Source organism: Pseudomonas cannabina, assembly GCF_900100365.1.
Classification (GTDB): domain Bacteria; phylum Pseudomonadota; class Gammaproteobacteria; order Pseudomonadales; family Pseudomonadaceae; genus Aquipseudomonas; species Aquipseudomonas cannabina.
The window spans coordinates 5,567,843-5,625,513 of the sequence record NZ_FNKU01000001.1; the positions used below are offsets into that span (position 1 = coordinate 5,567,843).

Genomic DNA, 57,671 nt, shown 5'->3' on the forward strand with positions numbered 1-57,671 from the left:
GAAAGTTCGCGACACAACCCATGCAGGCTATTCGTTCTTCAACATGCGGCATGTGGCTGGACTCTTCGAAAATCTCATGAATGATGCCGGGAATGTTTTCGACGTAAGGCTTCAATACCAGCGGTGTTGCTTCGTCGTGGCGTCCGGAAATCAGCAAGGCGGGCACATTCACAAGATGCAGGCGATCCACGATGGACCAGTCTTTCAGGGTGCCGATGACATGAAATTCGGTAGGCCCGTTCATGCAATGGTACACAGTCGGGTCTTTATCGATCTGCTCGAAGGTGCGTTTCACCTCCTCTGGCCACGGCTTCACACGGCACACATGGCGCTCGTAAAACAGCGCAGAGGCTTCGAGATAATCCGCATGGTCCAGCGTGCCGGCTTGCTCATGGCGCGATAACGTCATTTGCACGGCTTCGGGGAGCGCTTTGCGCAGTCGATTGGCCTCGCTGACCCAGGTGTGCATGTCCGCAGGAGAGTTGGCGATGATCAGCGCTTTCAGACCTTTCGGCCGACGCACAGCGTGCTCGGACGCCAGCATGCCGCCCCAGGACTGGCCAAGCAGCGCGTAGTCGTCAGCGATGTTCAAGTGCGCCAGCAGGTTATCCAGTTCTTGCAGAAACAGATCGACTGTCCAGAACTCTTTACCTTTATGGGGGAGGTGGGTAGAGCGACCGTTGCCTAACTGGTCGTAGTGGATGACCGCTCGGCCGGTGCTGGCAATGTCTTTGAACGAGTCGACGTAATCATGAGTGCAGCCAGGGCCGCCGTGCAAAATGACCAGCGGCGTGCTGCCGGTATGCAGATCACCGGTAATGCGATACCACGTTCTATATTCGCGAAAGGACGCGTAGCCTTCCTCTATCGTCATATATGCCATATCGCCGGTCCCTGCTGGATAGTTCGGGGCACCATAGCGCGACGTGTCAACTCATATAACTATAGAAAGTAATAGGTTTTGGCCGAGATTCCGGTCAACTGTCGAGTAAACGGTAGTGAACGGCTCGAACCACGGCTTGTACGCGGTTTTTGGCACCGAGTTTCTGCATGGCTGAATTCAAGTGCAACGTCACCGTGGCAACCGACCGGTTGAGCTGATCGGCGATTTCTCTCGCGGTCAGCCCTTCTGCCGACCAGCTCAGGCATTCGCGCTCGCGACGGGTGAGCTTGATCGCTGTGCAAGAACGCATCTTCTCGTCGAACAGCGGGTAGGCGACTTCCTGAAAGGCATGCGCCAGCAGCCCGAATTCGGCCAGGCTCTGCCGGGCGTCCTCCAGTGCGATATCGCTGTTGTCCGAGCGTAAGCCTGTCAATGTCGCGAAGCCACCTTTGGGCATATGAATAGGTGCCGTCACGCCACACGTCATATGTGAGTCATGCAAATAGCGCACGACCGGTTTGTGCAGGTCAGTGATGAAGGTTTGCAACACGGTCTCGGCCTTGGGCTGATACGACCACACGAACGGCGAAACGCTCGCCACCGCCAGGTGCTGCACCGGATCGATCTGGTAATAACCCTGACTGCACCAGAGCGAGTGCCAGTCTGCCGGGGTATTGCGCAATGAGAGTAAAGACGGGGTGATCAGTGCTCCATCGTGGGACACCGGCACCGGGCTGTAATCGTAAATCACTGCATCGAAGCCCATGTGCGATGCCAGCAGCAAGGCGCAGTCCATTTGCTGATCCAGGGTGGCTGCAGATTGCAGCCGCGAATTGAAATCCGACAACCTGATATGCATGGCATGACCTCCCTTGTCATTAGCCGTGTTTAGGGGGCTTAGGCTCTGTACGAAAAGTGGCTGCGCTCGGTGATGCTGCGTTAAAAACAGGCTCGTGCGCGAGTCCGATCGGAATGCTCATTTACAACCAGTAGAGTCGAACGCGACCCCGGCCGTTCCTTGCCTGTTTTTGCCTTGCCTGACCTTCGCTCGCCGACTTTTCGTACAGAGCCTAATATAGCAATTAGCAAAGACAGTGCCACTCAAAGGTCAATCTGGCCGACAGCAGGGCAAAACCTATAAGAATTGCTAGATGTTTACGCCTGCGCCGCGCGCTAGGGTTGATGCCAGACACCGCGTCCAGAATGAGGGAAATTCGATGAAGGGTGAGAAAGAGGCGGATGAGGGGGGCATAATCAAACTCGACGGCTGCGAAATGTTCGACTACAACTTCGCTCTGCCCTATGAAAGGGCGGCGGCGCGCTTTCAGGTCCTGCTGAATTTTTTCTCACAGCATCGGGACATTTGATGAATCTGGGTCGCTATCGCTTCATTCTTCAACGCCCGCTGCAACTTTTGCCGGTGCTGTTCGGCATCAGCCTGGTGACGTTCATTCTGGTGCGCTCGATCCCCGGAGACCCGGCGCGCATTCTGCTGGGCGCGCGTTCCACGCCGGACGCGCTGGCCAACATCCGTGTTCAATATGGCCTGGATCAACCGATGTGGGCGCAATACCTGTATTGTATGAAAAACCTGCTGCAGGGCGATATGGGCAAGTCGCTGCTGTACAAGATCGATGTGCTGAGGCTGATTGGCACGCGGATTGAGCCCACCCTGTTTCTGGTGCTTGGCAGCGTGCTGCTGGCGTTGCTGATTGCCGTGCCGCTGGCCACGATCGCTGCGCGTCACAAGGGCAGCTGGGCGGACAACCTGATCCGCCTGTTCACCACCACCGGGCTCGGCATGCCGGCGTTCTGGCTGGGCATCATGCTGATCCTGCTGTTCAGCGTGCGGCTTGGCTGGTTTCCCGTGTCCGGTTATGGCAGCAACTGGCTGGACAAGGCCCATCACATGGTGCTGCCGTGCCTGACTGTCGCGCTGGCGCTGTCCGCAGTGCTGATTCGCAACCTGCGCGCCAGCATGCTCATGGAACTGCAAGCCGACCACGTCACGGCGGCAAGGGCCCGCGGCGTCAGCGAAGGCGCGCTGTTTCGGCGGCACGTGCTGCCCAACTCGCTGGTGCCTTCGATCAACCTGCTGGCGGTGAACATCGGCTGGCTGATCAGTGGCACTGTGGTTATCGAAAGCCTGTTCGCCATCCCCGGCATCGGCCAACTGCTGGTGCGCGGGATTTTCAGCCGCGATTACATGGTGGTGCAGGGCGTTGCCATGGTGCTGGCCTGTGCCACGGTGATAGTGAATTTCCTGGCTGACGTGGCCACCGTGGCCATCGACCCACGGGTGAATATCAAATGAGCGTCGCCCAGGCTCATCTTCATCCACCGCTGCGCTCGCGACTGCGGCTGCGCTTGCGCAATGGTCGGCTGGCGATGTTATTGGGTGCTTCGCTGCTCGGTCTGTGGCTGTTGCTGGCGGTCTTCGCGCCGTGGTTGGCGCCTTACGATCCGATCTACCAGAACACCGAACTGCGCCTCATGGCGCCGCACCTCGCGCATCCGTTCGGCACCGACAATTATGGCCGCGATATTCTTTCCCGCGTGATCTGGGCGGCGCGCGTCGACTTGCAGATCTGCGTGCTGGGCGTGGTGTTCCCATTCATGATCGGGACGTTCGTAGGCGCGCTGTCCGGTTACATTGGTGGTCGATTTGATAACCTGTGCATGCGGGTGATCGATATCGTTCTGGCGTTCCCGTTTCTGGTCTTGATGCTGGCGATCATCGCGATTCTGGGGCCGGGGCTTAGCAGTTTCTACATCGCCATGGCGCTGGTGGGCTGGGTGTCTTATGCGCGGCTGATCCGCTCGCAGATTCTGGTGCTCAAGGAAAGCGACTTCGCACTGGCCGCCAAGAGCCTGGGCTTCGGCCATCTGCGGATTCTGTTCCGGCATTTGCTGCCCAACGCGATGTTCGGTTCGATTGTGTTTTCCATGTCCGACGCGGTGCTGGTGCTGCTCAGTGGCGCGTCGGTCAGCTATCTGGGCCTTGGTGTGCAACCGCCGCTGGCCGAGTGGGGCACCATGGTTGCCGAAGGCCAGGCATTCCTGACCTCGGCCTGGTGGATTTGCACCTTTCCGGGACTCGCCATCGTCACGCTGGCGATGGGCTTCAGCCTGTTGGCTGATGGCGTGGCCGAAACCCTGGGGGAGCGGCGATGAGTGCGCCGATGCTGCACGTCAACGAACTGAGCGTGGTGGCGAACAATCGTGGCCGCGAAGTGACCATGGTTGACCGGCTGTCATTCGATCTGCATCAGGGCGAGATTCTCGGGCTGGTCGGCGAAAGCGGCTCGGGCAAGACCATGGCCTGCCGTGCGCTGATGCAACTGATGCCGTCGCCGGACCTGCACGTGCGTGGCGGCTCGGTGATGCTCAACGACGTTGATTTGCTGAAACTCGACGCCGCCGGGATGCGGGCGATGCGCGGACGCCGGATCGGCATGATTTTCCAGAACCCCAGCAGCCATCTGGACCCGCTGATGCGCATCGGCGAGCAGATCGCCGAAGGCTTTCGTCTGCATCAGGGCTCATCGAAACGCGAAGCGCGGGCGCAGGCTATTGATTTGCTGCGTCAGGTCGGTGTCCCCGATCCTGCTTCGCGTGTGGATAACTTCCCCCATGAGTTTTCCGGAGGCATGCGCCAGCGCGCGATGATCGCCGTAGCGCTGAGTTGCGGGCCGCACGTGCTGATCGCCGACGAGCCGACCACCGCGCTGGATGTGACCGTGCAGGCACAGATCCTGCGCCTGCTGCTGGACCTGCGTGATCGTCACGGGCTGTCATTGATCATGATCACCCACGACCTGGGCGTGGTGGCGCAAACCTGCGACTCCATTGCGGTGATGTACGCCGGCCGGCTGTGCGAGCACGGCAGCAAGCGCGATGTGCTGGTGCGCGCCCGTCATCCCTACACGCACGGCCTGATCGAGTGCCAGCCGGCGAGCAGTGCCGGAAGCGGTCTATTGCGGACCATTCCCGGTCAGCCGCCGTTGCTCGATGCGTTGCCCGACGGCTGCCGGTTTCATGCCCGTTGTGATCATGCCGGGCCAGGCTGCGCCGAGACGTTGCCGCTAATGAGGCCAATGGACGTTGGTCAGGCGGCTGCCTGTCACTATCCGCTGGCGGAGCGGCAAGGAGTGGTTTTATGAGCGGCCCCGGCCTGCTGCACGTCAACGATCTGGTGGTGCGCTTCCCGGCGCCCGGTTCGGGCTTTCTGGGCCTGAATAAACGCTGGGTGCACGCGGTTAATGGCGTATCGCTGAGCATCGCTGCCGGTGAAACGCTGGGCCTGGTGGGCGAGTCCGGCAGTGGCAAGAGCACGCTGGGGCGCGCGATTTTGCGGCTGAACGACATCACTTCCGGGCAGATCGTGTTCGATTATGTCGACGTCGCTCAGGGCAGTGGCATCAACCTGCAACGTCTGCGCAGCGAAACGGCGATGGTCTTTCAGGACCCGTCGTCGTCGCTTAACCCGCGCATGACCGTCGGCGCCACCCTGGCCGAAGTGCTGAAAGTACAGCGCAAGGTCGCCGCGTCGGCGATTCCGGCCCGGGTGATCGAACTGCTGGACATGGTCGGCCTGCGCCCCGAGTTTGCTGAACGCAAGCCGGGCGCACTGAGCGGCGGGCAGTGTCAGCGGGTCGGTATTGCCCGCGCCCTGGCCATCGAGCCGCGGCTGATCATTGCCGACGAATGCGTGGCGGCGCTGGACGTGTCGATTCAGGGGCAGATCATCAACCTGCTGCTGGAACTGCGCCAGCGCATGAATCTGGCGATTCTGTTCATCGCCCATGACCTGGCCATCGTGAGCCGCCTGTGTGACCGGGTGGCGGTGATGTACCTGGGCCGAATCGTCGAGGAGGGCCCGGTCGAAGAGGTGTTTCTCACGCCGCGCCATCCCTACACGGCAGCGCTGATTCAAGCGATTCCCGACATTGACCCGGACCGTCCGCTGCCCGGCGAACCGTTGCAGGGCGAGCCACCAAGCCCGCTGCATTTGCCTGACGGCCGCGCCTTTCATCCACGCTGCCGTTTCGCCCGTCCGACCTGCTCCAGCCTCGCGCCGCCGACCCGTTACGTCGGCGAGCAGCGCTATGACTGTGTTCTGGATGCCCCGGTTATCTGATCCGTTTTATCAACGTCCCAACACAGGCAAGGAGTTCATGCGTATGAAAGCTCGACCTATGAAAATGCTGACCGTCGCCATGCTGGCGGCTTGTTCCCTGGCAGCGGGTGTGGCGGAAGCTGCGGGTGTGCTGACCATTGGCCGTCGTGAAGACGGCACCACCTTCGACCCGATCAAGAGCGCGCAAAATATCGACAACTGGGTGTTTTCCAACGTCTACGATGTGCTGATCCGGGTTGACGACAAGGGCACCAAACTGCTGCCCGGGCTGGCAGAAAGCTGGAGCATTTCGCCCGACGGCCTGACCTACACGCTGAAGATGCGTGAAGCAAAGTTCTCGGACGGCTCTGCGCTGACCGCCAGTGATGCGGTGTTCACGCTGATGCGAATCCGTGACGACAAAGGCTCGTTGTGGAGCGATTCCTACAAGATCATCGACAAAGCCGTCGCAACCGATCCGCACACACTGGTCATCACGCTGAAAACGCCTTCGGCTTCGTTCCTCTCGCAACTGGCGCTGCCCAACGTGTCGATTCTGTCCGAGAAGGCCATGAAGAGCATGGGCGAAGAGGCTTATGCCGAGCAGCCCGTCAGCTCGGGCGCCTTCACGGTCAAAGAATGGCGGCGCGGTGATCGGGTTATTCTGGCCAAGAACCCCAACTTCTGGGAGGCGCCGAGCGTCAGCCTCGATGGCGTGGAGTGGATTTCCGTGCCGGACGACAACACACGCATGCTCATGGTCCAGAAGGGCGAGCTGGATGCCGCGATTCTGGTGCCGTTCTCGCGCATCGACAACCTTAAGAAAGATCCCGATCTGGTGGTTCATCTGGACCCGTCCACTCGCGAAGATCATCTGCTGATCAACCACGAGCATGGCGCGCTGGCCAAGCCGGAAGTGCGTCAGGCGCTGGACATGGCCATCGACAAAAAGTCGCTGGTCGAAGCCGCCACTTTCGGACAGGGCACGGTAGCCAATTCCTACATTCCCAAAGGCGCGCTTTACCATTACGCCGACAACCTGCAACGCCCGTATGACCCGGTCAAAGCCAAAAAGATGCTGGCCGACGCCGGTGCTTCGGACTTGAAACTCAATTACATCGTCAACGCGGGCAATGAAGTCGACGAGCAGATCGCTGTCATGCTGCAGCAGCAACTGGCCAAAGTCGGTGTAACCACCACACTGCAAAAGGTCGACCCGAGCCAGAGCTGGGACATGCTGATCGCCGGGGACTACGACATCTCGGTGATGTACTGGACCAACGACATTCTCGACCCGGACCAGAAGACCACCTTCGTGCTGGGGCACGACACCAACAACAACTACATGACCCGTTACAAGAACGACAAGGTCAAGGAACTGGTCGCCGCCGCACGCGTGGAAATGGACCCGAAAAAACGTGAGCAGATGTATATCGATCTGCAGAAGATGGCCAAAGCGGACGTCAACTGGATCGACCTTTACTACAGCCCGTACATCAGTGTTTCGCGCAAGAATATCGAGCACTTCGGCCAGAACCCGCTGGGTCGCTTTACGCTTGAGGAAACCGTCAAGAAGTGAGGCGGACAGGGCTCTTTGCTGACGAGCGGGCGCCCTGGCTTTTCGAGCGATGAGTTAATTTGTATCTTCAGGTTTACCTGCGCTTCGACAGGCTCCGCGGGTGGTAAGGTTGCCGCCTTTTTGCGCTTGTACCCCCGCGGAGCCCTCATGCCTACACCCGATCCTCGTACTGAATCCCCGAACGCGCTGGCGTTCATCACACGGTTTTTCGCCGCTGAATCCGCTGGCGGGCTGGTGTTGATGGCCGCCGCGCTGGCCGCTCTGATCGTCGCCAACTCGCCGTTGGCCGACAGCTATTTTGCCGCGCTGCATGCGGTGTTCGCGGGGCTGTCGGTGTCGCACTGGATCAACGACGGTCTGATGGCGATCTTCTTTATGCTGGTCGGTCTGGAAATCAAACGTGAAATGCTGGCGGGTCAGTTGGCGTCGTGGAGCCAGCGCGCTTTACCCGGCTTCGCGGCGTTGGGCGGCATGGTCGTTCCGGCATTGATCTACGTGGCCTTCAACTGGGGCCAGCCAGACACTATCGGCGGCTGGGCCATTCCGGCTGCGACCGACATCGCCTTCGCGCTGGGTGTGTTGTCACTGCTCGGCAAGCGCGTGCCGCTGTCGCTGAAGATCTTCCTGTCTGCACTGGCGATTCTCGATGACCTGGGGGCGGTGCTGATCATCGCGCTGTTCTACACCAGCGACCTGTCGATTCCCATGCTGCTGGGGGCGTTTGCCACCATTGCCGTGTTGATTGCGCTGAACCGGCTGGGTGTGAAAAAACTGCTGCCCTACCTGATCATCGGCGCGCTGCTGTGGTTCTTCATGCTCCAGTCCGGCATCCATGCCACGCTCGCCGGGGTCGCGCTGGCATTGTGCATCCCGCTGGGCAACCCCGACGAAGAATACAGCTCGCCGCTGCTGCACCTGGAAGAGAAGCTGCACCCGTGGGTCGCTTTCGCCGTGGTGCCGATCTTCGGTTTTGCCAATGCTGGCGTGTCGCTGTCCGGCATCACGGTTGAGAAACTTGTCGACCCGGTGCCGCTGGGTGTCGCACTGGGGCTGTTGATCGGCAAACAGGTGGGCATCTTCGCGCTGGCGGCACTGGCCATCCGCGCCGGTCTGGCCCGTTTGCCCGACGGCAGCAACTGGGGTCAGTTGTATGGTGTTGCGGCGCTGTGCGGCATCGGCTTCACCATGAGCCTGTTCATTGGCGCACTGGCCTTTCCGGGCGCACCGGAACTGGTGGATGAGGTCAAGGTGGGCGTATTGATCGGGTCGCTGTTGTCGGCGTTGTTGGGGGTTGTGGTGCTGCGCAGGTTTGGAGGGCGGGGGTGATTTGCACCGTTGAAACATCCATCGGCTGGCATGCCTGCCAGGTGTTCAAGAGGGGGATCGCTATTCGTGGTTACAGAAACTGCACGGCATGTCGATAAAGATGTGACATGCCAAGGACTCGGCAAATCTGCCTTATTTCGAGAGCCCTCTGCATGTTTCATTTATTCCGCCCACGTCGCGACAGAAAAGCGCTTCAGCAACTAATTGCCTCTCTCAAGGGTTCTGGCGAGCCGATGGTAAGAGGTTGCGCTGAAGAAAGTACGGTACTCGAATGCTGGGGTTCGCTGAGCGGCCAGCGTCACATGAACGAGCAGCGTATTGCCGACCTTGAGCAAGAACTTGAAACCGCCCGCCATCTTCTCGGGGAGGCTTCTGCCTCGGCGGCTGCTTACGAAACACGATTTGATCTGGTCAATCGTGCGTCCAGTGAAGGCCTCTGGGACATGGAGGTGGTTGCGGGCGATCCGGTCAACCCGAACAATCGATTCTGGTGGTCTCAGCAACTGCGTTCGCTTCTGGGCTTCAATGACGAGCGAGATTTTCCCAACGTACTGGCAAGCTGGGCAGACCGGCTTCATCCGCAGGATAAACAAGCCACGCTGGACGCATTTGCCAAGCACCTCAACGACCGCTCGGGTAACACGCCGTATCGGGTCAAGAATCGTCTGGCCATGAAGAACGGCACGTATCGCTGGTTTTATGCCCAAGGCGAAACACTGAGAGACGCCCGCGGAACGCCCTTGCGTGTTGCAGGCTCTCTTCGTGATATTCACGATGAGCTCGAGCGTGACCTTGAACATGACGTGATCATCACCCGCTTCGAACTTGCACGGGAAATGCTTTCCGATGGCCTCTGGGACATGGAGGTAATTGCCGGTGATCCGGTCAATGCACGAAACCCGTTCTGGTGGTCGCCGCAGTTCAGGCGTCTGCTGGGTTTTGAAACGGTTGAGGAATTTCCTGACGTACTGGACAGCTGGGCATCACGCCTGCACCCGGAGGACAAGGAACGTAGCCTCACGGCGTTTGGTACTCATTTGAATGATCGCACTGGCAAGACGCCGTTCGATATTGAATACCGCTTGAAGATGAAAAGCGGCGAATACCGCTGGTTCCGTGCGCGCGGTCAGACCCGTCGCACCCCGGACGGTACCCCGCTGAGGGTAGTAGGGGCGTTAGTGGACGTGCATCTAAAGCATGAGCAAGACGCTCTTCGGGAAACCGAAGCGCATCATCAGAAAAATCTGGAAGAGAACATCGCCCAGCTTACCCAGATCGTGGGCACCATCCAGAGTATCGCCAGCCAGACTAACCTTCTGGCGCTCAATGCAGCGATCGAAGCTGCGCGGGCCGGTGAGGCTGGACGAGGCTTCGCGGTTGTGGCCGATGAGGTGCGCAAGCTGGCCACCAGAACGACCGAAGCCACCGAGCAGGCGGCCAGCATGATGAGCCGCTGACGGCGCGCCGATCAACGCTCGCACAAAAAAAAACGCCTCCACAAGCAGACTGTGTGAAAACACACTGATGAAGGCCCAAGCAAACGCCCCGACTTGTTCGGGGCGTTTTTTTTGTATTGGCAGCAGACGAAAAAAATGTCCGCTCAGCCCATCAAAGCCATCAGATGGCGCACACCGAGCACTTTAATCGCTCGTTTCAGGTTATAGGCATTCACCGCCAAGGCCATTTCAGCTTTTGTACCCTCCAGTTGTCGCAGCAAGAAACGGCCATTACCAAATAGCCATTGCTTGAGGTTGCCGAAGGGGTGCTCAACGATGGATCTTCGGTTGGCCATCATCTCAGGATGCGCCTGCATTCTTTGCTCCATCCGCTCGAAAGCCTCTTCATGGGCATGTCGTGAGACATAACGGCGCCGGGCTCGAGTGCATTGCGTTTTCAGCGCGCAGTTGGCGCAGTCATCGACCTCAGCCTGATAGATCCGATCACCTTTGTTGTGCTGTTTTAGCGTTAACCATTTGCCTGCCGGACACTGGAAACGATCGTGTCCGGTCTCATAGATAAAGTCTTTTCGCTCAAAGAGCTGCTCTTCCTGACTGCCAGGGTTTTTCGAACGATTGGGCGGTACATAGGCCGTAATCGAAGCATCCTCGCAGGCCTGAAACTGCTTGCCATTGGAGTAGCCGGCATCGGCAGTGACCGTCAGATCATCTTGCTGTAACTCTGCTTTGGCGGCCTTGGCCATCGGCTCCAGTTGCTTTCGGTCATCGCCATCTTGGGTGACCTCATGATGCAAAATCAGGCAATGCTCGGCGTCCACGACGGTTTGCACGTTGTAGGCCACACGTGGCCCTTTGGCCGTGCGCATCATTCGGGCATCGCTTTCATGGGTGTTGAACTGCTCGATGCCCATCGAACGCATCAGTGCCTGGCAACTCTGATTATCCTGTTGTCGAGCCTCAAGCTGTGCCAGGGCTACCTTGATTGCGCTGCGATCAATTGAATCTGTGGTTTCAGCCTTGTCGGCCTCATCCAGCTCGGCCAGATACTGAGCGATGCGCTTATCCAGTTTTTCTTCCTGGCGCTTGAGCTGCTTCAAATTCACATGACGCCGTGAGGATGCGACCGCCTGAAACTTGCTGCCGTCGATGGCCACCAACTCACCGGCGATCAAGCCTGCCGTGCGACAAAACCGAACGAAAGCACGGCAGGTCGCGATGAAGGCGGGTTTATTGTTCTTGCGAAAATCGGCGATGGTCTTGAAGTCGGGCTTGAGCCGGTTGATCAGCCACATCACTTCGATGTTGCGCTGACACTCGGCTTCAAGACGTCGCGATGAGCGAATCCGCTGAAAATAGCCGTAGAGGTAGAGTTTTAGCTGATCGGCGGGATCATAAGCAGGGCGCCCCGTGCTTTTTGGAATCGCTTTATCGAAGCCCAGTTGCACCAGATCGAGCCTGGCAACGTACAGGTCAATGACACGAACGAGGTGATCCTCGGGGATCAACTCTTCCAGCGAGACCGGGAATAGGCTGGTCTGGCTGCGGGACTCACCTTGGATGTAGGCCATAACGAAAAATGCTCTGTATCTTTCGATACGGAGCATTTTCTTTGAGCGCTGCGCAGATTGCTAGGTTTTCACACAGTCTGCCGCAGGCCTCTTTTTGTACACGCTCAGGATCAGTCGAACAGACCCAGAGTCATGTAGCTGAACCACGAACGGCTCTTGGTGCCGTTTTCTTCAGCTTCTTTCTCGGCCTGCTCGTCCAGCTCTGCCTGATTTTCCGGCAACAACTCTTTCGGGATCGAGTCCTTGGCGTCCTGATACTGCTTCTTGATGTCCTGATCGGCACGGGTCTGGCCCGGTGGCAGCGGCGCGCTGCCGTCGATCAGGCCCAAGGTCGCTTTCGACAGCCACGAGCGGTTGTCGGCTTCAGCCTGACGCGGGGTGAACTTGCCGTCTTCCAGTTGCGGATGGTTCGGGTAGTTGGTCTTCAGCACTTCCAGACTGGTGGCAGCCAGGTCGTCCAGGTGCAGACGCTGATAAGACTCGACCATTACCGCCAGGCCGTCGCCTACCGAAGGCGTTTCCTGGAAGTTTTCCACGACATAGCGACCGCGGTTGGCGGCGGCGACATAGGCCTGACGGGTCAGGTAGTAGTCGGCTACGTGGATTTCGTATGACGCCAGCAGGTTGCGCAGGTAAATCATGCGCTGCTTGGCGTCAGGCGCGTAGCGGCTGTTGGGATAGCGGCTGGTGAGCTGGGCAAACTCGTTGAACGAGTCACGGGCAGCCCCCGGGTCGCGCTTGGTCTGGTCCAGCGGCAGGAAGCGGGCCAGCAGGCCGACGTCCTGATCGAAGGAGGTCAGGCCCTTCATGTAATACGCGTAGTCGACGTTCGGGTGCTGCGGATGCAGGCGGATGAAGCGTTCGGCAGCGGATTTGGCTGCTTCGGGTTCACCGTTCTTGTAGTTCGAGTAAATCAACTCGAGCTGGGCCTGGTCAGCGTAGCGACCGAACGGATAGCGTGATTCCAGCGCCTTGAGCTTCTCGGTGGCACTGTTATAGCTATTATTTCCCAGGTCGGCCTGCGCCTGCTGGTACAGCTCGACTTCGCTGAGGTTTTCGTCGATGACTTCCTTCGACGAACAGGCCGCAGTCAATGCGAGGATGGCGATCAGCAGCAGGTGTTTCACTTGCATGGCGGCTTGCGTCCCTATAACGGCCTGCTGTCTTGGGCGGGGCCGTCCTGTTATGATGAGCGCCCCGCGATACCGGCGGGACAAAAGACGCCGTATTTAACCACAAGCGCGCTGCCGAAACCAAAGGCTAGCCGCCACCTAGTCTGGTCATGTCCGAAAATATAGAACTTCGCGCAGAGGTGCCGTCCGAATTGGGCGGTCAACGCCTCGATCAAGTCGCCGCACAATTATTCGCTGAGCACTCGCGCTCGCGCCTATCCGCCTGGATCAAGGACGGCCGCCTGACTGTGGACGGAGGCGTGCTGCGCCCCCGTGACATCGTGCATGGTGGCGCTGTTCTCGAGCTGATTGCCGAGCAGGAGGCCCAGGGTGAATGGGTCGCTCAGGACATCGAGCTCGACATTATTTACGAAGACGACCAGATCCTCGTCATCAACAAGCCAGCCGGTCTGGTGGTGCATCCGGCTGCCGGTCACGCCGACGGCACGCTGCTCAATGCCTTGCTGCACCACGTGCCGGACATCATCAATGTCCCGCGTGCCGGCATCGTGCACCGTCTGGACAAGGACACCACTGGTCTGATGGTGGTCGCCAAGACCATTCAGGCGCAGACCCAACTGGTCACCCAGTTGCAGAGTCGCAGTGTCAGCCGTATCTACGAGTGCATCGTGATCGGCGTCGTGACCGCAGGCGGCAAGATCGACGCGCCGATCGGTCGTCACGGCCAGCAGCGTCAGCGCATGGCGGTCATGGAAGGTGGCAAGCAGGCGGTCAGTCATTACCGCGTGCTGGAGCGCTTCCGTTCGCACACGCATGTGCGGGTCAAGCTGGAAACCGGCCGCACGCATCAGATTCGCGTGCACATGGCGCACATCAACTACCCGTTGGTCGGCGATCCGGCCTACGGTGGTCGTTTCCGCATTCCGCCAGCCGCCAGCCTGACCATGGTCGACTCGCTCAAGACCTTCCCGCGTCAGGCGCTGCATGCACGTTTTCTGGAACTCGATCATCCGATCACCGGCAAACGCATGAGCTGGGAATCGCCACTGCCGGATGATTTCGTCTGGTTGCTGTCGTTGCTCAAGCAGGATCGCGAGGCGTTCATCGGGTGAATGACTGGCTGATACCTGACTGGCCCGCGCCAGCGCAGATCAAGTCGTGCGTTACCACCCGCTCGGGCGGGGTCAGTATGGCCCCGTTCGACAGTTTCAATCTGGGCGATCATGTCGATGACAGCCCTCAGGCGGTGGCGAGCAATCGTCTGCGCCTGACGTCCAGCCTCAATGTTGATCCTGCCTGGCTTCGTCAGGTGCACGGCGTAGACGTGGCGCATGCCGATCCGTCCCGGGTTGTCGAAGCCGATGCCAGCTGGACGAGTGCCCCCGGCGTGGCCTGCACCATCATGACCGCTGACTGCCTGCCCGCTTTGTTCTGCCGCCGCGACGGTACTCGCGTGGCTGCTGCGCACGCAGGCTGGCGCGGGCTGGCGGCGGGTGTGCTGGAGGCTACGGCGGACAGCTTGCAGTGTGATCCGCAAGACATTCTGGTCTGGTTGGGCCCGGCCATCGGCCAGCCGTCGTTCGAAGTCGGCCCGGAAGTGCGCGAAGCTTTTACCGCCAGCCATCCTCAGATTGCCGATGCATTTGTCGCCAGTTCGAATCCTGAGCGTTTCATGGCCGACATTTATGCGCTCGCCCGGCTCCGGCTGGCTGCCCATGGCATCTCTGCCGTGTATGGCGGCGGGCTGGATACGTTCACGGATCCACGCTTCTTTTCCTACCGCCGTGCTGCGCGCACTGGCCGCTTTGCCTCGCTGATCTGGATCGAACACGCCTGATTGCAGAGCTCTTTCGCCCAGGCCAGCTAGGCTTGCCTGACGCCCGTCTGATCTGTATCAGCCCGTGCCCGCTTGAAACACGCAGAATCGTCCGCATCTAACGGGCTATCAAGCAGGTTTTCTTTACAGGTGTGTTCATTGCTCCGGCCTGCATTAAAAGGAAGGTGACTAATGCGTATCGACAGATTGACCAGTAAATTACAGTTAGCGTTATCGGATTCCCAGTCGCTGGCCGTCGGCCTCGACCATCCAGCCATCGAGCCTGCGCATTTGATGCAGGCATTGCTGGAACAGCAGGGCGGCTCGATCAAACCTCTGCTGCTGCAAGTCGGTTTTGACATCAACAGCCTGCGCAAAGAACTCAGCGCAGAACTCGACCGGCTGCCAAAAATCCAGAACCCGACTGGCGACGTCAACATGTCGCAGGATCTGGCGCGCCTGCTCAATCAGGCCGACCGCCTGGCGCAGCAGAAAGGCGATCAGTTCATTTCCAGCGAGCTGGTGTTGCTCGCGGCCATGGATGAAAGCAGCAAGCTCGGCAAATTATTGCTGGGCCAGGGCGTCAGCAAGAAGGCGCTGGAAAATGCCATCAACAACCTGCGCGGTGACGGGGCCGTCAATGACCCTAACGTCGAGGAGTCGCGTCAGGCGCTGGACAAGTACACCGTAGACCTGACCAAGCGCGCCGAAGAGGGCAAGCTTGACCCGGTGATCGGCCGGGATGACGAAATTCGTCGCACCATTCAGGTTCTGCAGCGCCGTACCAAGAACAACCCGGTGCTGATCGGCGAGCCTGGCGTGGGTAAAACCGCCATTGCCGAAGGGCTGGCGCAGCGCATCATCAATGGCGAAGTGCCGGACGGCCTGCGCGGCAAGCGTCTGCTGTCGCTGGACATGGGCGCGCTGATTGCCGGTGCCAAATACCGTGGCGAGTTTGAAGAGCGCCTGAAATCGCTGCTCAACGAACTGTCCAAGCAGGAAGGCCAGATCATCCTGTTCATCGACGAATTGCACACCATGGTCGGTGCCGGTAAAGGCGAAGGCTCGATGGACGCCGGTAACATGCTCAAACCCGCGCTGGCCCGTGGCGAGCTGCATTGCGTCGGTGCCACCACGCTCAACGAGTACCGCCAATATATAGAGAAGGACGCCGCGCTTGAGCGTCGCTTCCAGAAAGTGCTGGTGGACGAACCGAGCGAAGAAGACACCATTGCGATTCTGCGCGGCCTGAAAGAGCGCTACGAAGTGCACCACAAGGTGGCGATCACCGATGGTGCGATCATCGCGGCGGCCAAATTGAGCCATCGCTACATCACCGATCGCCAGTTGCCTGACAAGGCTATCGACCTGATCGACGAAGCGGCCAGCCGCATTCGCATGGAAATCGACTCCAAGCCGGAAGTGCTGGACCGTCTGGAGCGCCGCCTGATTCAGCTGAAAGTTGAAGCCCAGGCGCTCAAGAAAGAAAAGGACGACGCGGCCATCAAGCGTCTTGAGAAGCTTCAGGACGAAATCGTGCGTCTGGAAAAGGAATACGCCGATCTCGAAGAAATCTGGACGTCGGAAAAAGCCGAGGTCACAGGTTCTGCGCAGATCCAGCAGAAGATCGAGCAGTCCCGTCAGGAGCTGGAAGCCGCACGTCGGCGTGGTGACCTGAACCGCATGGCCGAGTTGCAGTACGGGATCATTCCTGACCTGGAACGCAGCCTGCAAATGGTTGATCAGCACGGCAAGCCCGAGAACCAGTTGCTGCGCAGCAAAGTGACCGAGGAAGAGATTGCCGAAGTCGTGTCGAAGTGGACCGGCATCCCGGTGTCCAAAATGCTCGAAGGCGAGCGCGACAAGCTGCTGCGCATGGAAACCCTGTTGCACAAACGGGTCATTGGTCAGGAAGAGGCGGTCGTCGCCGTCTCCAACGCGGTGCGCCGCTCGCGTGCCGGGTTGTCTGACCCGAATCGCCCAAGCGGTTCGTTCATGTTCCTCGGCCCGACCGGAGTGGGTAAAACCGAGCTGTGCAAGGCGCTGGCCGAATTCCTGTTCGACACCGAAGAGGCCATGGTGCGCATCGACATGTCCGAGTTCATGGAGAAACATTCCGTGGCTCGCCTGATCGGTGCACCACCAGGCTATGTCGGCTACGAAGAGGGCGGTTACCTGACCGAAGCGGTGCGTCGCAAACCGTACTCGGTGATTCTGCTGGATGAGGTCGAGAAAGCGCACCCTGACGTGTTCAACATCCTGCTGCAGGTGCTGGAAGACGGGCGCTTGACCGACAGCCACGGGCGCACAGTGGACTTCCGCAATACAGTGATCGTCATGACCTCCAACCTGGGCTCGGCGCAAATCCAGGAACTGGTCGGTGATCGCGAGGCTCAGCGTGCAGCGGTGATGGACGCCGTCGGCACCCACTTCCGTCCGGAGTTCGTCAACCGGATCGACGAAGTGGTGATCTTCGAGCCTCTGGCGCGGGACCAGATTGCCGGTATCACCGATATCCAGCTGGGCCGACTGCGCAAGCGCCTGACCGAGCGCGAGCTGACGCTGGTCCTGAGCCCCGAGGCGCTGGACAAGCTGATTGCCGTCGGTTACGACCCGGTCTATGGCGCACGTCCGCTGAAGCGCGCCATCCAGCGCTGGATCGAGAACCCGCTGGCGCAACTGATCCTGTCGGGCGGCTTCGAACCTGGCAGCAGCATCACCGGCAAGGTGGTCGACGACGAGATCGTGTTCGGCTGATTCGCTCGTCGGTGTCTATATAGAGGGGCCCTCAGCATGAGGGCCCTTTGCATCTCGGGGTTGCATCAGTAAAATCGGGCTCGAAAGGGCATCTGAAAAAAAATCGCAAATCATTGTCTTAAAAAGCAATTTATAGGGTTGACAGGTGTTTTTAAAATTGTAGAATAGCGCGCCTCAGAGACGTGAACGCAACGATACAAACGAAGCGCAAAGGTCGATGAGGTTGAAATCAACGAGTTAACAGCACGCTGGTTTCAAGGCTACAGGTTGTAACGTTGAATCTGAAATCGATAGTTCCGCGATAGCTCAGTTGGTAGAGCAAGTGACTGTTAATCACTGGGTCCCTGGTTCGAGTCCAGGTCGTGGAGCCAGATTTCGCAAGGTTCAATGCAGTTTCAGTCGGGGTATAGCGCAGTCCGGTAGCGCGCCTGCTTTGGGAGCAGGATGTCAGGAGTTCGAATCCCCTTACCCCGACCATATTTGGGTCGTTAGCTCAGTTGGTAGAGCAGTTGGCTTTTAACCAATTGGTCGTAGGTTCGAATCCCACACGACCCACCATTTTTGGTTCCAAGGTTCACCTTGGAGCCGAATCTTAAAGATCTGATGCCACTCGTATCGGGTCGCAGGCCGCTGGTTGAGGTGCCTTGATTTACCGGGGTATAGCGCAGTCCGGTAGCGCGCCTGCTTTGGGAGCAGGATGTCAGGAGTTCGAATCCCCTTACCCCGACCAAATACTGTTGCTACAGAGCTCGATCTTTAGATTTTTAGGTAGTCGGTCATTGTAAAAAAGCGGACAAGCGTCTTGGTGCGTTTAACCAGGCAAGCAGCCGTCTGGAGCGAAAGATAGCGCCAGCATCTGGTGATGTCAAATTAGAGCGCCCCGTTCCAAGCGAAAGCTTGTGATCGGGGCATTTTTTTTGGAAAAAATTGCTGTGCTGTGCTGGCGTAGGCCCGCCTGAAGCAGTCATTAGGCCTCATAACTAAATAATCTGCAGTGCGAAGCATCTGCTGATAATGGCAGATTGAGTATTTTTACAACTGTCTCTATGGCAGCTGGATCACCATGACCTGCCTATCCTTCCGGTCATTTCCAGCATTTCAGGGCGTAGATGCCGAGCATCCTGGCTTGGTACAGGTCTGTCCTCAATCACTGGTTCAGTACCAGTTCCTCCGCCGGCAATGTTGTGTTGTACCCACTTGGTGAGTTCGCCCAAGCTTCTCAACAGATCTTCCGGGCTGGAGCAGCCTAACGGTAGTTGCCTAACAGCAGGGTCGCCTTCATTCAAGGGGGACGGTATGTACTCGTGACTTCCTGACGTGATATCTGGTGCAGCCTGTATTGTCGTACCCGAGTGCGAATTCAAAGGGGCACTTTGTTTTTTGCGCTTTAACTGCACGGTCTGGGCGGGCGTTTTGCCCAAGACGTGCCCCGATGCTCTGTCGGCAACTGCTGTCCTTTCGTGTATCGACGATCCCGAAGTCAAGTCCCTCACTGGAGCAGCTACAGAGTAATGTTTTTCAGCTCGCTGCGCCGCATCTGCTTTTGCCAGGTAGCTGATCTTGGCCGGTCGCTTGCCTCGCTCATTCATCACCGCTCGCATCATCTCGTAGTCAGGCTCTATGTAATCCATCGTCGTTGCGATATTCGAGTGGTTCAGCAGTTTCTTGGTCAAATAGATATTGCGCTCTGGCAGCGTCATCAGCTCGCTGGCGATCGTGTGACGAAACCGGTGAGGAGTCATGCGTACCCCGGTCATCGCGGTGAGCTTTTTGTACATAGCCTCCACCTGATTAGAGTTCATCTCTTGACGACGGTAGTGACCAGAAAATCTGTTTACGTTGAACAGTTGGTCTTCGGGCTGAAAACCCACTGCTTTAGCAGCGTTCATGATGGTTTCCAACTGTGCCATGAGCCCATCCGGGATCGGAATCAGGAACTCACGGTGAGTTTTCTCTGTTTCACCTCTGACTCGGATCAGCCGGTCGCCCAGGTACACATCCGCATAACGCAGGCACAGCAGCGCGTTGAGCCTTAGCCCCGTGTAGTAGAAGGTTTCGAACACGGTGAGCCAGAACCAGGCCGGAGTAATTTCTGTCCGTTTTCCAGTGGCACGTTCTTCTGCTGCCAACACCTTGAGCCAGTTACGAGCGCGGACGCTAGCGTCGTTAGCAACTGTCTTTTTTGGGCGCTTGGGTGGCACCACACTCGTGTTTTTAAATGGGTTAGCAACCATGTCTACCAGACCGTGTTCGATTGCGTAGCCGTAGATGGTGCGCAAATGGCTGGAGTACGTATTCCAACTGCGCTTTGAGATTCTCTCCAGTTCGGATCTGCGCCAGTCGAGCATGTCCCGGTGCGTCGTCTCGCTTGCCAGACGGTCACCGAAGAATCTGACATAGGACTTTGTGGCAGCCCAGTAGATCTTGACCGTGTCCGGCCGTAAATCATGGGTGAGAATGTATTCCTGGGTCAGCTCAGGCAGTGTCATTGTGTTCATTCAGATGCTTCCTTATCTGCCAAGTCCGCCAAACTGACCACAGGGTTGTCGTAGGGCACTTCACTGAAGACGTCGGTGGGCTCTAGGAGCAGATAGCCCCGCAGTTGCTTGCTTTTGCGCGGTCCTTTGACCATGCATGTCCAAATGTTCAGGCCGGCGGGCGTCTTCCGATGTTTTTTCAGCTTCTCAAAAGATCGCTGGACCAATTGCCAGGCTTCGAGACCGCGCTCTTTCGCCTCGTGCTCAATCGCCGGATGCTCAAGCGCGTAACGTTTGAAGATATCCGGACTGACCAGAAACGCCGTGCTGTCCACGGTATGTACACGCGCTTTGGCGTCATTGATGATGATCCGGTGAGAGATCACACCGCCTTTCAGCCAGGTGAAGAAGTTGGTGCCATGATTCGGGGCCGAGTCAGTCGAGTTCTTGGCAGTGTCTGTTGCTGGAGTTGTCTCAAAAACGGGGATGTCAGCCTCAGCCTGCTTGGGCTGACTAAGCCGTGCAGGTGGTTTGGTTGGAGGAGAAAAGGGGATCTGATCGTCGTCAGTGCTCTCCGGGCTACTTTGCACTGGTGCAGTTGGAGCAGCAGGTACTGGATCGGGAAATAGATCGAGCAGCTCATCCAGCGCATCAAAATCTTTTACTGGTGCCGGTGCTTGTTTCTGAGAGGATTGCTGAGCCGTCTGATTGACCGCGGCAGGTATCTTCTTGTTGTTACCTACCGATAGTGGTTCGGCGGCTCCCACAAGCGCTTGCTCGACTTCTTCCGCCGGTCCTGCGGCTTCCACCGTAAGGGTGCCGGTATACGCCTCTGGTCTTTCGGTAGCGTTCGGCCAGATCAATGCCGGCGCTATCTTCAACACCGTGAACGTGTTCTTCCAGCCTCGACCATTGTCGATGCTGGCCTTCCAAATGGCTTTTCCCTCTCCATTAGGCTGAATGATTGCCTGATCCTGGAGCAGATTGAACATGGGGGCATTGGATGTCGGAATGTGCTCAATGCCCTGTGACAGCAGATGAGCCCTGAGCTGGTCTACCGCAGGCTTGCTGACAAGCCACAAGCCGTCCTGCGTCAGCCAGCCGTCTGAAGGACCATCGGGCTGGTTCAGCTTGAATTTCTCAGAGATGAGCATCCTCAAGCCTTCGGCCAGCTGCCGCTGAATGGATTGTTTAGGCGCTGACATTGCCCGACCCGGATTGCCGCCGAGCTCTTGCGCCACCGATGCCTGATCCGCCTGTGAGACAATTTCTCCCAGGATGTCGGCATGCTCATATTGCCCTGCGAACGCGAACACCAGTTGGGTCCAGAGCTCGGGAAACCCGCTGAGCCAGTCCAGTGCCTTCGCCGGAATGACATTCGCGTAGATCAGCGACGAAGCAGCTCCATGCAACCGGTAGTCCCGACCTTTCACGTACTTGAATCGGTATGGCTGATCCAGTGGCCCATGCCATGGATGCCAAGTCGTGCCGTCTGCCAGTTCCACCTTGACGTCTACAGCAATCTTGCCCAGGTCATGGACGAGCGCACCATAAGCCGATGCTGCAGACCACGCTTCGGACTGGGCAGCCTGTGACTCGGGCGGAGCTCCGATTGGCAGCAGATACATTTGCCGAATCTTCAGTGCGTAGGCGACGATTTCAAGACCGTGATCCAGCATGCCACCATGATAGGCATGGTGATGATTCTCCGAGGCAGGGAGATGCTGCACCAAGGCTGCGTAGCTCTTGAATGCCTGCACGTATAGCGTATCGAACTGCGCGCGGGGCAGGGACGTTCTCTGCCATATGTTTTCAATGAGCTGACGCCGTCGGGGAGTAGACAGTAACGTGTCGGAAGACTCGGGTTTGATAAACCCTGCAGCAGCATTAGAGGGCGTGGTTGGCGATGTTTTTCTTCGCTGAAAGAAACTAAGCATTGAGGCACCCATGATGAAGTCATGGTGGGCCTTTTGCTCTAAAGGGCTCAGCGTGACAAGTCGAAACCCATATCCATCCTGGAAAGGTTATTACATGAGCCGCCACCTGAATGGTTGGGATCCAAACAGTGTCAGCGAACCGATGTTGCCATGCTTGCCGAAGAAAATGTAGTCTCCAACTGCTTGTTTAGGTTAGTTTTTTTGTAAATCCAATTTTCATGGAGGACCGCCTTTCGAACCCTTTCGGCGTCCATTTCCGGCGGAATCGCCGGCCTTTTCAGGTAAGGCACTTACCCTTATTCCCCATTCCATTCAAACCCTTCGCTTTGCCCTTTTGCTTCAGCCCATTTTCCCCTTTGGTGCCGACAATCCGGTGCAGGCAAAGATTGAAATCCAGTGAAAGGTCCATGGCAGCGCTTCATGTCTCCAGGTGAAGCGCACGATGGCTGGGACAGCTTTTCAGTCGAAGCACTGTCGACTCGGGCCTCTCAACGGTCGGTATCTGTTGCGCAACTGCTCGTCGAGGGCTTGATTTTCAAGGGGGATTGAGCTGAAGATACCCACTAATGGGTTATCAATTGATATCAATACGACATGCTCTAATCGACCGGCGAGGTGACACATGACCCCAGATGCCAATACGGATTTAAGCGGTGCAGCGCGTTTTGGTCACGTGCTCGGTCGTGGTCTGCGTCGAATACTCAATGTTGAGCGCGCGTTCTGGTTGTTGCTCAGCCGAGCTGGCGTGCCTGGCCTGATCGTGACATCAGTTAAGTGGGCTGCCCGTGTGGCAGTGATCGGCACGTGTGCATTCTTCGCCGCTTGGGGGCTGTTGTACGTACTGTCCTTCACTGTCCTTTTGGCTATTGGGCTCGGTATCGTGAATAGCTCTTCTGTTGAAAATGGTCTATACACACCGCAACTGGATATCTTCGGTGACGCTTTGGAAGATGAACACATCAGTGGCGATTCAGGGTGGATGACTGGTAATCAAGGCTATGGCTATTACCAAAATGGTTTGAAACAGTCGTAAGGGTATTGGTTTATGGGTGCCGAGATGCATTTGTCTCGGCACCTGCAGTGTATAGCCTATTTTTTCATGTTTCCTTTTACCTCTGACATGATTATATTTGCGCCTCCTCCCGCTGATTTGGCATCTCTCGTACCGTCAGTCAATCCTTGCATTAAACCGCCAATCGTTGCGCCGCCCCATCCCAAGGCGAGCACCCAGAAACTTGGTAGCACAATGAACATCGCGCCAATTACGAAGTCTAGCAGCAAGTCTCCTTGAGCATTGCTGGCTCCAAACACGGGGTCAAAATTGGAGTGGGGAACATTGCTTCCTATCCCGTTACCGTAAAGTGCATCTAAAATCGTGCTGTCGACCCAGCGTGCCAGTTGGAACCAGAAGTCGACAAAGATCAATGCGAACGCAGCAAAAGTGATCGTCATAACGACCTTCAGATCAAACATTCCTACGACTAGCACAAACGGGATGCAGATGATCAGGGCCATCTTTAGGAAGGCCATTGCCATTGGTGCAGCCTGCCGAACGCTGTCCATGGCGGGGTACATCATGAGAGCCCCAGCAGCCTGACCGACGGTAGCAGTCAAGCGCGTCACATCGTTAGCCACTGAGCCACCCACTTGGCCGCCGTAGTCGGTATACACCTGTCCCTGCGTCAGTTTCTGTTTCCTTGGGGAGACCAGATCGCGAATGACCGAGTCGTTCACCTCATTCGGGGTCATGAATTTTGCCCACTGAGCGAGCTTGCTCAGCAGATCTGGACTGACCTGTTCCAGCAGTCTGGCTCTTAGGCCGATGCTTGCGGCCGACCACCATTGAGTGCACGTAGGAAATCCCCCACCACCAGTTGTTTGTGGCAGGCCCGCATCTCTTGTTGCGTCGTAGGGCCATCTGGTCCGAGGACTGTGTGACCTGAACCCAGAGAAACCATCATCATAATAGCCTGGCGTCTGCAGGAAGAACCGCGAGCCGATCCAGTTGACGTCGTTCAATTGCTCTTTGGTGAGCGTTGGTTGAGTCATGAATAGTCGCGACCGTGCCAGTGCGTAGCAGTCGTTGGTAAAGTCGGCGACTTCCTGTGCCAGTAGTGGGTCGTTGATACGCGCTCTATTCACATCCATTCGAACTTGTTGCAGGTCTACACCACAAGGGATCGCCGCGATGGAGGCTGCGGTTGCGGCTTTTGACATCGCATGCACGAATAGCCACCACACAGGAACAACGGCGCTTTTTCCATTCAACGTACTGAATGAGGTATTCCAACCCGTATCGGTCGGGTTGGGTACCGAATACTGACACTGCTCCGAGCGGCTTCGATCAAACTGCAACGTGTCGATGCTGACCGTCACCAGAGGCATGCAGCAAAAAATGATGACCAGAATCGCGGTGTAGAAGCGGTTCTCGACTCGGGCCAGTGAGAGCACCCCTTTGTTGCCTTCGTCGGCCCCCTCGGCACGTGCCTTGAGCCATTCGCTGATGATGATGGCGGCAAACGGCGCGGCCACCAAGCCGCTGTCCTCAATCATGTTCCAGACGCCGCTGTTGATGATCCAGCCGACCAGCGTGAGGTAGTATTCCAGATAATCATTGGTGTGTAACATCATAGTGTACTGACTCCCTCGAGTAGGCCGGCACGCCGTAGCTCCATCAATGCAATCAACAGCAGGGCGATCACCTCACATCGCATTAGACCTGCGGGAATATCGGAGGATGCCTGTTGAACCAGTTGCTTCCTGATCTTGAGCCATCCGAAGGCCAGCGTTGCGTAGACCAACAGCCGCCAGGCCAGCATGTACCCGTAGTGCGTCCTCTGCCATTCGCTGAATTGCTCCAGATCCCCAAACACCTTGTCGACGAACGTCAGAAACGTCACGACCAGTAGCGCCATCAGTAATGACATCAATAGAAAAATCAGCGCAGCTTTACCCGCTTTTCTCCATCGTCCAGTTTTTGTTGTGGTTGACGTCATCGTCAGTCCTCCTTCTTGGGGCTTTGCAATTGGTCAAGACGATCAGGCGTCGGGTCGCCTTGGAAGATGCCTTTTGAACCGTCCCTCCTGATTTGAGCCCGTTGCAGAATGGCGGTCGGAGAGTTGCTGGCCAGATTGCGCCGCATGTCCAGCTCGGTCTTCAGGTTGTCAATTTCCTGTTGCAGGTTGTTGTTCTGCTGACTGACCGCCTGCTGGGCCACATCATTGGCGGCGATGTTCGGTTCCTTGCTCCCGGTAAACATCGTGCGTTGAAGCAGCAACGCTTTACCCAGCACATCCGATAAAGCGAGCTCTGAAGCAAGGCGTTTGGCCAATATGTCCTGGTCGTGTTCGGAGCGCAGGGCCTCGACCACGCCGCGCGTCACAGGCAGAGAGCTACTGCTGGCTTGCGACAGGTTCTCCTGCGTGAGGGATTTGTTGCCTGAAATGAGCTCCTGCAGCGCCTTGAGTTTTGAGTCGTAGGACTCTTGAATGAGGGGCGTGAGCCCAACGCCAGCAGTAGAGGTGGTTTTGGTGCAACCCTCACACGTGCGTTGTTGCTGCTCTCCCAGAACACGGTTGGCGAATGTGGTTGCTTCCTGCGGCGAAGACCAAGTGGAGCACACCATGCCGTTGTTGCAGCTCGATGGGCTGATAGAGGCTGTATCAGCGGCATTACGTCCATTCAGCAGGTTGTATCCTGCCCGCGTGACATCGCCTACGACCTTGATCGGCTGTTGGCTCGATCCGCCGGCCTTGCTTCCACCCACCCAGGTGATACCGTCATTCCCACCTTGCTTTTCGACCTGAGCAACGGCTGAGACCGCGTCTGTGTTTCCGGTTTTCACTGCCTGACTCATGGCCTGGCCTTCGGCGATCTTGTCCCAGCCCATTTGTCCGCCCGCGACATCGAGCATCTTGTCCGCTATGGCGCGGCACGTGCCTTTGGAGCGGTCGAAATCAAGACGGCCTTGCAGGATGCCGTTGGTGAGCAGGTTGTAAAGCGCTGGATTGGCGCGCTGGATAATCAGCCCTGGCAATGAGGCCACTGCGCTGGTGGCGTTGTAGATCATCGAGCCCATGATCGTCTGAAAGCCGGAAGTGGCACCGTTCAACTGATTCTCCAGTGTATTGTTCAGGCTCATGTTTCCGCAGACCAGGTTGCTGTTCCAGCCACCGCCAATGCTGATGCTGTCCATGTTCCCGGCGCTTCCCATGGTCACGGCGTTGCCGCCACCGACGCTGTACAACACATCGTCACCGATGACGCTGCCGGACGAGCTGGCACTGATCCCTGGCGTCTCGGCAAGGGCGCTGTGGACCGTTAGGGCGCTCATAAATGTGATAGTCAACATGGCGGCGGCGCGGCGCATGATTGAAGTCCTCTTGATCATCATTGAAAGTCCGTACTGCCAAGAAAGGTTTGTCCTTGCCGCTTGCAGCAGGAATAGGGTCGCCATAGCGCCCAGGCGTATGAACCGTCTGTGGCTTGCATGCCCGGGCCAAAGTTAGGAAATACAGCGCAGCTCGGACTGAGAGCAGGAGTGAGCTCTTGCCACTTACCCGTGGCAGCAACGCCCTCAATCAGTTCTCCTGCAGGCCAATAACCTGGCATCGGTAGTGCGCGTAGAGGTAGGTAGACATGGACTTGTCCAATTCTGGTGACCACATCGCCGGCACGTTGAGCAATGACCGCAGCTGCCTTGTAATCGTCGGCTTGATGGATAAAGCCGCTGCGGGGGTAGACGCTTCCCCACATGTCTCCAGAGAAAAGGCCGCCCACTTCTCTGCGGCCAGGGATGAGCGCCTCCGGGTACACCGATTCAGGAACGCCGTGGCGCCAGGCAACCGTATCCAGTGTGCTCAAGAGGTAAGGCATGTATGGAGTAGCAGCACCTGGGCAGGCGTAGCCAGAAGCACTCGCAAACTGGCTGAACGTTGCTCCTCCTGGATGTCCGATAACGTCAGCATTTTTGAATTTAGCCAGGCTGTCTTCGTTGTTGTGATTGGTGGTCCCGTCGCCGCCATCCTGGGCGAATGAAGTTGATGAGCTCAACGAAGAGACCTCCATCCACGGGTTTTCACCGGTATTCGAGTAGCTTGATACCACGGCGTCTGGAACGAAGTGACGAACCTTGGTCGATGTCTTCACCTTGCAGCCAAACGGGGTGCAAAGCAGCCAGTAGCAGATTCCGACCACCTTGTATTCCAGGCAGTCGGGCGACAGGGTTGAGGCGGCGAGGGTGGCCGATGTCACTGTAGCGGCGGCTGGCCAGGTTGAGATCGACAGCGCCAATGTCGCCCACGCCGAAGGCTTGCGTAGGTTCATCACGGTATATCTCCCTGGCCAGCTTCATCTTGATGGTGGGCAGCACGCCACTGGGCAATGCGATGTTCCGCCGCCAGGACATTGGTTTCGCCATACACAACAAACGTGCGGTCGACCACCACAGCAGGCACCTTCGTGACCCCGATGCTCCAGGCGTCTACGAGGTTTTGTTGAGCTAAGGCCAGGTCGCGTTGCAAGCGCTGCGCATCGGCGCTCTTGAGGCGCTGCTGCATGATGGTGATGGCTTGTTGCTGATTCGCTGGTAGCCCTTCCGAAAGCTTGGTCTCAAGCCGCTCTTGCTCGTCCAGGAGAATCAGCCGGACATGTGCCGATGTCTGAACGGGATGGTTACGGTCCGTAATGACCCACGTCTCCGCGTGTGCGAGGGTGATCTGGGCGGCCATGACCAAGCCCAGAAGGCTACGTTTGGATCTGAAGCAATAGGTTCTGGAGGGAAGCATGTGGCAGTACCTGCAGATGGTGTCAGGTACAGGAAACGCGATTGATGAAGAGCCGTCAGTAGGAAACCGTTATCGGGACGATTGGGGTTTGGTGGAGTCTGCTTGGATGGTGCGCCCGCCATAAAGCAGCAGGCGCGGTAGCATTTTCTTATAACGCCGCATAAACACTGGTGGTAGGCTTTCCCGGAGGCCTGCTGCTGACTCTCTTTGGAACGACAGCGAATTTCCGCCAATCCTGATAGAGAGTTCCACTACAGCCAAGATCCGTAGTGCAACATATCTTCGACGTGGTCAAATCAAACACCTCATAAGAGTGGCTTCGATGACAGGCCGCATGCCAGAGCGGACGTGCTGCTGCTTTGGCTCACTCACACAGCTGGCCTGCGCGTCACAGAGCTGGCCCAGCTTGAAACGTCGCTTTTACCGCCAAGCAATCAATCCCGGTCGAAAAACGCGATGGTCGCAGGTTGAGGCCATTCCGATTGCAGGTCGTTACAGCTAACCAGGGCCGGGCGACCAACGTTGCTGCAGATCGCGACGTATGACTTCGATCACCCATATCCATAGCAAGTGTCCAAAGGTTTCAGATGCCCATTCCGCTGGAGGAAGCTCCCAGAGCGGAGGAGCCCAGTGAAACATCGGTAAAAGTACCCCGTGAAAAGCCAGGGTGACAAGCATGCCAAAGCCAAAACCTTGCCAAACGGCAATACGCGGATACCTAAGCGCAGTCAGGCAATAGAAAATGGCGAAAAAAATGGAAAAGCTTTGGTGAATCAAGGCACTGCCATAATTCACCATGTGCTCGGAGTACACGTAGGTAAGCTGATTAGCGTTGATACCGAGCGAATCAAGCATCTCTAAAGGCGGGATTGGACGATCTGGTGTGCGAGGCGGAAATGGGATTTCCGTCCCCCACTTGACAAAGCTAGAAACGTTACCTCCAATTAAACCGGCCGCTGCCGCGACATAATATTCACGAGTTTTCAAGTCAACATCCTTTCCTTCGATAGACTAGGCTTGAGAGATCCAGATCCGCGCCCAGAGCGTTTCCTCAAAATAGAAGTACCCGACGGCTATTCGTATCACTATGATTTTAATAGGTAAATTATAAATATCGAAGCGATCTTATTCTGGGGCTGCACACGATCATACAAACTTTCTGGGGGGTGTAACCCGGCGACCCCCCCCCCCAAAAAAAATATAGCGAGCTAAACCTATGAAGTGAGTACACCTATCGGCGCAGACTCTCCAGTAGTACAGTGCTAGCGTAACCGTCGGGTGGCAAATGCTGATCCTTCTGGTAAGCCCGGATGGCCGCCCGGGTCATCGCCCCTATCACACCGTCAGCAGTACCCAGGGAGTAGCCCTTAGCAGTCAGCAGTTTCTGCAAATCGGTTACCTGCGCAATGCTGCCCAAGGGAGGATTATCAGTCGGCCACGGGTGAGACACGCCGGTCCCGCCAGCATAACTGTCGGCTAGTAGCCCGATCGTTAGCGCATAGGCAATGGAGTTGTTATAGCGCAGAATGCTACGGAAATTACTTAGGGAGACGCTGATTTATTCTAAAACCCAGCTGTTGCCCCCAGATAAATCAAGGCCTCCAGAGCGTTGCAGGGACGAAAAATCGAATAAATCAGCGCCTCCTTAGGACCATAAATGCTGGCCCGCGATAACCAGCAGGCAGCAAGACCGATGCTTGCTCCTGTGCGAGCTCGCCCGGAATCGCGTGCGTCGTTCCCATCACCCCGAGCCGTTGCCATTCTGCAACGGGTTTCTTGATCGACATGTCAGCCTGAGCGTAATCGAAATTCTCGGGCAACTGCACCTCCTGTCCCCAAGAGATGCGCGAGTTTCAAGCACTGCGTTTTAAATAAGAGGCAGTGGAGGCCAGCGCATCGGCACGGGAACTCCAAACGTCGCGCCGATTGTCGTGGTTAAAATCAACTGCATAGTCAAGATAGGTCGTCGGGATAAATTGCGTCTGCCCCATCGCGCCAGCCCACGAGCCAATCAATTGCGCGCGAGCAATGTCTTTGTTTTGCAGGATATGAAGGGCGGCCATCAACTGTGTAGCCCCGTAATTCATCCGCCGGCCCTTGTAAGCAAGCGTGGCCAAGGAACGAATCACATCGCGACTACCAATATCCTTCCCGTAGCCGCTCTCAATACACCAGATGGCCGCGATAATCTTCGCATTCACACCGTAATGACGCTCTACCTCGTTCAAAACTGGCTCTTTTTGCAGAAGCTCCTGCCCTTGCTGGGTATTCTTCGGAGTCAGACGCTCAGACAAGTAATCCCAGATGGCCGTCGTGAACTCTGGTTGCGCCGTGTCCAACTGGTGCACAGTTGGGTCAAGCGTGATGTTTTGGAAGGCAAGATCGAGTGTGGCTGTGTCGATGCCCTTAGTAGTTGCATTGCTGCGGAAAGTAGCCAGCCATTGCTGAAAATCCGCCTCTGACGTGCTCTCGTTCTGCACGCCGGGAGTCATGTCTGTGGCGAAGCAAGCTGGCGCGGCTGATGCACATGCAAGCATAATGACTACCAGCGATGGAGTTATAACCCTGGAACGCATAGCTTTTACTCTCCTGTAAAGATTCCAATACGGTGCTTGTGAAGTGAAAGTGGCCTATGTGGTGCTTCTAATTTGGCGAGGTGTCGAGGTATTCTGCGCCAGCCTTATCAATGAAGAAGTGTGGACATTCCTGATTTGCATAATCTACATATCCTGTGTGCTGGGCCATTTGTTCATGTTGCGGGGCTATGCGTGGTCATCACTAAGCGTGAGGTTCCATCGGAAATTTCTATCAGCAATGCAAGTCCTGCACTATCACGCTATGTCGACAACGCGGAGCCCGCAGCATTCGGGGACAAACCTTACGGTCAGCACTTCCTGTAGGAAACAGGCCCTCTTACTCCTCTGTCTCCACTGCTTGGTAGTCACTCCGTCATGTCTGCCGGCTGAGCTGGTGACGGAGCATCTGTTTTTTCTAGGGAGGCGCTGATTTATTCGATTTTTCGTCCCTGCAACGCTCTGGAGGCCTTGATTTATCTGGGGGCAACAGCTGGGTTTTAGAATAAATCAGCGTCTCCCTAGCCGCCGTCTCAATCTCGATGTGTAGGATTTTGAATTCCTACACACGAACCTTTGCCGTCTTATCCTTCTTGCCGTTTGGTAAGTTCAAATCCCTGCGCATAAACAAGGTTGAACGTGTCTACCAAATTCATTATTTCTTGGTCAGGCAGGCTGGCGGGAACTGTCAGTACCGGTTCGCCACCCGCACCTCGCACTGTAGCAGTACGGGGACTCGACTTCCGATCAATCCGAATATCATTGGGGTTTACGAGGTAAAAAAATTGGTCATGTGCTTCTTCCGTGATTGCTGATAGAGTTTGAAAACTGAGTAGTTGACGCTGAGAGGAAGGTGATTTCTATTCAAATTCCGCACCGAAGATCCAGAAGCGTTTAAGAGGGTGTAGACAAAATCATGTAGTGAGTCGGCGCGCGAGTATTCGAGCCTCGGCCAACCAAACCCATGCCTCGCTTACCGCAAAAAGGCGATCATGATGCATGATCAGTCGCCGAGCTCTCTCATTCCAGGCATGAGTTCGCTCCACTACCCATCGCTTGGGCATGACCACAAATCCAGTCTGAACAGGCTCCACGGAAAATAGATCGCCTTGTTCAGAGTGCCATTGCCCTGTTCTTCTGTTATTCGGGCCACGGATCACTTGAACATCGATAGCGTGCAGTTGATGGGTGCGCTGTGCCCATTTTCCTGCGTACGCACTATCAACAAAAAGCGTGCTCAGTGACGGATATTTTTCCTTCGAGTACGCCACCGCATCATCCGCCGCGTCACGATCCTGCACGCTTGCAGCACTGATACTGACAGCCAGCAGCAGGCCCAATGTATCGACAATCAGACTTCGTTTACGCCCCTTCACTTTTTTGCCTGCGTCGTAGCCGCTGTCACCGCCTTGAGGAGAACTGCGGGTCGACTGTGAATCCAGGATCGCTGCTGACGGGCTGTCAGCGCGTTCTTCCCGCTCACGCCATTGAGCTCGCAAGCGATCATGCATTTGCTCGAACTTGCCTTGAGCGCTCCACCGGCGGAACGTTTTGTAGACATTGTCCCAATGAGGAAAATCGCGGGGTAGCATTCGCCATGAGCACCCCGTGCGTACGACATAGCAACAGGCTTCCAGCAACGTGCGCCGAGAGTGAAGCGGTGGCACTCCTCGTCCGCCCTGGCTTTCAAACAGGTCGGCGACCAGTGCCCACTCGGTATCTGTCAAGCAACTCGGATATAGCTGCTCCGGCAGTTGGCGGCGGTGGGTTTCATTGTAGCCATAGGCTTTATTAGGTTCAGGTGACTGAAAACTTCCCTTGGCCCGCTGCTTTACACGCGTAATCCCTGCCATTTTCAACGCTTTTGCAAAGGTGCCGGGATGCGCAGTGATACCGGTTTCGGCGAAGAATACGAGCGCCAATTCGGCTTGGCTGGAATAGGGCTGTGCATGAGCGAGTTTCACCAGCACGGGATAGTGCTCGGCGGCAATCGAGCGAGGACGTCCGGTTTTAGGCATGGCTTGAGGGCTATTCAGACAAGGGAGTGAAAGTTTAATTTATTTTGTCTACACCCTCTAAGGAGGCGCTGATTTATTCGATTTTTCGTCCCTGCAACGCTCTGGAGGCCTTGATTTATCTGGGGGCAACAGCTGGGTTTTAGAATAAATCAGCGTCTCCCTAAGAGGGTGTAGACAAAATCATGTAGTGAGTCGGCGCGCGAGTATTCGAGCCTCGGCCAACCAAACCCATGCCTCGCTTACCGCAAAAAGGCGATCATGATGCATGATCAGTCGCCGAGCTCTCTCATTCCAGGCATGAGTTCGCTCCACTACCCATCGCTTGGGCATGACCACAAATCCAGTCTGAACAGGCTCCACGGAAAATAGATCGCCTTGTTCAGAGTGCCATTGCCCTGTTCTTCTGTTATTCGGGCCACGGATCACTTGAACATCGATAGCGTGCAGTTGATGGGTGCGCTGTGCCCATTTTCCTGCGTACGCACTATCAACAAAAAGCGTGCTCAGTGACGGATATTTTTCCTTCGAGTACGCCACCGCATCATCCGCCGCGTCACGATCCTGCACGCTTGCAGCACTGATACTGACAGCCAGCAGCAGGCCCAATGTATCGACAATCAGACTTCGTTTACGCCCCTTCACTTTTTTGCCTGCGTCGTAGCCGCTGTCACCGCCTTGAGGAGAACTGCGGGTCGACTGTGAATCCAGGATCGCTGCTGACGGGCTGTCAGCGCGTTCTTCCCGCTCACGCCATTGAGCTCGCAAGCGATCATGCATTTGCTCGAACTTGCCTTGAGCGCTCCACCGGCGGAACGTTTTGTAGACATTGTCCCAATGAGGAAAATCGCGGGGTAGCATTCGCCATGAGCACCCCGTGCGTACGACATAGCAACAGGCTTCCAGCAACGTGCGCCGAGAGTGAAGCGGTGGCACTCCTCGTCCGCCCTGGCTTTCAAACAGGTCGGCGACCAGTGCCCACTCGGTATCTGTCAAGCAACTCGGATATAGCTGCTCCGGCAGTTGGCGGCGGTGGGTTTCATTGTAGCCATAGGCTTTATTAGGTTCAGGTGACTGAAAACTTCCCTTGGCCCGCTGCTTTACACGCGTAATCCCTGCCATTTTCAACGCTTTTGCAAAGGTGCCGGGATGCGCAGTGATACCGGTTTCGGCGAAGAATACGAGCGCCAATTCGGCTTGGCTGGAATAGGGCTGTGCATGAGCGAGTTTCACCAGCACGGGATAGTGCTCGGCGGCAATCGAGCGAGGACGTCCGGTTTTAGGCATGGCTTGAGGGCTATTCAGACAAGGGAGTGAAAGTTTAATTTATTTTGTCTACACCCTCTAAGGAGACGCTGATTTATTCTAAAACCCAGCTGTTGCCCCCAGATAAATCAAGGCCTCCAGAGCGTTGCAGGGACGAAAAATCGAATAAATCAGCGCCTCCCTAAGGAGACGCTGATTTATTCTAAAGCACAGCTGTTGCCCCCTGATAAATCAAGGCCTCCAGAGCGTTGCAGGGACGAAAAATCGAATAAATCAGCGTCTCCCTATGCACCTTCATTGGGCGATAAGAAATATCACGCAGCTATCGGGTGGGGGAGGGGCGAGGAGCAATGGAACAGAAAGTTAACTTAACCCCGACGCCCGTCCGCAAATACGCATGCTGCCTACAGAAACGTTACGAATCAGGCTTGTCAACCGAGCTACTGTATAGCTGCGATTGTACATTGATCGCCCTTCCGCCATAAAACTCCGTCGCTGCAGCCTTGCATGCGTCATTGTAAAAATCTTCAGCATCCTCCACTGTGTAGCCAGCTCCAACGAAACACCCGTGCGCAATTTCCCTAAGAGTGTGGCGTTCACTACTGGCGTTGTCGTAAATCGCATTAAGGCATCCTACTATGGCGATCACGTCTTTCTTGGAAAGTCTGTCCTCACCACTCAACAAACGTGCATGATTGATGTATGCCGATACGTTATATCCAGTAAATGAATCAGCCAGACCAGAAGAATCCTCAAAGCTGGAAACATCTTCATTCATCTTGAAATGGGCGATAGGGATGTATTTCATTTCACCCAGCTTTTTGGCTGTCAGATCACTTATTGCTTTTTCATCTTTCTTGTAAATCGACTTTTGCAAAAATATGTTAAGCTTGTTTAGTGTAGGTCCTGCAAGGCTAGTATTGCGCCGTGCAATTCCTTTTTCCATATCGGTTTGTGTAAACGGCCTAGTTGCGCCAAGCTTTTGATTTTCCTGAGAAGAAACTAGACCCTTTTTTTCAAGAAAGGGCATCAGTACTTTGTGAGCATCTCCCCAATTTTCTGAACTACAGTACAACGGCCTGAGTATCAGCAGAGCTTGACCTGCACGGAATTGGGCTTCAGGACTTAGGCCCTCACTTTTCTGTAGGAGCGGCTGCAATGCATCGACACAATTCCTTGGCGTCAATGCCCGCTCACTGTTGATTGCTCGGGCATGATGGTTCTCGCCTTTTTCAATAAAAGGATTAGAGACAGATCGTGATGCATAGCCGTAAGACCCTGTCTCTTGATTTGGAACGCCGGACAAAGAATACTTATTTTTGCAATCATAAGACGCGCCCTTGGTTATATCGAAATCTGGCGGAGTTTGGACAATACCGTGTTTTTTCAACAACTCAGGCTTGACACGCTCACCCATGATGCAAGAAATATTATTAGCTATGGAATCATGCGCTTCCTTGGTGTCGATTAAGTTCTTCATGTGCACTTTTGTAGCGGCGCGAAAATCCAACATCGTAACGAAAAGATTTTCCCCACACAATTTTGGCAATAATGAAGAACGCGTCGGCGCAACACCTCCAAAATTGGCACGATTATGGTAGGCATGATAATTAGCTTCTGCCTTTTTCTCTGCCTTCTGCAGGCGGGCGTCGCTGGTAAAGCCTTGTTTGCCGTCATTTAAGGAAGTGGTAGAAAGAAAAAAATCATTGACTGTTTTGTCGTAGAGGTAGGCGCTGCCCGCAAGATAAGCAGCGTACCTCATACTTCGGAGGTGTGATTGAGAGCCATTACTAGATTTGCCTTTCGAATCTCCCTCGTGTGTCCGTGCGGTTTGAGTTGCGCTCAGCGCAGCGGACTCATTATTTTTTGCTATTGTATTAGCCGCTTCTTTCGTAGACGAGGCATTAAAGGTATTCTGCACCAGTCTTGAGGCTGAGTAGAGATGACTGTTCCTTATTTGCATAATCTATATCTCCTAATGCTATGGGGCATTTGTTCATGTAACAAGACTATACGTGGTCATCACAAAGCATAGAGTTCCGCAGAAAATTTCTGTCCGGGGAATGGAAGGTTCAGCGCTTTCCAGTCGTTACGTTTGATGCACTTGATAGCGTAGGTCTTCGATTGTTCCCTTCGGAGGTGTTCCGCAGCCGCTTCGCGCTCCTCCTCAACGATCCGAGCTTCGTCGCTTGAGCCTGCTCAGGTCCGCCAGTTTGGGAACGTCACTGAGAATAAGTCGGCATCTTGCGCCGTAGGGAACTGCGTAGCGCATCTTGTAGCGCGCTTGCAGCATAGCAAGCTCTTCCACAAGCCAGTACGCGTTGTTGGCAACGATCTTCGCCATCTGATGAAAACCAAGTGAGCCATAGCTACGGACCTGCACCCATAGTAAGCGCGCTTGTAAGGGTTGTTCAAAGGCTGGGTTCATTTATAAATCCTTCGTGCTGGCCAGCCAGTCGATTGCGGAAAGCAGCGCGTCACCGTCAGGTGCTCCCCGCAGCTTGATCGAGCGGCCAGATTGTTTGTCCTTAATGACCAGCGTCGGTGTGGCAGTGATGCCGTCCAGGTTGGCCTTGTGCGCCTGGCTAACAACAGTCTGTCGGACAGCAGGGTTACTCGAAGCGCAGTTATCAATATATTGCTGTCGATCCTCAAGCCCCGGGATCTGCGGATTGTCAGCAGTTCCAGCACCGTTCGACCGAGTACGTTGATAAATGAGCTCGACGGCGAGCCAGAACACGTCATTGCCTCGCTCGATCCCTGCGCACTCAGCCCAGCGAGCTTCATAGCTCGCGGCCGGCTCGTGCATTGGAAGAGGGAGGTGGTGCCACTGCAGGTTCACGTCTGGATGCTGATCAACCCATGATTTGAGCTGTGGGAAATAATCCTTGCAGTACGGGCATTCCAGATCTGCATACTCGACGATAGTGAATCTGGCACCGCTGCTCCCATAAACCCACGCGCCATTATCCTTCGTCTGTTTGGATGTCTGGCTGACGCTGTCGGCGGTGTTGAGCTTTTGCATGCCCTGCCTGACATCTGGCAGGCATTCAAAAGCCAGGATTGCCAAGGCTACCGCACCGATGCCGTACAGGATCTGGCGACGTGTGGGTCGCTTCATGCGGAGGCCTCTTTATCGAGGAACTGTTTGGCCAGCAACTCCTGATCCAGCAACGTCTGAAGAGCCTTCTGCGCGCTTTCAGGCTGTGGGTGATGCTCAAGCCACTGGTCCAGCGCTTTGTGCAGTTGGGACTGGATCTCTCGACGATCAACCGCTACATGTTTCACGACTTCCAGGTGTTCGATCAGGACCGGTGCGCAAATTTTCAAGGCCAGCAGAGCATCTTCCTGTGGGTTTTTGAGCAGTTGAGTCAGGCTGTCGATCAGATTTTGAGTCAGGGCATCCATGGCTCTCATGCCAGGTTCTCCAAGGGTGAAGAGGGGAATGTAATGGTTGCCGGTTCAATCCCGCGAATGCGGTCGAGGTCGTGTGCGATCGCCATTGCGGCCCCCAGCTCGTCTACCCCTAACGACTGCATTAGATCGTACCGCTGTTTTTTTTCTTCCGGCTCAGTCATGGCCAATGCCAGGAGCAGGCTTGGGGGCACGGCTCGAAACAAAACCTCCATCGATTTGGAAAGCACAACCCCTTCAGTATACTTTCCGCTTTCTTTACGGGCTGACAGCATCAGTGACTTTTGCGCAGGCGTCAGCTTACGGAACGTGGTGATTTTCTCCACTTCATCCGGTGGCATGTTCAGGCAGATCCACCACTCGATCATGTTAAGCATCGGTGCTGCTGCTGACGGAAGGTCGTCGATGTTCTGAGTGGAAAGCCAGAACCAGGCACCGAGTTTTCTCCACATCTTGGTGATCTTGATGACGTAGGGCGAGAGAAGGGGGTTTTTCGTAATGATGTGACCCTCGTCAGTGAAGTTGACGATCGGACGCCCCTTGAATTGGTCCCGTTCTGCAATGTTGTTCACGGTGTTGATCAGCGAGATGTAGGCGACCGACAGTTGGGCGTTATACCCCTCGCGGGCGTAGGTGGCCAAGTCCAGGATTGTGATGTCGGCCTCAGGCCAAGGCGTACCCTCCCGGTTGAACATCTCACCGTCAGCCCCCATGCAGAACATGTCCATGGCTTCAGCCATCTCAAAGATGCGTTCTCGGCGCTTTTCCGGAAGGGTGGTGTCCTTGCCAGCGTCACTCAGCGCATCACGCACATCCTCCGTCTTGACTGCTCGTTCAGCGTCAAAGCATGTTCTGGCTGCCGTCAGAATGCAGTGCCTAATGGCGCTGCGGTCTGCGCGAGTGAGTCGAGCCTCTTCTCTCTCTTCGCCGCCGGTGATCATGAGCCTGGCCACGATCTCCATTTCGCCCAAAACATCACGCTCCTCTTCGCCCTGTTCAGGCATTGTTTGCAGATGCTCATCTGATCCTTCAATGTCATCGGCATCCAGGATCGTGACTTTGTCAGGTGTTGACACCAGGCGAATGGCATCAGTGAAGGGGGCCAGACTCACGCCCGACCCTGGCGCCAACTTGAGCCGGTTGACCGTCAGCCCAAGCTTTTGGGCAAAATCTCCCAGTAGGCCGAAACTATTACCGGCTTCAATGATGAACAGGCGCGGCCTGTAAATGGCGATTAACTGCATCAGCAAATTGTTGGCCGTGGCTGACTTACCTGAACCTGTCGGGCCAAACAGGAGCAGATGGGCATTCATCTGCCGATCAAGCTTGTTGAATGGGTCGAACGTCAGCGGTGCACCGCCCCTGTTGAACAGGGTTATGCCGGGGTTGCCCGTGCCGCTGGCACGACCCCATATCGGCGAAAGGTTCGCGACATGCTGGGCGAGCATCATCTGCGTGTACCAGTCCAAAGCATGTTTCTTGTTCACATCAAAACTGGCGGGCAGCCATCGCAGGTAACTGCTGAGAGGGGCGACTTCATCACGAGGATAGACAGGTTCCATACCAGCGCTAAGCATGGCATTGGCAAGCTCCATGCTCCGACTTTCCAGTTGTTGCTCATCCTTGCCGGTCAAGTAAAAAACCACGTTGCCCCGGTACAGCTTGTGTTTTCGACCGATCAGTTTCCGGGTTTCGTCGACCGCTTCACGGGTCAGGGCGGAGGCTTGATTGTCACCGACTGATTTACGTGCCAGTTTTTCCAGGTGGGCCTCCAGAACATCCTGTGGAGTGATCACCAGCGTGATGTTGAGTACTGTGTCCTCGGGCAACTTGTCGAACAAGGCATGCAGCGCGTCCCCGCCTTTACGGTTTTCACCCGTCAGGTGCCCGGTCTTTGGCGCATCGCGTAAGCGATCGAGGACGATGACCCGATGAGGGCGCGAGTCGAAGTACCAGAGACCTTTCTTGGCATCCGATTGCGGTTCGCTGTAAAACAGGCACTGAGAGAAATCATCGCCGCTGGCCAGCGGCAGCGTGCCTTCTTCTGGTGGTTCGACCTTGCGGTTATTGACGGTTTCGAAGAAACGATCGATGTCCTGGCGCTTTGATCCCAAGTGTTCGGGATGCGGGTTGAACCAGTGCAACAGCCAGTGACGAATGTCATGGCGATCCATGCGCCGGGTTTTGATGCCCGCGTTGGCCAGTCCTCCCGTCAGGCGCTCGCAAATGTTTTTCAAGTACATCGACGGCGTCTGGCCACGAACCAGTCCATCGCCGGTGCAACGCCGGTAGACGACCATGCGAACCCTGCGTTGCTGGCCGCGCCAGGGCAGTTGAGACACTTTGGTGTCTTCAAATAAACCTCCCGGCTTGGAGATTGCCTCTAGGTGATGTTTGAATTGCTGCAGGTACATTTCTGTAAACGCCGTACCCTGAGCGCGAGGCTGGACGTAATCATGCAACGTCTCCAGATAATCTTCCCAACTGGTTTCATCCTTGGCGTAGAACTGCACCACCCAAGGCGATTCATCCAGTTCGTCAAAACTGTCCTGCAGCGCATTTTCGAGAGCATCGCGCGCTTTGCGTAACCACTCAGGGTCCCGGCCTTCGGTGCCGATGGGGGTCAGTTCATAGAATGCTGCCAGTGACTTGCCGTCCTCGAGCAGCATCGCTTGCTCCTGAGGGAGGTACTCCGTCCAGGGCAGCATGTCGACGAATGACGGGTTGACGGCATACAGGGCTGCGATATCGTCGACCGTCGCAGGTTTGCGCTTGGGATCTAGCCACGCGCCCGGCTCTGGTATGCCCTCAGCCGCCAGGCGAGCCAGATAACGCTCTCTGGCCTGCGCGAAGATGGCCTCTTCTCGTAGCTGATCGGCGATCGTCTCGACGGGACTGTCAGCCACGCTGGCAGCACTTTTATCCTGACGCTTTTTTATACGTTCCAGAAATCCCATCAATAATCCTCCACCCGCTCACCGGGCATCGCGTATTGCACGCGTTGATACAGCGGAAAAACAGTCGTATACCCCGGTACTGGCGCGGGATCTGAGCCCGCCAGGTGAGGGAATACGTACATGACCAGGTCCGGATTGGGCAGGCGCTTGAACTGACTGTAGATCTCGTTTTGAGCCGTGCGTGTGTACGCGGCGCTGTCCTGCAGTGGCTGAGTGGCCCGCACATCGATCGAGCGGCGCAGCTCTGCGCGAGCATCGAGCAGTTGCCGACCGCTGCCGCCCGAGCCCGTGGTGCCCTGGTTCCAGACATCCATCATGGTGCTGTCGCCATGCGGCAGCATTTCCTCCTTGCTGGTCTGGCATCCTGCGAGTGTGAGCAAGGCGACAATGAGTGACAGGCCGAGCCGTCCGCTACGAGGTGGCCTTGAAAGATCAATCCAGGTTGGCATTGGCATGGCTCGCTCCTGAGGCGTACTTGACCTTGCGGCCTTTGAGTTCGTAATCGATTTCCAGCTCTTGATCGATGTGCAGTGAGACCTGCGCACCAGGTAAGACGTAGATAGCCGCAAACGCCTGGCCATACAGCTTGTTGACCCAACTGGACACATCCGTGACGCCTTGAGTCAGGATTTTGCCCATCGCCTCGTTGCCGGACAGTCCGGTGCTGCCGAGCGTCCCAGAAGCATTTGAGACGTAAGAGGAGGTGCTGCCCTCGGTCTTGATCAACGAGGCTGCTCCAGCGCCAGCTGCGGTGATCAGCGCTTGTGAGCCGATGTACTGCTGCGCATTGCTGCGTCGCTCGCCCGCGATGCACGGAATGCCGTAGGGATCACTGATCCAGCCCAGACCACCCTGGATGGGTTGTTGGTCGCCAGAGTTGTTCTGGTTGTTCTGGTTATTATTCTGCTGATTACCGCCCTGGACTGGGGCGGGTAACGTGCGGACAGTCCCATCGTTGAACACGAAGGTCAGGCTTTTGATCTGCCCCCGCACGCATGAGAGGGTCCAGTCGCCGGACGCTGTACCGCTGGCCACGGCACCGGCCACGTCTGGGAGATCGATGCCATTGGCCGTCAGGTTGTCCGGGCCGATCAGCACTTTGAAGGGGTAGGGGTCATTAACCGTCCCATCCACGGGAACCCGGCCAATCAATGCTGACATGGCCACTGACCCCATCAACGTCGAGTTCTGAGGCAGGGTGTAGGCTCGACGTACCTTCTTACGCTCCTGTTGTTGGCCACCCATGTCATCACGAACAGACTGTGCGCCTGTCGTCAGGGCTTTCTGGCCTCGGTCTACGGATTCGCCGAAGGCTGTAGGAAAACTGTAGCCGCTCGGAGAGACGCTCGTGCCAGCGGCGATCGGTTTACCGTTGCTGTCCAGGGCCGTCGCGTCCTGCGGATCGATCCAAACGATGTCTGAACCGCTTGAGTCGGACTTGAACTGTTGGCCATCACCTTGCTGAACGCCCAGGCCAATCGGTAGATCCGGGTTCGTAGCGCCGGTTTGTCCCATCCGGGTCAGTTCGTCCATCTGTTTCTTGAAACCCTCCACCACGCTTTGCTGTTGCTGCTGACTGTCGAGCTTGAACTGCTCCTGGGCATTCTTCAGACGCTGCTCTACCGTCTGATCGATGTTCGCCAATCGTTGTTTGAGCGCCTCGTTGTCCTGCTTGACGGCCGAGTTCTGCGCCATCACATCGGTGATCTGCTGCTTGAGCTCGCGCCCTTCAGCCACGACCGTGCGTAGCGTGTCGCTCGGCGTGTCGCCTTCCACACCCAGAGCCTTGGCCTGTTCCGCTGTGAGTTTTGGGGCCGGTGCGTTGTCAGCCTGCTGTTCGGGTCCACCTCTCATCATCTTGATGCCGATGAACACCGTGAGCAGGAGAAGCGGAACCACCAGGTACTTGAGCAGCGGGTTACTCTTCATGCTTGGCTCCCCGGGTTGCACGCGGATCTGCTGGGGCGGCGGAGAACACGGTTGCTTGTGTCAGCCCGTGTCCCCGCGTGACCAGGTACAAGGTCGTAGTGTCACTGGCATCACCACGAGGTCCGAGATACGGGTGCTGAAATGCTGCGGTCGCGAACTCACCCATCAGTTCACGAGGGTCGAGCATGACGCGCTGCGCCGTCTGATTTTGTAGCTTCACGGCGGTCACCCAAAAATCGTCCAGACGCCACGCGCCCAAGGGTGTGGCCTTCACAGGCAGAGTGGGGAGCAGGGTGGTCAGATCCAGGCGGCGATCGATCTTCACCTGGGCAATGTCGTCCACAGGCTCGACGGTGCGCAACGGTGCATAGAGCATCTGGGCTGCATAGCGGGTGAGGACGACTGGGACGGGCGTTTCTCGCTTGACCACTTCCTCTGGTTCATCATCCTCAACCTTCGAGCGACTGGTTTCCTCTGGGCTTGCGGTAGAGGACTTGCCTGAGCGTGCTGTAGCAGCCCCTCCATAGCGTGCGGATGATGTTTCACCTTCCACAATCTTCACCGGCTCCAGCGCCGGTTGATCCGTAGGTGCCTCTGTAGCCGCGATGTCGACAAGTATGATCTCGCCGGTCTTTGCGTTCTGCAGCTGGAGACGTGTCGGCTCGATCGCTTCCTTGGCAAACAGGTAGATCGCGCCGCCCGTACTCTGCACGCGCAGCTTTTCAGTCAGCGAGCGCGGGAGTCCAACACGAACATTCTGATCAACGAAGACAATGCGTTCCTGATTGATGCGCAGTGGTATTGCCAGCGGCAACCGCTCCCAGCGGAGAATCTCCACCGCCGATGCGACTTGGGCGTTGCCAGCCAAGACCATCAGTAATGTCGAGCATGTGAGTACACGCAAAACACTCATTTGAAAACTCCTTTCGATGGAGCTGCGGGAGTTTCGACGTTGCCCTCGATGCGTTGTGGCGCGCCGTTGTAGCAGTCCCATGCCAAGCCGAAGGGATTGGTTTCAGGGTCGACGTCCATGCGTACAACGTGAAGCGGGTATCGTGCGAGGGCACGCTTGACCAGCTGACCGCCGTAATACTCGTCGGCTGAGATGTCGAGCGTCACCGTCCAGTCGTCGATGGAGTTGGTCACCGTCCGCAGTTCAGGCGAGTCGCCAAAGCCTCGGCCGGGAATCTCGTAGACACCGCGGACGCGCTTGCGCAGCTCACCACTGGACTTGCGCAGATCAAAATCGCTCTGCAGGTATTGCTTGCAAGCCGGTGTGATGTAGGCGTCCAGGCGTGTGATGTTCGTCTGATAATCCTGTTCACCGTCGACCGGCCAGCGGTTCATTTGCTGAAAGATGTACAGGCCAAAGGCGTACACCGACTGAGGAGGGATGTCCCACCAAAGGCGTGTGCTGCCGGAACGCAGGTCGGGCGGAACGTGAATGGTCATGTTCTGCGGTGCTCGATACCAGCCGATACCCAGCCCCAAGGCCAGGAGCGCCAGCAGGGCGATGGCCATCCTCAAACTGGTGATGTGCGCTCGCTGCGAGTCGGCCAGCTTTAAATAGCGGCTCATTGTTGCGCCCTCCGACGGCACGTCCAGTTGCCCGATCGGATGACCAGATTGGCATTGTTGTATGACGTAGGACCGAGTGTTGCGAGCCGCAGCTGCAACGTGCGGTAGAACCAGGTCTCCGGTCGACCGCGTTTGAGGCGTCGCAAGACCCGAGCTGCGATGAGCAGTCCCAATGTTCCTCCGATGAGTGCGCAGACCACGGGCATGGATGGAGTGATCACGAAGGCCAACGGCAGCCCCATCACAAAGCCAAACCCGCTGCAGCCAAAAACGGTCACCCACATCTCATCCGCCGTAAGACCGCCAATCACCACGGGCTGGTTATTCAAGCGACTGGGCAGAAAACGCAGGGTTCCGTCTTCATGCTGATCGTGCTGAAGCTCAGTCATGGAAGCCTCTATGACTTAAAGGATGTTAGACGCGGTGGTGACCAGGTAGATCGTGACGCCAATCAAGCAGACGCCGACCACTGCGGTGCTGCCCAGATCGGCCCATTTGGCCTTGCCCATGTGGATTTCGTGATAGACGCCCAGCGCATGTCGGCCCACCAGAATGATGCCGAACGCGCACAGGCATAAGCCCAGCAGCGTGAAGCCGTCGAAGGCATAGTTTTGGAACGTCTGCAGGAAGCTGGTCCCGGTGCCGCGCGTGGGAGCTTGCGCTCCCGGTAGAGCGGCAGATGCGCCACTAGAGCTTGCCGTCATCAACAGGGCCGAGAAAGGTCGGCGTTTCAAGAGCGAGTGTGCCCGCGCAAACAGTGAATACAGCATCATCTTTATCTCCTATGGAGACGCTGATTTATTCTAAAGCACAGCTGTTGCCCCCTGATAAATCAAGGCCTCCAGAGCGTTGCAGGGACGAAAAATCGAATAAATCAGCGGCTCCCTATGAAAAATCAACTCAGCAACATGAAAGTCATGATCATGAACAGCACCGCCCAGCGAGCAGCAGCGACTGCCGCCGCCGGGGCTGCCAGGTTTCGGGTAGCCCAGCCGCGATAAATGCTTGAAAACACCCAGACGCCCCACAGCAGGAGGATCCCCACTGCAATTCCGGTCCACAGCGTGTTGCTGTTGGCCGGTGAAAAGCCGGCAGCGGCCTGAAAGGCACTGGTCTGGGTGGAAGACATCGTCATGGCGTGTGATCACCGCTGACGTTGTACTGGCCGGAAATGTCTACGGGGTCGCGGGGCTGTGCGCGGGAGGGCGACAGGTAGTCCTGCAAACCTTGGCGGATGCGCGCGATGTCGCTGACCAATCTGGGATAGTCCAGGTGATAGCGTTGGGCCGGGTCTTGTGGAAGATCGACACTGCGTTGCGCAACGGCCTCGAGCGCGTTGAGCTGACGAATCATGACTTCCACATTGGCTTGTTCAGAAGCCGTGCCGGCTGCTCCGGCATGCGCGGAAAACAGCAGGGGTATGCACAGCATGACTGCGGTCAAGCAGATCTGCACACGTGAAGACGTTGATCTGAGCGCGGGGGGATTGAAGTTCACGTCGCGGGCCTTGGATGCTGTGGGAATCTATGTCCACAGCATGACCAAGGGCTCGGTTTGAATCAGTACGAAACCCTTTTTAGGTCTGAGGGGGTTTGTCCAAAAGTGTCGGTGTGACAATGCTGCGTTTAAAGAAGAACAGGAACCCTGTACTGATTGCATACCCAACCGCCCAGGCCTGGGCGTTTTGATTACCAAATCGCTCGTGGCCACGATTGATCGGCTGAACGCTGACCAGCTCCCATCCTTCTCTGCCGTGGCGATTCAATATGGCCAGCGTTTCAGGGTTGCTCAAATATCCGTGGATGTCCGGTTCGGTAGTGTCGTCCGTTGACTTGAACATCAGCACGCCGCTGGTCACGGTTTTATAGGGAAGGGGGACGAAGGTCTGGGTGTATTCAAATGTAGTCATAAGTACCAAATGCCAGGCAGGGAATGATGAATCAGGTGTGTCTTCAGGCTGCAACAGCCAGTTGCAACGATAAACCTCAAGGTTGGAAAATGTAACCTGCAGTAAGATGTTCGTTAGAAGATGGGGAAAAGCTGCGTTACGTAAATTTTGTTCTAGAAGGACAAGTGCAGTGCGGACGATTGACTATCGAAGATTTGAATACAAGGGCGATTACGCGTCGGGGGCTTGCTTTGTACGTGTGGGTATCACCGATGGAGGAATGCTGTTCGGTTTGATCGCTCAGTTGCGAGACTATGACGGTACCTCTGTCACGAATGACATCGAAGAGATCATCAGCGGTGTGATTCATCGCCTTCATACCGAGCGGGCTTTACCCAAGGCGTTTTCTTCGATGTACGAAGTTCTTGAGCAATTTACTTGGGTCGAACACTACGCGCCTGGCATTGGAATCTCTTCTGAAGGGTCGTGGGCCATCGTCACCCTCGATGCCAGCAATACACCTGATTGGGAATATATGACCCTCGATGATGTTGTAGCTCATACCGATGTAGACCCCGACTTCTTCACACTGGGCGAAGACGACTCACGTCTCAAAAAGTAGATGGCGGGGAAGGCACGGGGTATCGAGGCTTTGAGTGCTGCTTCATGTCCTTGAAGCGCTGCATGATGTCGATCGCCAGTGACACTAAAATCTGGCGCAGACCACAGGTTTCCAGCAAGCCTGCCCAGCAGCCGTTGGCCGTGGAGAGGTTTTTCAAAGGACGGGGTTTGAAACTGGTAGGCATGCATGATCACCGATTGCTTTGAAGGCAAAGACACTTTTTGCGTCTCAATAGGGAGGCTTTTAATTTTTGATACGGTACGTTCACAAATTCTAGAGTCTAAAGAGACAAACTTGACGATGGCCCCTTACGGAGGTAAGAGGATGGAGCTTCCAACAGCAGCGCTACCGGGCTATCGGACTGAATCGTGTGATCGCAGCCATGGTGCTGGGTAGTACAGGGGGCGGGGAGCAATGAAACAGAAAGTGCACTAAGCCGAGTGCATGCGCGTAACCCCCCCCCCCAAAAAAAAAAAACATCGGTTTTCAGTCGCATTTAGTCCTGGTCGGCCGCTCTCGATTGCAGGTCGAAGTGGGTGGATGCAGGTTCGTTTGCAGTCATTGCTGGTTCGCGGTGCCGGATAGACGCAATCAATCCCGGTCGAAAAACGCGATGTTTGCAGGTCGGGGCCATTTCGATTGCAGGTCGTTACACCTAACGAGGTGGCTTGATGCATAGGCATTTTGAAATTCCTATGCACGAGCCTTTGCCGTCTTATCCTCCTTACCGTGTGCTAAGGAGGCGCTGATTTATTCGATTTTTCGTCCCTGCAACGCTCTGGAGGCCTTGATTTATCTGGGGGCAACAGCTGGGTTTTAGAATAAATCAGCGTCTCCCTAAGTTTAAATCCCCGCGCATAAACAAGATTGAACGTGTCTATCGCATGCAGTATTTCTATGTCAGGTAGGCTGGCGGAAACTGTCAGCACCGGTTTGTCATCCGCATCTCGCACTGTAGCAGTATGGGGACTCGACTCCCGATCAATCTGAATATCATTGGGGCTACGAGATAAATAAAGTTTTTCATGTGCGTCTTCCGTGATTGCTGATTGAGTTTGGAAATTGAACAGTTTTCGCTGCGAGAAAGGTGATTCTCTATAATCGATACTTTCGCGCCGAAGATCCAAAAGCGTGTAAATATTAGCCTGTTCGTTTCAGTTTCGTGGACTCTGACCTCTGGCGCTTCCGAATCCTCTAAAAAACTGCGCCGACACCGCCAAAGGCCCCGTCGGTGCAGCTACTCACTCGTTCACATCAGCCATTCAGTTTCGGCGGTCGATGATGTAGAGCATTTTGCCTCGCTCCGAGACGGCGTAGTCTCTGGCATCCTTGCGCAGGACCGACACGCTGCCTTGGTCTTTCTGGTACGCCTCGTTGATGTCGGGGATATCGGCGATGGCGGTTTCGATTCTGGCGCGTTCGTCTTCATCGACTTCGGAGGCCTGAACGAAAACGGTCACCAGTTCCTTGCGCTCTTCGGTCACTGACAGGTGAACCTGGATTTCCAGCGATCGGCCCAGTGTCTGTTTAATCGTTTGCTGAATGATGCCCAGCCCGATGAGGTTGCCCATGAAGTTGAAGCTCATGTCCTCCCGCTGGATGTCTGTCAGGTAGAGCTTGTCGCCTTTCATCGAAAGGGTTGCGGTGTCTCCTAGGCGATACCTCAGTAGCGGCGTAAAGTTTTCTCGGGTCAGCGAGGTGATGAGGATGCTGTCGCCTTCTTTTTCGATGAAATACTTGTCGGACAGAAACTCGTATTCAGTGTGGCAAGGGCTGTTGGTGAAACCCAGAATGCCGCCCTCGGAACTGCCATACACACCGACGATGGAGACTTGTTCGCCAAAGGCTTGCCTGATGATTTTCTTCTGGAAAGTTTTCAGGCTCTCGCCGGTGAAGACAACCTTCTCGATATTGATGCGCACACCGTTATGTTGCATGGCATTGATGAACTGCAAGATAGTGGATGGCACGCCGAGCAGTACGTTGAGCTTGATCGAGTTAAGCGCTTCGAAATGGCTCTTGGTCACCAGGGTGATGTCACCTACGGACACGACGTGAGCACCGCAGTTACCGGCCATCATGGTAATCATGTTGTTCAGAGCAGAAAACAGGTTGATCGTGAACAGGTTGGCGCAGCGATCACCGGGCAGAATAAAGCCGTTGCTGCGGAAGACGTTGGAGAGGGAGCTGTCTTCATCGACTTCGCAGTCGTAGTAGTAATAACAGCGTTTGATGTTGCCGCTGGTGCCACTGGTAAAGCCGATCAGGCAGTTTCGCTCATTGCGCTCTAGACAGCGTTCAGTCTGTGCCGCGAAGCCGTCTTTGTCCATGATCGGTACGTGGGTTCTGAAGTCCTGATAAGTGAATCCTTCAAAATCGTTGTTCTGGTGGATTTTAGCGGCAGTGCTGGAAATTCTGCTCCATTCCTTTTCCATATCGTAGGCAGTCATGCGAGTCCTCTATAGTCCGTTTTTTGATTTCCTGGACATCCTGCCCACCTGACGACAGCCAAGGGTGGGCAAAACGCGGACTATGAGTTACTCCTGTGGAGGGATCGGTTCCCTATTGAATGGATCTCGATGTCCAACATCTTTTTCATGAGCAGATGCGCGAGCCAGCAGGCACAAAAGGCCACTATGGTGTTACCCAGCAACTGCCCGAGCATTACCCCGACGCTGCCAAATTTATGTGCCCCATACCACACGAACGGCATGGTTCCCAGGCTGGCGCGCAACCAGCCGAACAGTGTGACGTACGCCGGTCGCCCCATACTGAGGAAGACTGAGGTGGCAATGAATTGCAGCCCGATGAGCGTCCAGAGGGCGCCGCCCCATCGGCAGAACGCGAAGAACACGACCTGGCCTTCACCGGCGACATGAAACAAGCTGGCTAATGGCTCAGCGAGCAGAATGAGTAACAGCGAGGTCACTGAGCCGTAGCCGATCAACAATCCGTACGTCATCTTTATGGCTTGCGACACGCGAGCAGTGTTCATTGCGCCCAGGTTTTGCCCCAGTATCGGGATCAGCGCACCGGGCAAGGCGAACACGACACAAAAAGCAACCTGAATGACCCTGTCGATCACCCCGATAGTCGCCAGCGCCTGAGATCCGAACGGCGCCATCGCAGCCATTACGTAGGCCATGCCCACTGGAGTCGCCAGGTTGCCAATCACCGCTGGCAAGGCGGTTCGCCCGATATTTCTGATGTCACCTGACAGGTTCTTCAGGCTGACCCGACAGGTCAGATGGGCGACTCGGTGAACGTAGTAAAACCCCAGACAGGCCGATACCAGGCTCGATATCAGGTAGGCGATGCCGGCACCCACCAGGCCCAGATCGAACACCACAATAAGCAGCGGATCTGCGATGGCAACGGCGGCCGTCGCCGTCAGCAGGGTCCACATCGCCTGTTTGCCGAAGCCTGCACTGCGCAGGATCTGCACGCATAGCTGCTCGACAGCGACTAGCACCGAAGCCGGAAGGGTTAGCCACAGATATTCACGCGCCGCTGTAAAACTGTTGCCCTCTCCGCCTAACATGCTGATGGCCTGGTCGAGAACTATTAGCTCAAGCGCAGCGCCACAAACGGTAGCCATGCTGGCAAGCAGCACACCACTACTGGCGAGGCGTCTGGCTTGATCCGGCACGCCGCTGCCCAGGCTTCTCGAAACGATTGTCGAGACCGCCACGGCTATGCCAAGAATCATCGAAATGAGGAAGAACAGCAGGGTTTTGGCTATAGCGAACGCAGCCAACAAACTGTCGTCACGCAGCATCACGATGTAAACCACGGTCAGCACTTCGATCAGAAAGATCGACAGCATGCTGGTCGCACTGGTGCTGGTCATGAACACAAGATGCCGTAACAACGACCCAGATGTGAAGGCTGCTTTGTTAACCGCCATTGATCCTTATCTTCTCGCTGATCTCAGAAGAGCACGGCATTGCATCACTGAAGCTCTGTATGAAAAGTGGCTGAGCTCTGTGATGATGCGTTAAAACAAGCTCAGAACACTCATTTACAATCCGTAGAAACCGCTTCCTCGCCTTTTTTGCCTTGCATGAACCACACCCCCCGACTTTTCGTACAGGGGGGGTACGCCGGACAATGGCATTCGGTTAAAATGCGCTATGTTAGTTTGCTTGAAAATGAAGCAAGGCACCACCTCGATGTCCCATGAGAAAATGTCTGTGTTCTGGACAAAAGTCGGTAAATTATTTCAGCAAACCTGTCAGTCCACGGATTCAGAATGGCAAAAACGCAGGCGTGTGATTGATACCCGGTTGTTGGTCGTATTCATACTGAAGATGGTTTTAAGTAGAAACCTGCAGGGTTATGGCAGCAGCCTGGGCGCACTGTGGGAGTCGTGTGCAGACAAAGGGATCGCTCTGCCCCGTACGGATGCCGTTGCAGCATCTTCCCTGTGTGAGGCCGGGCAGAAGTTGCCAGAAGCCGTTTTCAAAACGCTCTACGACGAACTGATTTCACTGTGGCACGCTCACCGGGACACACCAACCTGGAAAGGGCATCGGGTCTTTGCCATCGACGGATCGAAAATCAATGCGCCCCGCAGTCTGCTAGGGAGGCGCTGATTTATTCGATTTTTCGTCCCTGCAACGCTCTGGAGGCCTTGATTTATCTGGGGGCAACAGCTGGGTTTTAGAATAAATCAGCGTCTCCCTAGGCTCTGTACGTAAAGTGGCTGCGCTCGGTGATGCTGCGTTAAAAACAGGCTCGGAATGCTCATTTACAACACGTAGACTCCGCTTCCTCGCCTGTTTTTGCCTTGCCTGACCTTCGCTTGCCGACTTTTCGTACACAGCCTAGAATACTGCTATAAAACGCCACGGGAGACGACACGGCATTACCTTTGCGCCATGGTGAGCGGGTTGTACAATTTGCAAGAGCAGTTGATTTTACGATTTCGAGCTGGCACTCATAAAGACGAACGCCGCTGTGTGCCGGAACATCTGGCAAAACTGGAGCGGGGATATCTGGTCATTTTCGACCGGGGTTACTTCAGCTACCAGATCCTGCATCAAGTCTTGGCCAGCGGGCAACACGCCGTATTCCGCCTGCAGCAAGGGACCACTAATTCGCAGGTGGCCGCGTTCTGGGATAGTGACCGCAAGGATGCCATCATCGACTACGTCCCGTCGCCCGCTGTGAAACATGGCCTCAAGAAGCGCGGACCCACTACTGGGTTTCAGCCACTTGCCAGCAGATTGGTGAAATGCAGGATCGAGGATGAAACCCATGTGTATGCCACAACCCTGATGAATCAGACCGGTTATCCTGCGGACTGTTTTGCGGACCTGTATCACGGGCGCTGGGGCATCGAAGAGTTGTACAAGGTCTCGAAACAGTTCATTGATGGGAAGGACTTTCATTCGCAAACAGAGCGCGGTGTAAAGCATGATATCTCCGGACACTTCCTGCTGATCAACCTTGCCCGGCTGTTTGAAACAGACACGCGCAACCGACTGCCTTGCGATGACCAGCCAGTGGAATCCAACGCCACGACCTCATGGCCACAAACCGGCAAGACGTTGAAAATCAATTTCAAGCATTGTCTGTTTGTGGTGGGACGCCACTTGGAAAATCTGGTGCTGATGCCCGGACGGACTCCTGCGAACTGGCTGGACAAGGCGATGGTGGCAGTGGCCCGAATCAGACAGCGCAAGCGCCCCAGGCGGCAGTACCCGCGGCGCTCCTTCAAGCCCCGCACGCTATGGAATTCGTTTGGAGCGCCACCAAAACCTTTACCGAATGCCATTGTCCGGCTTACACCCCCTATACGCAAGCCAGTGCGTGGTCGGCCAGCGCGGTCGTTAGTGCTTATTAATTTTAGAGGACTAGCATGGTTTGAAGGAATGGTTCAGGTGTTTTGGATTTTGGCGGCTGCCGTTAAAAGGTGCTGTTTCAGTTTCATTTAAAGAATCGTAATCCGGGTAGCACGTAAGGTCGAAGAGGGTAGAGTCGCGTTATGTATGACCATTTTAGCTCACCTAGTATTGATATTTTATACGACTACAGTCCCTTTCTGAAACGATGTGAAATGACGGGAGGTATAGGCAGCTATTCATCTGGAACGCCCACCCCTCGGGTAGCGATAGTCGGTGCCGGTATCAGTGGGCTGGTCGCTGCAACTGAACTATTACGGGCTGGAGTCAAGGACGTGGTTTTATATGAGTCGCGTGATCGAATCGGGGGGCGAGTATGGTCTCAAGTGTTCGATCAGACTCGTTCACGTTACATTGCAGAAATGGGTGCGATGCGCTTTCCTCCCAGCGCAACTGGACTTTTCCACTACCTGAATAAGTTTGATATTTCGACTTCGACCACCTTTCCGGATCCTGGTGTGGTGGACACGGAGCTGCATTACCGTGGCAAGCGCTATTACTGGTCGGCGGGCAAAAAGCCGCCCGAATTATTCAGGCGAGTCTATGAGGGGTGGCAGTCTCTATTGTCCGAAGGTTACCTCCTTGAAGGCGGTTCTTTAGTTGCTCCGCTGGACATTACCGCAATGCTGAAGTCGGGTCGTCTGGAAGAGGCAGCGATCGCATGGCAGGGGTGGCTCAATGTATTCCGGGATTGTTCATTCTATAACGCGATTGTCTGTATTTTTACTGGCCGTCATCCGCCAGGCGGCGACAGATGGGCTCGCCCTGAAGACTTTGAGCTGTTTGGCTCGCTTGGCATAGGCTCGGGCGGGTTTTTGCCAGTCTTTCAGGCTGGCTTTACGGAAATACTGCGGATGGTCATCAACGGATACCAAAGTGACCAGCGACTGATTCCGGGCGGGATATCCAGTCTGGCCGCGAGACTCGCTGATCAGTCGTTTGACGGCAAAGCGTTAAGGGACCGCGTTTGTTTTAGCCGGGTAGGTCGCATTTCCAGAGAAGCTGAAAAAATCATCATCCAGACGGAAGCAGGAGAGCAGCGTGTATTTGATCGAGTAATTGTCACTAGCAGTAATCGGGCCATGCAAATGATTCACTGCCTCACGGATAGCGAGAGCTTTCTGAGTCGTGATGTCGCTCGTGCTGTCCGCGAAACCCATCTGACAGGTTCATCGAAGCTTTTCATTCTCACCCGAACCAAATTCTGGATAAAAAACAAGCTTCCCACCACCATCCAGTCGGACGGTCTGGTGCGCGGCGTCTATTGTCTGGATTATCAGCCCGATGAACCTGAGGGGCATGGCGTTGTTCTGCTCAGTTACACGTGGGAAGACGACGCTCAAAAAATGCTGGCGATGCCTGACAAGAAAACGCGTTGCCAGGTACTGGTTGATGACCTTGCTGCGATACACCCGACGTTCGCCAGTTATCTCCTGCCCGTTGATGGGGATTATGAGCGGTATGTATTGCACCATGACTGGCTCACCGATCCCCATTCTGCGGGCGCTTTCAAACTCAATTATCCCGGCGAGGACGTTTACTCGCAGCGATTGTTTTTTCAACCAATGACAGCGAACAGTCCCAATAAAGACACGGGGCTCTATCTGGCTGGCTGCAGTTGCTCTTTTGCCGGAGGGTGGATCGAAGGTGCTGTCCAGACAGCATTGAACAGTGCTTGCGCGGTGCTGCGCAGCACCGGAGGGCAACTGTCAAAAGGCAACCCGCTGGACTGTATCAACGCCTCCTATCGCTATTAACAGTCCTGAGAGCAGCGCTAATACGGGTGAAAAGAGCATGCATGAAATAATCACACTTGAATCGCTGTGCCAGGCATTGGCTGATGGCGAGATTGCCGCTGCGGAGCTGCGCGAGCGTGCGCTCGATACTGAGGCCCGCTTGGCCCGTTTGAACTGTTTCATACGTGAGGGTGATGCGGTCAGCCAGTTTGGCGAGGCTGATCATGCAATGAAGGGTACTCCACTCTGGGGAATGCCGGTTTCCTTCAAGGATAATATCTGTGTTCGCGGTTTGCCGTTGACAGCCGGGACGCGAGGAATGTCCGGTTTCGTATCTGATCAGGATGCTGCGATTGTCAGTCAACTCAGAGCCCTCGGGGCTGTGGTCGCTGGCAAGAACAACATGCACGAACTCAGTTTCGGAGTGACCTCCATCAATCCTCATTGGGGAACCGTGGGAAACCCCGTGGCCCCCGGTTATTGTGCCGGAGGCAGTAGTGGTGGAAGTGCCGCCGCAGTGGCAAGTGGAATTGTTCCGCTGTCGGTGGGGACCGACACGGGGGGCTCGATAAGAATACCGGCGGCCTTCTGCGGCATTACGGGCTTCAGACCCACTACTGGACGCTGGTCAACGGCAGGCATTATCCCTGTTTCTCATACAAAGGATTGCGTTGGGTTGCTGACACGAACGGCAGGCGACGCCGGATTTTTGTACGGACTGTTGTCAGGCAAGCAGCAGTCTTTTCCCCTGAGCAGGACGGCCCCCTGTCGAATCGGCCTACCGGTCTCCATGTGGTCCGATCTGGATGGCGAGGTGGAGAGGGCATGCGTGAATGCACTCAGCCTGCTGCGCAAGACAGGGTTCGAGTTTATTGAAATTGATGATGCCGATATTGTCGAATTGAACCAGACACTCACGTTCACCGTTCCGCTTTACGAATTCTTTGCAGACCTTGCTCAGTCATTGCTCTCCTTGGGCTGGAAGCACGGTATCCATCATATTTTTGCACAGGTTGATGATGCCAACGTGAAAGGCATCATCAATCACCACCTTGGGGAGGGCGCTATAAAACCGGCTCACTATTTGAGTTCACTGCAAAATGGCGAGCTGTTGAAAAGAAAAATGGATGAGCTATTTGCTCGTCATAATATCGAGCTCCTGGGGTATCCCACGGTACCTTGCCGGGTACCTCATCTGGATCATGCTGACCGACCAGAGTTTTTCAGTCAGGCAATTCGCAATACCGACCTGGCCAGCAATGCGATGCTCCCCTCCATTACTATTCCTGTCGGGCCAGAAGGGCGATTGCCGGTCGGCTTGAGTTTTGATGCTCTAAGAGGGCGAGACGCACTTTTGCTGAGCAGAGTCAGTGCCATAGAGCAGGTATTAGAACGTTGAGGATTCAGTGGCCGACGATGGTTGATGCGGTTCGCGGTGTCGGCCCCCTCGCGTGCATTGAGCGACGGGGCCTTTTTGGGGAGCGCAGAATTCGGAAAAAATCGTACTCTAGACAGTTACTGGTGCGCTAGTGTGCTGTCTCAAAATTAACTTCTCTCAAGCCTGAGTGTTCATTGCCGCTCGGGCTCGTTGTATCTTGTTCAAGATATCTTCTCCTTTGGCGTTCCAAACGTAGCGAGTCGGCTGTGCATTTCGTAGTGCCAGAAATGTAGTGATCGAGCTTTCCAGCTCGCGAACCGAGCTGAAACTGCCGTCGCGCAGGTACACCGTAATGTCGCGAAAGAAACGCTCAACCATGTTCATCCACGAACTTGAGGTCGGGGTGAAATGCATATGGAAGCGCTTGTGCTTTTCGAGCCAGGCTTTCACTTTCGGATGTTTATGCGTGGCGTAGTTGTCGACGATCAGGTGCAACTGAAGGTGCTTGGGCGTTTCTCGATTGATTTTCTTGAGAAAGTCCAACCACTCTTGATGCCGGTGTTGGCGTTCTATAGCGCTGATCAACCGCCCTTCGAGGTAATCGAGCGCCGTGAACAGGGTAACCGTGCCATGGCGAAGATAATCGTGCGATTGCGTACGGATATGACCGATGCCCAAAGGTAGTCCCGGCTGAGTGCGCTCCAAGGCCTGAACCTGGCTTTTTTCATCACAGCAGAGCACCAGTGCTTTGTCTGGCGGGTCCAGATACAACCCGATGACGTCCCAGAATTTCTCTTCGAAGTTGGGATCGTTGGACAGCTTGAACGTACGAGCCAAGTGCGGCTTTATGTCATTGGCAGCCCATATGCGCTGGACGCTGGCCGGAGAAACACCAGCGACCCTCGCCATACTTCGACAGCTCCAGCGAGGCTGGCCAATACGGGGTTGGACCACTTGCTCAAGCACTCGGGCCAAGGCTTCTGGCGGCAAGAATGACTTACGTCCTCGCCCAGGCTTATCGATCAAACCGTCTAGCCCCTGCTCTTGAAAGCGCTGACACCAAAGAGTGACCGATCGCAGAGAGAATCCAACCAGGCGTGCGATTTCAACCCGAGAACAACCTTGAGCAGCTGGCAGGATGACCCTGGCGCGGCGTCCGTCACGCTGACTGATGGTGGCTGATCGTGTGCGCCGACTCAGCTCGGCGTGTTGTTCAGGACTCAGAGCAATATCTTGGGCGCTCATTTCTTCGCCTCCAACGGTGTAATCCACGAGCAAGCATAGACGATCTTATAGGGAATTTATTTTTGAGACAGCACACTAGATGGTCTAAAAGTGCAGGATCAAATCGACCTGTTTAACATAGGGTGTAGTGGTTAACTGATCCCGGACACGACGTTAAGTTTTTCCTCGGCCTGAGCCGGTGGCAGCCCACCATTAAATTGGTGTGGTCGAATCCAGTTGTACCGGTGCATCAAAAAATGGCTGATATCCCGCTGAGCTTGTTGGACCGTCGTGCAGCCTATGGTCGGTATCCACTCGGTTTTCAGACTCCTGAACACCCGCTCCATCCGCGCATTATCCCAACAGTTCCCTCGCCTGCTCATGCTCTGACGCATGCGATATCGCCGAAGGCGCTGGCGAAAACTCCGGCTTCCATATTGCGAGCCCTGTCGGAGTAGAACAGCAAACCCTGAGGCTTCCCTCGCTGCCCGTAAGCCATGTCCAAGGCCTTGATGACCAAGTCGGCATCCGGCTTTCCCGACAACGCCCAGCCCACAACACGGCGGGCAAAAAGATCTAGCACAACCGCCAGATACTGCCATTTCCCTTGAGCCCAGATGTAAGTGATATCGCCACACCAGACGTGGTCAGGAGCGGGCACATCAAACTCCCGGTTCAAAATATTAGGGATGTCGGGCCGCTCGACCGTCGCCTTTTTGTAAGCATGCGATCCCGGTTGTTTGCTGACCAACTCCAGCTCGCGCATCAGGCTGCGTACCTTGAATCGCCCGATCTGCTCACCGTCGTCCTGCATCATGGCCATGATGCTACGGCTACCGGGAGCACTGCGGCCTTGGGTGAACAACTCGTTCAACCGACTGCGCAATCGAAGGCGTTCTACATCCGGTGTGCGGCGCCTGAGACGCCGAGCGTAGTGGCACGAGCGGGCCACTTCAAACACCTTGCACAGCCAATCAACCGGCTCGTGGATGCTCAACTGGTCAATCAGCGCGAACGCTCGAGATCTTCCGACATCAAGAGCGCGGTAGCCTTTTTTAAGATCGATTTTTCCCGCTCAAGGCGAGCAATTCGGGCTTCCAGCTCTTGGATTTTCTGCTGTTCCGGGGTCAGCGCTTTGCTCTGCGGGGTGACGCCCGTGCGTTCTTGCTGTACCTGGTCGACCCATCGGCACAAAGCCGACTCGCCGACACCAAGCGAGCGGCTGGCCTCAATGAAGCTGTAATCCTGCTTAAGAACGAGGTCGGCAGCCTCGCGTTTGAATTCAGGGGAAAAGGTACGGCGTTCTCTGCCGTGGCGATTCAATACGGCCAGCGTTTCAGGGTTGTT

General features: G+C 55.8%; 48 protein-coding genes, 4 tRNA genes and 6 pseudogenes (2 of these 58 running past the window's edge). 22 read left to right on the forward strand and 36 right to left on the reverse strand.

The features are described 5' to 3' along the window. Positions 1-883: the 5' portion of a proline iminopeptidase-family hydrolase gene (locus BLT55_RS26085; protein WP_074801129.1), read on the reverse strand. The gene continues 65 nt to the left of window position 1, outside the view; only the first 883 of its 948 coding nucleotides appear in the window; it begins with the start codon at positions 881-883; its stop codon lies off the left edge, out of view. A gap of 94 nt (positions 884-977) precedes the next feature. After that, positions 978-1,742 (reverse strand): LuxR family transcriptional regulator, encoded by a 765-nt coding sequence (locus BLT55_RS26090; protein ID WP_007249080.1) that lies wholly within the window; start codon positions 1,740-1,742, stop codon positions 978-980. Positions 1,743-2,034: 292 nt separating this feature from the next. On the opposite strand from BLT55_RS26090, the gene BLT55_RS32805 reads away from it, so the two are divergent. From BLT55_RS32805 to BLT55_RS34955, 9 genes and pseudogenes are all read left to right on the forward strand, one after another. Beyond that, entirely contained in the window at positions 2,035-2,250 is a 216-nt protein-coding gene (locus BLT55_RS32805; RefSeq protein ID WP_139206447.1) for a hypothetical protein, read from the forward strand. After that, a complete protein-coding gene (locus BLT55_RS26095) occupies positions 2,250-3,197 on the forward strand; it encodes an ABC transporter permease (RefSeq protein WP_074801132.1) in 948 nt (315 codons plus the stop codon). Before BLT55_RS32805 ends, BLT55_RS26095 begins: the two co-directional genes overlap by 1 nt. Next, entirely contained in the window at positions 3,194-4,057 is an 864-nt protein-coding gene (locus tag BLT55_RS26100) for an ABC transporter permease (RefSeq protein WP_074801135.1), read from the forward strand. The genes BLT55_RS26095 and BLT55_RS26100 overlap by 4 nt, the downstream gene beginning before the upstream one ends. After that, a complete protein-coding gene (locus BLT55_RS26105; RefSeq protein ID WP_074801138.1) occupies positions 4,054-5,046 on the forward strand; it encodes an ABC transporter ATP-binding protein in 993 nt (330 codons plus the stop codon). The genes BLT55_RS26100 and BLT55_RS26105 overlap by 4 nt, the downstream gene beginning before the upstream one ends. Then, positions 5,043-6,023, forward strand: coding sequence for an ABC transporter ATP-binding protein (locus tag BLT55_RS26110; RefSeq protein ID WP_074801141.1), 981 nt, complete (start codon positions 5,043-5,045; stop codon positions 6,021-6,023). The genes BLT55_RS26105 and BLT55_RS26110 overlap by 4 nt, the downstream gene beginning before the upstream one ends. A 43-nt stretch (positions 6,024-6,066) precedes the next feature. Continuing rightward, positions 6,067-7,581 carry an ABC transporter substrate-binding protein gene (locus BLT55_RS26115; protein ID WP_074801144.1) on the forward strand — a complete coding sequence of 505 codons (1,515 nt, stop codon included), beginning with the start codon at positions 6,067-6,069 and terminating at the stop codon, positions 7,579-7,581. A 147-nt stretch (positions 7,582-7,728) separates the two neighbouring features. Next, complete coding sequence (gene nhaA, locus BLT55_RS26120; RefSeq protein WP_074801147.1) at positions 7,729-8,907, forward strand: Na+/H+ antiporter NhaA; 1,179 nt, start codon at positions 7,729-7,731, stop codon at positions 8,905-8,907. Positions 8,908-9,350: 443 nt separating this feature from the next. Then, positions 9,351-10,070 (forward strand): annotated as a pseudogene (locus BLT55_RS34950) (PAS domain-containing protein); the annotation flags it as partial. Between the two features lie 81 nt (positions 10,071-10,151). Continuing rightward, a pseudogene (locus BLT55_RS34955) lies at positions 10,152-10,358 on the forward strand (methyl-accepting chemotaxis protein); the annotation flags it as partial. Positions 10,359-10,507: 149 nt separating this feature from the next. On the opposite strand, the gene BLT55_RS26130 reads toward BLT55_RS34955, so the two are convergent. Both BLT55_RS26130 and BLT55_RS26135 read right to left on the reverse strand, forming a co-directional pair. Next, complete coding sequence (locus tag BLT55_RS26130; protein ID WP_055001182.1) at positions 10,508-11,932, reverse strand: IS1182-like element ISPsy6 family transposase; 1,425 nt, start codon at positions 11,930-11,932, stop codon at positions 10,508-10,510. 110 nt (positions 11,933-12,042) lie between these two features. After that, on the reverse strand, positions 12,043-13,065 hold the full coding sequence (locus BLT55_RS26135; RefSeq protein WP_007253447.1) for an outer membrane protein assembly factor BamD: 1,023 nt from the start codon (positions 13,063-13,065) through the stop codon (positions 12,043-12,045). Between the two features lie 149 nt (positions 13,066-13,214). Here BLT55_RS26135 and rluD point away from each other — a divergent pair, with 149 nt between their 5' ends. From rluD to BLT55_RS26170, 7 genes are all read left to right on the forward strand, one after another. Then, positions 13,215-14,177 (forward strand): 23S rRNA pseudouridine(1911/1915/1917) synthase RluD, encoded by a 963-nt coding sequence (gene rluD, locus BLT55_RS26140; protein ID WP_005895286.1) that lies wholly within the window; start codon positions 13,215-13,217, stop codon positions 14,175-14,177. Continuing rightward, positions 14,174-14,902 (forward strand): peptidoglycan editing factor PgeF, encoded by a 729-nt coding sequence (gene pgeF, locus BLT55_RS26145; RefSeq protein WP_055000854.1) that lies wholly within the window; start codon positions 14,174-14,176, stop codon positions 14,900-14,902. The genes rluD and pgeF overlap by 4 nt, the downstream gene beginning before the upstream one ends. A 171-nt stretch (positions 14,903-15,073) precedes the next feature. Continuing rightward, entirely contained in the window at positions 15,074-17,638 is a 2,565-nt protein-coding gene (gene clpB, locus BLT55_RS26150) for an ATP-dependent chaperone ClpB (protein WP_007253445.1), read from the forward strand. Between the two features lie 295 nt (positions 17,639-17,933). After that, positions 17,934-18,009 (forward strand) — tRNA-Asn (locus BLT55_RS26155). 29 nt (positions 18,010-18,038) lie between these two features. Continuing rightward, positions 18,039-18,115: transfer RNA gene (locus BLT55_RS26160), tRNA-Pro, on the forward strand. Between the two features lie 5 nt (positions 18,116-18,120). Continuing rightward, positions 18,121-18,196: transfer RNA gene (locus BLT55_RS26165), tRNA-Lys, on the forward strand. A 95-nt stretch (positions 18,197-18,291) separates the two neighbouring features. Beyond that, positions 18,292-18,368 (forward strand) — tRNA-Pro (locus tag BLT55_RS26170). Positions 18,369-18,696: 328 nt separating this feature from the next. On the opposite strand, the gene BLT55_RS26175 is transcribed toward BLT55_RS26170, so the two are convergent. The 3 genes from BLT55_RS26175 to BLT55_RS34435 all read right to left on the reverse strand — a co-directional run bounded on the left by BLT55_RS26175 (position 18,697) and on the right by BLT55_RS34435 (position 22,461). Continuing rightward, positions 18,697-20,136 (reverse strand): site-specific integrase, encoded by a 1,440-nt coding sequence (locus tag BLT55_RS26175; RefSeq protein WP_019335108.1) that lies wholly within the window; start codon positions 20,134-20,136, stop codon positions 18,697-18,699. Continuing rightward, positions 20,133-22,064 (reverse strand): MobH family relaxase, encoded by a 1,932-nt coding sequence (gene mobH, locus BLT55_RS26180; protein WP_074801153.1) that lies wholly within the window; start codon positions 22,062-22,064, stop codon positions 20,133-20,135. The genes BLT55_RS26175 and mobH overlap by 4 nt, the downstream gene beginning before the upstream one ends. 265 nt (positions 22,065-22,329) lie before the next feature. Continuing rightward, positions 22,330-22,461 carry a hypothetical protein gene (locus BLT55_RS34435; protein ID WP_259641183.1) on the reverse strand — a complete coding sequence of 44 codons (132 nt, stop codon included), beginning with the start codon at positions 22,459-22,461 and terminating at the stop codon, positions 22,330-22,332. 213 nt (positions 22,462-22,674) lie between these two features. Between BLT55_RS34435 and BLT55_RS26185 the strand changes: the two genes are divergently transcribed. Next, a complete protein-coding gene (locus BLT55_RS26185) occupies positions 22,675-23,085 on the forward strand; it encodes a DUF3742 family protein (RefSeq protein ID WP_044322497.1) in 411 nt (136 codons plus the stop codon). A 56-nt stretch (positions 23,086-23,141) separates the two neighbouring features. On the opposite strand, the gene BLT55_RS26190 is transcribed toward BLT55_RS26185, so the two are convergent. The 24 genes and pseudogenes from BLT55_RS26190 to BLT55_RS26315 all read right to left on the reverse strand — a co-directional run bounded on the left by BLT55_RS26190 (position 23,142) and on the right by BLT55_RS26315 (position 45,479). Next, positions 23,142-24,683: a conjugal transfer protein TraG N-terminal domain-containing protein gene (locus tag BLT55_RS26190; protein WP_055002143.1), complete on the reverse strand. Its 1,542-nt coding sequence runs from the start codon at positions 24,681-24,683 to the stop codon at positions 23,142-23,144. Further along, entirely contained in the window at positions 24,680-25,048 is a 369-nt protein-coding gene (locus BLT55_RS26195) for a hypothetical protein (protein ID WP_055002144.1), read from the reverse strand. The genes BLT55_RS26190 and BLT55_RS26195 overlap by 4 nt, the downstream gene beginning before the upstream one ends. Positions 25,049-25,050: 2 nt before the next feature. Next, positions 25,051-26,421 carry an integrating conjugative element protein gene (locus BLT55_RS26200; protein ID WP_074801156.1) on the reverse strand — a complete coding sequence of 457 codons (1,371 nt, stop codon included), beginning with the start codon at positions 26,419-26,421 and terminating at the stop codon, positions 25,051-25,053. A gap of 20 nt (positions 26,422-26,441) precedes the next feature. Then, positions 26,442-27,377, reverse strand: coding sequence for a TIGR03756 family integrating conjugative element protein (locus BLT55_RS26205; RefSeq protein ID WP_055001601.1), 936 nt, complete (start codon positions 27,375-27,377; stop codon positions 26,442-26,444). Further along, complete coding sequence (locus tag BLT55_RS26210) at positions 27,377-27,838, reverse strand: TIGR03757 family integrating conjugative element protein (protein ID WP_055001602.1); 462 nt, start codon at positions 27,836-27,838, stop codon at positions 27,377-27,379. Before BLT55_RS26210 ends, BLT55_RS26205 begins: the two co-directional genes overlap by 1 nt. 498 nt (positions 27,839-28,336) lie before the next feature. Further along, a complete protein-coding gene (locus BLT55_RS26220; protein ID WP_011167681.1) occupies positions 28,337-28,825 on the reverse strand; it encodes a YagU family protein in 489 nt (162 codons plus the stop codon). A 244-nt stretch (positions 28,826-29,069) separates the two neighbouring features. Continuing rightward, positions 29,070-29,381: pseudogene (locus BLT55_RS31225) on the reverse strand (peptidoglycan-binding domain-containing protein); the annotation flags it as partial. A gap of 91 nt (positions 29,382-29,472) precedes the next feature. Continuing rightward, positions 29,473-30,414: pseudogene (locus tag BLT55_RS26230) on the reverse strand (lytic murein transglycosylase). A 911-nt stretch (positions 30,415-31,325) separates the two neighbouring features. Continuing rightward, positions 31,326-32,429 (reverse strand): IS5-like element ISPsy19 family transposase, encoded by a 1,104-nt coding sequence (locus BLT55_RS26240; RefSeq protein WP_074800621.1) that lies wholly within the window; start codon positions 32,427-32,429, stop codon positions 31,326-31,328. 180 nt (positions 32,430-32,609) lie between these two features. Further along, positions 32,610-33,713, reverse strand: coding sequence for an IS5-like element ISPsy19 family transposase (locus tag BLT55_RS26245; RefSeq protein ID WP_074800621.1), 1,104 nt, complete (start codon positions 33,711-33,713; stop codon positions 32,610-32,612). 394 nt (positions 33,714-34,107) lie between these two features. Then, a complete protein-coding gene (gene xopAG / locus BLT55_RS26250) occupies positions 34,108-35,655 on the reverse strand; it encodes a XopAG/AvrGf1 family type III secretion system effector (protein WP_004663652.1) in 1,548 nt (515 codons plus the stop codon). Between the two features lie 204 nt (positions 35,656-35,859). Continuing rightward, positions 35,860-36,120, reverse strand: a complete 261-nt coding sequence (locus BLT55_RS26255) for a hypothetical protein (protein WP_004663653.1) — start codon at positions 36,118-36,120, stop codon at positions 35,860-35,862. Next, positions 36,121-36,813, reverse strand: coding sequence for a DsbA family protein (locus BLT55_RS26260; protein WP_054998996.1), 693 nt, complete (start codon positions 36,811-36,813; stop codon positions 36,121-36,123). Then, entirely contained in the window at positions 36,810-37,109 is a 300-nt protein-coding gene (locus tag BLT55_RS26265; protein ID WP_054998995.1) for a hypothetical protein, read from the reverse strand. Before BLT55_RS26265 ends, BLT55_RS26260 begins: the two co-directional genes overlap by 4 nt. Beyond that, positions 37,106-40,063, reverse strand: a complete 2,958-nt coding sequence (locus tag BLT55_RS26270; protein ID WP_167359968.1) for a conjugative transfer ATPase — start codon at positions 40,061-40,063, stop codon at positions 37,106-37,108. Before BLT55_RS26270 ends, BLT55_RS26265 begins: the two co-directional genes overlap by 4 nt. Beyond that, positions 40,063-40,512: a TIGR03751 family conjugal transfer lipoprotein gene (locus BLT55_RS26275; protein WP_167359982.1), complete on the reverse strand. Its 450-nt coding sequence runs from the start codon at positions 40,510-40,512 to the stop codon at positions 40,063-40,065. The genes BLT55_RS26270 and BLT55_RS26275 overlap by 1 nt, the downstream gene beginning before the upstream one ends. Next, the gene (locus tag BLT55_RS26280) at positions 40,496-41,992 is read right to left on the reverse strand and encodes a TIGR03752 family integrating conjugative element protein (RefSeq protein ID WP_074801170.1); all 1,497 of its coding nucleotides are present in this window, start codon (positions 41,990-41,992) and stop codon (positions 40,496-40,498) included. Before BLT55_RS26280 ends, BLT55_RS26275 begins: the two co-directional genes overlap by 17 nt. Continuing rightward, positions 41,982-42,905: a TIGR03749 family integrating conjugative element protein gene (locus BLT55_RS26285; protein ID WP_054999085.1), complete on the reverse strand. Its 924-nt coding sequence runs from the start codon at positions 42,903-42,905 to the stop codon at positions 41,982-41,984. Before BLT55_RS26285 ends, BLT55_RS26280 begins: the two co-directional genes overlap by 11 nt. Then, positions 42,902-43,570: a PFL_4703 family integrating conjugative element protein gene (locus BLT55_RS26290; protein ID WP_005740040.1), complete on the reverse strand. Its 669-nt coding sequence runs from the start codon at positions 43,568-43,570 to the stop codon at positions 42,902-42,904. Before BLT55_RS26290 ends, BLT55_RS26285 begins: the two co-directional genes overlap by 4 nt. After that, positions 43,567-43,959: a TIGR03750 family conjugal transfer protein gene (locus tag BLT55_RS26295; RefSeq protein ID WP_057447723.1), complete on the reverse strand. Its 393-nt coding sequence runs from the start codon at positions 43,957-43,959 to the stop codon at positions 43,567-43,569. Before BLT55_RS26295 ends, BLT55_RS26290 begins: the two co-directional genes overlap by 4 nt. Before the next feature lie 15 nt (positions 43,960-43,974). Continuing rightward, positions 43,975-44,343, reverse strand: coding sequence for a TIGR03745 family integrating conjugative element membrane protein (locus BLT55_RS26300; RefSeq protein ID WP_005741243.1), 369 nt, complete (start codon positions 44,341-44,343; stop codon positions 43,975-43,977). A 122-nt stretch (positions 44,344-44,465) separates the two neighbouring features. Further along, complete coding sequence (locus BLT55_RS26305) at positions 44,466-44,705, reverse strand: TIGR03758 family integrating conjugative element protein (RefSeq protein WP_005740038.1); 240 nt, start codon at positions 44,703-44,705, stop codon at positions 44,466-44,468. Beyond that, on the reverse strand, positions 44,702-45,067 hold the full coding sequence (locus BLT55_RS26310; RefSeq protein ID WP_074801173.1) for an integrative conjugative element protein, RAQPRD family: 366 nt from the start codon (positions 45,065-45,067) through the stop codon (positions 44,702-44,704). Before BLT55_RS26310 ends, BLT55_RS26305 begins: the two co-directional genes overlap by 4 nt. A gap of 79 nt (positions 45,068-45,146) precedes the next feature. Beyond that, positions 45,147-45,479 carry a DUF4177 domain-containing protein gene (locus tag BLT55_RS26315; protein ID WP_054998692.1) on the reverse strand — a complete coding sequence of 111 codons (333 nt, stop codon included), beginning with the start codon at positions 45,477-45,479 and terminating at the stop codon, positions 45,147-45,149. A gap of 169 nt (positions 45,480-45,648) precedes the next feature. On the opposite strand from BLT55_RS26315, the gene BLT55_RS26320 reads away from it, so the two are divergent. Next, complete coding sequence (locus tag BLT55_RS26320; RefSeq protein WP_054998691.1) at positions 45,649-46,080, forward strand: hypothetical protein; 432 nt, start codon at positions 45,649-45,651, stop codon at positions 46,078-46,080. A 1,262-nt stretch (positions 46,081-47,342) separates the two neighbouring features. On the opposite strand, the gene iaaL is transcribed toward BLT55_RS26320, so the two are convergent. Both iaaL and BLT55_RS26335 read right to left on the reverse strand, forming a co-directional pair. Beyond that, positions 47,343-48,530: an indoleacetate--lysine synthetase gene (iaaL, locus tag BLT55_RS26330; RefSeq protein WP_054999881.1), complete on the reverse strand. Its 1,188-nt coding sequence runs from the start codon at positions 48,528-48,530 to the stop codon at positions 47,343-47,345. A gap of 80 nt (positions 48,531-48,610) precedes the next feature. Then, positions 48,611-49,987, reverse strand: a complete 1,377-nt coding sequence (locus tag BLT55_RS26335; protein ID WP_054999882.1) for an MATE family efflux transporter — start codon at positions 49,985-49,987, stop codon at positions 48,611-48,613. 265 nt (positions 49,988-50,252) lie between these two features. Between BLT55_RS26335 and BLT55_RS33595 the strand changes: the two genes are divergently transcribed. The 4 genes from BLT55_RS33595 (at position 50,253) to iaaH (ending at position 55,121) form a co-directional block, all read left to right on the forward strand. Continuing rightward, complete coding sequence (locus tag BLT55_RS33595; RefSeq protein ID WP_147464586.1) at positions 50,253-50,675, forward strand: transposase domain-containing protein; 423 nt, start codon at positions 50,253-50,255, stop codon at positions 50,673-50,675. A 297-nt stretch (positions 50,676-50,972) separates the two neighbouring features. Then, the gene (locus BLT55_RS26350; RefSeq protein WP_162234960.1) at positions 50,973-52,019 is read left to right on the forward strand and encodes a transposase; all 1,047 of its coding nucleotides are present in this window, start codon (positions 50,973-50,975) and stop codon (positions 52,017-52,019) included. Between the two features lie 50 nt (positions 52,020-52,069). Next, complete coding sequence (gene iaaM / locus BLT55_RS26355) at positions 52,070-53,743, forward strand: tryptophan 2-monooxygenase (RefSeq protein ID WP_074801182.1); 1,674 nt, start codon at positions 52,070-52,072, stop codon at positions 53,741-53,743. A gap of 37 nt (positions 53,744-53,780) precedes the next feature. Then, positions 53,781-55,121 carry an indoleacetamide hydrolase gene (gene iaaH, locus BLT55_RS26360; RefSeq protein ID WP_002556047.1) on the forward strand — a complete coding sequence of 447 codons (1,341 nt, stop codon included), beginning with the start codon at positions 53,781-53,783 and terminating at the stop codon, positions 55,119-55,121. A 156-nt stretch (positions 55,122-55,277) separates the two neighbouring features. Here iaaH and BLT55_RS26365 read toward each other — a convergent pair whose 3' ends face one another. From BLT55_RS26365 to BLT55_RS33605, 3 genes and pseudogenes are all read right to left on the reverse strand, one after another. After that, entirely contained in the window at positions 55,278-56,345 is a 1,068-nt protein-coding gene (locus BLT55_RS26365) for an IS630 family transposase (protein ID WP_054999203.1), read from the reverse strand. A 131-nt stretch (positions 56,346-56,476) separates the two neighbouring features. Next, positions 56,477-57,647: pseudogene (locus tag BLT55_RS34105) on the reverse strand (IS3 family transposase). Continuing rightward, positions 57,627-57,671, reverse strand: a pseudogene (locus tag BLT55_RS33605) (DUF4177 domain-containing protein); its annotated part runs 120 nt beyond the window's last position; the annotation flags it as partial. The pseudogenes BLT55_RS33605 and BLT55_RS34105, both read right to left, overlap by 21 nt.

Coding starts and splice junctions, on each gene's coding strand:
- BLT55_RS26090 (WP_007249080.1), bottom strand. CDS start 1,742: ATGCATATCAGGTTGTCGGATTTCAATTCGCGGCTGCAATCTGCAGCC.
- BLT55_RS32805 (WP_139206447.1), top strand. CDS start 2,035: ATGTTTACGCCTGCGCCGCGCGCTAGGGTTGATGCCAGACACCGCGTC.
- BLT55_RS26095 (WP_074801132.1), top strand. CDS start 2,250: ATGAATCTGGGTCGCTATCGCTTCATTCTTCAACGCCCGCTGCAACTT.
- BLT55_RS26100 (WP_074801135.1), top strand. CDS start 3,194: ATGAGCGTCGCCCAGGCTCATCTTCATCCACCGCTGCGCTCGCGACTG.
- BLT55_RS26105 (WP_074801138.1), top strand. CDS start 4,054: ATGAGTGCGCCGATGCTGCACGTCAACGAACTGAGCGTGGTGGCGAAC.
- BLT55_RS26110 (WP_074801141.1), top strand. CDS start 5,043: ATGAGCGGCCCCGGCCTGCTGCACGTCAACGATCTGGTGGTGCGCTTC.
- BLT55_RS26115 (WP_074801144.1), top strand. CDS start 6,067: ATGAAAGCTCGACCTATGAAAATGCTGACCGTCGCCATGCTGGCGGCT.
- nhaA (WP_074801147.1), top strand. CDS start 7,729: ATGCCTACACCCGATCCTCGTACTGAATCCCCGAACGCGCTGGCGTTC.
- BLT55_RS26130 (WP_055001182.1), bottom strand. CDS start 11,932: ATGGCCTACATCCAAGGTGAGTCCCGCAGCCAGACCAGCCTATTCCCG.
- BLT55_RS26135 (WP_007253447.1), bottom strand. CDS start 13,065: ATGCAAGTGAAACACCTGCTGCTGATCGCCATCCTCGCATTGACTGCG.
- rluD (WP_005895286.1), top strand. CDS start 13,215: ATGTCCGAAAATATAGAACTTCGCGCAGAGGTGCCGTCCGAATTGGGC.
- clpB (WP_007253445.1), top strand. CDS start 15,074: ATGCGTATCGACAGATTGACCAGTAAATTACAGTTAGCGTTATCGGAT.
- BLT55_RS26175 (WP_019335108.1), bottom strand. CDS start 20,136: ATGAACACAATGACACTGCCTGAGCTGACCCAGGAATACATTCTCACC.
- mobH (WP_074801153.1), bottom strand. CDS start 22,064: ATGGGTGCCTCAATGCTTAGTTTCTTTCAGCGAAGAAAAACATCGCCA.
- BLT55_RS34435 (WP_259641183.1), bottom strand. CDS start 22,461: ATGGACCTTTCACTGGATTTCAATCTTTGCCTGCACCGGATTGTCGGC.
- BLT55_RS26185 (WP_044322497.1), top strand. CDS start 22,675: ATGACCCCAGATGCCAATACGGATTTAAGCGGTGCAGCGCGTTTTGGT.
- BLT55_RS26190 (WP_055002143.1), bottom strand. CDS start 24,683: ATGATGTTACACACCAATGATTATCTGGAATACTACCTCACGCTGGTC.
- BLT55_RS26195 (WP_055002144.1), bottom strand. CDS start 25,048: ATGACGTCAACCACAACAAAAACTGGACGATGGAGAAAAGCGGGTAAA.
- BLT55_RS26200 (WP_074801156.1), bottom strand. CDS start 26,421: ATGCGCCGCGCCGCCGCCATGTTGACTATCACATTTATGAGCGCCCTA.
- BLT55_RS26205 (WP_055001601.1), bottom strand. CDS start 27,377: ATGAACCTACGCAAGCCTTCGGCGTGGGCGACATTGGCGCTGTCGATC.
- BLT55_RS26210 (WP_055001602.1), bottom strand. CDS start 27,838: ATGCTTCCCTCCAGAACCTATTGCTTCAGATCCAAACGTAGCCTTCTG.
- BLT55_RS26240 (WP_074800621.1), bottom strand. CDS start 32,429: ATGCCTAAAACCGGACGTCCTCGCTCGATTGCCGCCGAGCACTATCCC.
- BLT55_RS26245 (WP_074800621.1), bottom strand. CDS start 33,713: ATGCCTAAAACCGGACGTCCTCGCTCGATTGCCGCCGAGCACTATCCC.
- xopAG (WP_004663652.1), bottom strand. CDS start 35,655: ATGCAAATAAGGAACAGTCATCTCTACTCAGCCTCAAGACTGGTGCAG.
- BLT55_RS26255 (WP_004663653.1), bottom strand. CDS start 36,120: ATGAACCCAGCCTTTGAACAACCCTTACAAGCGCGCTTACTATGGGTG.
- BLT55_RS26260 (WP_054998996.1), bottom strand. CDS start 36,813: ATGAAGCGACCCACACGTCGCCAGATCCTGTACGGCATCGGTGCGGTA.
- BLT55_RS26265 (WP_054998995.1), bottom strand. CDS start 37,109: ATGAGAGCCATGGATGCCCTGACTCAAAATCTGATCGACAGCCTGACT.
- BLT55_RS26270 (WP_167359968.1), bottom strand. CDS start 40,063: ATGGGATTTCTGGAACGTATAAAAAAGCGTCAGGATAAAAGTGCTGCC.
- BLT55_RS26275 (WP_167359982.1), bottom strand. CDS start 40,512: ATGCCAACCTGGATTGATCTTTCAAGGCCACCTCGTAGCGGACGGCTC.
- BLT55_RS26280 (WP_074801170.1), bottom strand. CDS start 41,992: ATGAAGAGTAACCCGCTGCTCAAGTACCTGGTGGTTCCGCTTCTCCTG.
- BLT55_RS26285 (WP_054999085.1), bottom strand. CDS start 42,905: ATGAGTGTTTTGCGTGTACTCACATGCTCGACATTACTGATGGTCTTG.
- BLT55_RS26290 (WP_005740040.1), bottom strand. CDS start 43,570: ATGAGCCGCTATTTAAAGCTGGCCGACTCGCAGCGAGCGCACATCACC.
- BLT55_RS26295 (WP_057447723.1), bottom strand. CDS start 43,959: ATGACTGAGCTTCAGCACGATCAGCATGAAGACGGAACCCTGCGTTTT.
- BLT55_RS26300 (WP_005741243.1), bottom strand. CDS start 44,343: ATGATGCTGTATTCACTGTTTGCGCGGGCACACTCGCTCTTGAAACGC.
- BLT55_RS26305 (WP_005740038.1), bottom strand. CDS start 44,705: ATGACGATGTCTTCCACCCAGACCAGTGCCTTTCAGGCCGCTGCCGGC.
- BLT55_RS26315 (WP_054998692.1), bottom strand. CDS start 45,479: ATGACTACATTTGAATACACCCAGACCTTCGTCCCCCTTCCCTATAAA.
- iaaL (WP_054999881.1), bottom strand. CDS start 48,530: ATGACTGCCTACGATATGGAAAAGGAATGGAGCAGAATTTCCAGCACT.
- BLT55_RS26335 (WP_054999882.1), bottom strand. CDS start 49,987: ATGGCGGTTAACAAAGCAGCCTTCACATCTGGGTCGTTGTTACGGCAT.
- BLT55_RS33595 (WP_147464586.1), top strand. CDS start 50,253: ATGTCCCATGAGAAAATGTCTGTGTTCTGGACAAAAGTCGGTAAATTA.
- iaaM (WP_074801182.1), top strand. CDS start 52,070: ATGTATGACCATTTTAGCTCACCTAGTATTGATATTTTATACGACTAC.
- iaaH (WP_002556047.1), top strand. CDS start 53,781: ATGCATGAAATAATCACACTTGAATCGCTGTGCCAGGCATTGGCTGAT.
- BLT55_RS26365 (WP_054999203.1), bottom strand. CDS start 56,345: ATGAGCGCCCAAGATATTGCTCTGAGTCCTGAACAACACGCCGAGCTG.